This is a genomic window from Rhodococcus sp. BUPNP1, assembly GCF_002215235.1.
GTDB lineage: Bacteria > Actinomycetota > Actinomycetes > Mycobacteriales > Mycobacteriaceae > Rhodococcus.
Genome location: NZ_NERM01000029.1, coordinates 1 through 56,161 on the forward strand (window position 1 = coordinate 1; position 56,161 = coordinate 56,161).

Annotated in this window: 55 protein-coding genes and 1 tRNA gene; 16 read left to right on the forward strand and 40 right to left on the reverse strand. The window is 68.5% G+C overall.

The genetic code is table 11. The annotated features are described in order from the left end of the window. Positions 1-418 precede the first annotated feature (418 nt). A complete protein-coding gene (murA, locus tag B9C99_RS21670) occupies positions 419-1,699 on the reverse strand; it encodes a UDP-N-acetylglucosamine 1-carboxyvinyltransferase (RefSeq protein ID WP_088899309.1) in 1,281 nt (426 codons plus the stop codon). Between the two features lie 58 nt (positions 1,700-1,757). On the opposite strand from murA, the gene B9C99_RS21675 reads away from it, so the two are divergent. After that, entirely contained in the window at positions 1,758-2,330 is a 573-nt protein-coding gene (locus B9C99_RS21675; protein WP_026061187.1) for a cob(I)yrinic acid a,c-diamide adenosyltransferase, read from the forward strand. A gap of 10 nt (positions 2,331-2,340) precedes the next feature. Here the strand turns inward: B9C99_RS21675 and B9C99_RS21680 are convergent, their stop codons facing one another. The 13 genes from B9C99_RS21680 to prmC form a co-directional block, all read right to left on the reverse strand. Further along, positions 2,341-2,775: a DUF2550 domain-containing protein gene (locus B9C99_RS21680; protein ID WP_216359318.1), complete on the reverse strand. Its 435-nt coding sequence runs from the start codon at positions 2,773-2,775 to the stop codon at positions 2,341-2,343. A gap of 39 nt (positions 2,776-2,814) precedes the next feature. Continuing rightward, complete coding sequence (locus B9C99_RS21685; RefSeq protein WP_006552597.1) at positions 2,815-3,183, reverse strand: F0F1 ATP synthase subunit epsilon; 369 nt, start codon at positions 3,181-3,183, stop codon at positions 2,815-2,817. Between the two features lie 6 nt (positions 3,184-3,189). Beyond that, positions 3,190-4,638: a F0F1 ATP synthase subunit beta gene (atpD, locus tag B9C99_RS21690; RefSeq protein ID WP_016692470.1), complete on the reverse strand. Its 1,449-nt coding sequence runs from the start codon at positions 4,636-4,638 to the stop codon at positions 3,190-3,192. 6 nt (positions 4,639-4,644) lie between these two features. Further along, positions 4,645-5,628, reverse strand: a complete 984-nt coding sequence (locus B9C99_RS21695; RefSeq protein WP_006552595.1) for a F0F1 ATP synthase subunit gamma — start codon at positions 5,626-5,628, stop codon at positions 4,645-4,647. A 48-nt stretch (positions 5,629-5,676) separates the two neighbouring features. Next, positions 5,677-7,320, reverse strand: a complete 1,644-nt coding sequence (gene atpA / locus B9C99_RS21700; protein ID WP_016692469.1) for a F0F1 ATP synthase subunit alpha — start codon at positions 7,318-7,320, stop codon at positions 5,677-5,679. Positions 7,321-7,380: 60 nt separating this feature from the next. Continuing rightward, positions 7,381-8,196 (reverse strand): F0F1 ATP synthase subunit delta, encoded by an 816-nt coding sequence (locus B9C99_RS21705; RefSeq protein ID WP_088899335.1) that lies wholly within the window; start codon positions 8,194-8,196, stop codon positions 7,381-7,383. A 5-nt stretch (positions 8,197-8,201) separates the two neighbouring features. Further along, positions 8,202-8,762: a F0F1 ATP synthase subunit B gene (locus B9C99_RS21710; protein ID WP_016693805.1), complete on the reverse strand. Its 561-nt coding sequence runs from the start codon at positions 8,760-8,762 to the stop codon at positions 8,202-8,204. A gap of 13 nt (positions 8,763-8,775) precedes the next feature. Further along, positions 8,776-9,024 carry an ATP synthase F0 subunit C gene (locus B9C99_RS21715; protein ID WP_006552591.1) on the reverse strand — a complete coding sequence of 83 codons (249 nt, stop codon included), beginning with the start codon at positions 9,022-9,024 and terminating at the stop codon, positions 8,776-8,778. A 90-nt stretch (positions 9,025-9,114) separates the two neighbouring features. Further along, positions 9,115-9,813, reverse strand: a complete 699-nt coding sequence (atpB, locus tag B9C99_RS21720; protein WP_006552590.1) for a F0F1 ATP synthase subunit A — start codon at positions 9,811-9,813, stop codon at positions 9,115-9,117. Between the two features lie 408 nt (positions 9,814-10,221). After that, positions 10,222-10,701 (reverse strand): hypothetical protein, encoded by a 480-nt coding sequence (locus tag B9C99_RS21725; RefSeq protein ID WP_020371189.1) that lies wholly within the window; start codon positions 10,699-10,701, stop codon positions 10,222-10,224. 11 nt (positions 10,702-10,712) lie between these two features. Continuing rightward, positions 10,713-11,918: an MraY family glycosyltransferase gene (locus tag B9C99_RS21730; RefSeq protein WP_016693802.1), complete on the reverse strand. Its 1,206-nt coding sequence runs from the start codon at positions 11,916-11,918 to the stop codon at positions 10,713-10,715. A 19-nt stretch (positions 11,919-11,937) separates the two neighbouring features. Beyond that, positions 11,938-12,600: an L-threonylcarbamoyladenylate synthase gene (locus B9C99_RS21735; RefSeq protein ID WP_016693801.1), complete on the reverse strand. Its 663-nt coding sequence runs from the start codon at positions 12,598-12,600 to the stop codon at positions 11,938-11,940. 51 nt (positions 12,601-12,651) lie between these two features. After that, on the reverse strand, positions 12,652-13,575 hold the full coding sequence (gene prmC / locus B9C99_RS21740; RefSeq protein WP_016693800.1) for a peptide chain release factor N(5)-glutamine methyltransferase: 924 nt from the start codon (positions 13,573-13,575) through the stop codon (positions 12,652-12,654). A gap of 184 nt (positions 13,576-13,759) precedes the next feature. Here prmC and B9C99_RS21745 point away from each other — a divergent pair, with 184 nt between their 5' ends. Beyond that, on the forward strand, positions 13,760-14,230 hold the full coding sequence (locus tag B9C99_RS21745) for a hypothetical protein (protein ID WP_088899310.1): 471 nt from the start codon (positions 13,760-13,762) through the stop codon (positions 14,228-14,230). Positions 14,231-14,263: 33 nt separating this feature from the next. Here B9C99_RS21745 and prfA read toward each other — a convergent pair whose 3' ends face one another. The 8 genes from prfA to argS all read right to left on the reverse strand — a co-directional run bounded on the left by prfA (position 14,264) and on the right by argS (position 24,694). Next, positions 14,264-15,343: a peptide chain release factor 1 gene (gene prfA, locus B9C99_RS21750; RefSeq protein WP_016693798.1), complete on the reverse strand. Its 1,080-nt coding sequence runs from the start codon at positions 15,341-15,343 to the stop codon at positions 14,264-14,266. 88 nt (positions 15,344-15,431) lie between these two features. Continuing rightward, positions 15,432-15,665 (reverse strand): 50S ribosomal protein L31, encoded by a 234-nt coding sequence (gene rpmE, locus B9C99_RS21755; protein WP_006552583.1) that lies wholly within the window; start codon positions 15,663-15,665, stop codon positions 15,432-15,434. A 122-nt stretch (positions 15,666-15,787) separates the two neighbouring features. Beyond that, positions 15,788-17,728 (reverse strand): transcription termination factor Rho, encoded by a 1,941-nt coding sequence (gene rho, locus B9C99_RS21760; protein WP_216359319.1) that lies wholly within the window; start codon positions 17,726-17,728, stop codon positions 15,788-15,790. 515 nt (positions 17,729-18,243) lie between these two features. Next, positions 18,244-19,173, reverse strand: coding sequence for a homoserine kinase (gene thrB, locus B9C99_RS21765; protein WP_016693796.1), 930 nt, complete (start codon positions 19,171-19,173; stop codon positions 18,244-18,246). A 37-nt stretch (positions 19,174-19,210) separates the two neighbouring features. Next, complete coding sequence (thrC, locus tag B9C99_RS21770) at positions 19,211-20,302, reverse strand: threonine synthase (protein WP_088899312.1); 1,092 nt, start codon at positions 20,300-20,302, stop codon at positions 19,211-19,213. Continuing rightward, a complete protein-coding gene (locus tag B9C99_RS21775) occupies positions 20,299-21,585 on the reverse strand; it encodes a homoserine dehydrogenase (protein ID WP_016693794.1) in 1,287 nt (428 codons plus the stop codon). Before B9C99_RS21775 ends, thrC begins: the two co-directional genes overlap by 4 nt. Before the next feature lie 38 nt (positions 21,586-21,623). Then, positions 21,624-23,045, reverse strand: a complete 1,422-nt coding sequence (gene lysA / locus B9C99_RS21780) for a diaminopimelate decarboxylase (RefSeq protein ID WP_088899313.1) — start codon at positions 23,043-23,045, stop codon at positions 21,624-21,626. Beyond that, a complete protein-coding gene (gene argS, locus B9C99_RS21785) occupies positions 23,042-24,694 on the reverse strand; it encodes an arginine--tRNA ligase (protein ID WP_016693792.1) in 1,653 nt (550 codons plus the stop codon). The genes lysA and argS overlap by 4 nt, the downstream gene beginning before the upstream one ends. A gap of 155 nt (positions 24,695-24,849) precedes the next feature. Between argS and B9C99_RS21790 the strand changes: the two genes are divergently transcribed. The 3 genes from B9C99_RS21790 to B9C99_RS21800 all read left to right on the forward strand — a co-directional run bounded on the left by B9C99_RS21790 (position 24,850) and on the right by B9C99_RS21800 (position 26,584). Next, positions 24,850-25,671 (forward strand): DUF3105 domain-containing protein, encoded by an 822-nt coding sequence (locus tag B9C99_RS21790; protein WP_088899314.1) that lies wholly within the window; start codon positions 24,850-24,852, stop codon positions 25,669-25,671. Positions 25,672-25,673: 2 nt separating this feature from the next. Continuing rightward, on the forward strand, positions 25,674-26,387 hold the full coding sequence (locus B9C99_RS21795; protein ID WP_088899315.1) for a DUF305 domain-containing protein: 714 nt from the start codon (positions 25,674-25,676) through the stop codon (positions 26,385-26,387). A 121-nt stretch (positions 26,388-26,508) separates the two neighbouring features. Next, positions 26,509-26,584 (forward strand) — tRNA-Arg (locus B9C99_RS21800). A gap of 122 nt (positions 26,585-26,706) precedes the next feature. Here the strand turns inward: B9C99_RS21800 and B9C99_RS21805 are convergent. From B9C99_RS21805 to B9C99_RS21830, 6 genes are all read right to left on the reverse strand, one after another. Next, entirely contained in the window at positions 26,707-27,066 is a 360-nt protein-coding gene (locus B9C99_RS21805; RefSeq protein WP_088899316.1) for a limonene-1,2-epoxide hydrolase family protein, read from the reverse strand. Further along, on the reverse strand, positions 27,063-28,061 hold the full coding sequence (locus tag B9C99_RS21810) for an MBL fold metallo-hydrolase (RefSeq protein ID WP_088899317.1): 999 nt from the start codon (positions 28,059-28,061) through the stop codon (positions 27,063-27,065). Before B9C99_RS21810 ends, B9C99_RS21805 begins: the two co-directional genes overlap by 4 nt. A gap of 52 nt (positions 28,062-28,113) precedes the next feature. Next, positions 28,114-29,295: a 3'(2'),5'-bisphosphate nucleotidase CysQ gene (locus B9C99_RS21815; RefSeq protein ID WP_088899318.1), complete on the reverse strand. Its 1,182-nt coding sequence runs from the start codon at positions 29,293-29,295 to the stop codon at positions 28,114-28,116. After that, a complete protein-coding gene (gene cysC, locus B9C99_RS21820; protein WP_088899319.1) occupies positions 29,292-31,127 on the reverse strand; it encodes an adenylyl-sulfate kinase in 1,836 nt (611 codons plus the stop codon). Before cysC ends, B9C99_RS21815 begins: the two co-directional genes overlap by 4 nt. Continuing rightward, positions 31,127-32,059: a sulfate adenylyltransferase subunit CysD gene (gene cysD / locus B9C99_RS21825; RefSeq protein ID WP_088899320.1), complete on the reverse strand. Its 933-nt coding sequence runs from the start codon at positions 32,057-32,059 to the stop codon at positions 31,127-31,129. The genes cysC and cysD overlap by 1 nt, the downstream gene beginning before the upstream one ends. A gap of 115 nt (positions 32,060-32,174) precedes the next feature. Further along, positions 32,175-33,116 (reverse strand): IclR family transcriptional regulator, encoded by a 942-nt coding sequence (locus tag B9C99_RS21830; RefSeq protein WP_088899321.1) that lies wholly within the window; start codon positions 33,114-33,116, stop codon positions 32,175-32,177. A gap of 82 nt (positions 33,117-33,198) precedes the next feature. Here B9C99_RS21830 and B9C99_RS21835 point away from each other — a divergent pair, with 82 nt between their 5' ends. The 4 genes from B9C99_RS21835 to B9C99_RS21850 all read left to right on the forward strand — a co-directional run bounded on the left by B9C99_RS21835 (position 33,199) and on the right by B9C99_RS21850 (position 36,914). Then, positions 33,199-34,365 (forward strand): hypothetical protein, encoded by a 1,167-nt coding sequence (locus tag B9C99_RS21835; RefSeq protein ID WP_088899322.1) that lies wholly within the window; start codon positions 33,199-33,201, stop codon positions 34,363-34,365. Next, positions 34,362-35,153, forward strand: a complete 792-nt coding sequence (locus B9C99_RS21840; protein ID WP_088899323.1) for an SDR family oxidoreductase — start codon at positions 34,362-34,364, stop codon at positions 35,151-35,153. Before B9C99_RS21835 ends, B9C99_RS21840 begins: the two co-directional genes overlap by 4 nt. A 12-nt stretch (positions 35,154-35,165) precedes the next feature. Next, positions 35,166-36,314, forward strand: a complete 1,149-nt coding sequence (locus tag B9C99_RS21845) for a sulfotransferase (RefSeq protein WP_088899324.1) — start codon at positions 35,166-35,168, stop codon at positions 36,312-36,314. Positions 36,315-36,386: 72 nt separating this feature from the next. Next, the gene (locus tag B9C99_RS21850; RefSeq protein WP_006552564.1) at positions 36,387-36,914 is read left to right on the forward strand and encodes a MarR family winged helix-turn-helix transcriptional regulator; all 528 of its coding nucleotides are present in this window, start codon (positions 36,387-36,389) and stop codon (positions 36,912-36,914) included. Positions 36,915-36,988: 74 nt separating this feature from the next. Here B9C99_RS21850 and B9C99_RS21855 read toward each other — a convergent pair whose 3' ends face one another. The 8 genes from B9C99_RS21855 to B9C99_RS21890 all read right to left on the reverse strand — a co-directional run bounded on the left by B9C99_RS21855 (position 36,989) and on the right by B9C99_RS21890 (position 46,829). Next, a complete protein-coding gene (locus B9C99_RS21855) occupies positions 36,989-37,765 on the reverse strand; it encodes an enoyl-CoA hydratase (RefSeq protein ID WP_006552563.1) in 777 nt (258 codons plus the stop codon). Further along, positions 37,762-38,670, reverse strand: a complete 909-nt coding sequence (gene mmsB, locus B9C99_RS21860; RefSeq protein WP_088899325.1) for a 3-hydroxyisobutyrate dehydrogenase — start codon at positions 38,668-38,670, stop codon at positions 37,762-37,764. Before mmsB ends, B9C99_RS21855 begins: the two co-directional genes overlap by 4 nt. Then, positions 38,667-39,731, reverse strand: a complete 1,065-nt coding sequence (locus B9C99_RS21865; protein WP_088899326.1) for an enoyl-CoA hydratase/isomerase family protein — start codon at positions 39,729-39,731, stop codon at positions 38,667-38,669. The genes mmsB and B9C99_RS21865 overlap by 4 nt, the downstream gene beginning before the upstream one ends. Further along, a complete protein-coding gene (locus B9C99_RS21870; RefSeq protein ID WP_088899327.1) occupies positions 39,728-40,882 on the reverse strand; it encodes an isobutyryl-CoA dehydrogenase in 1,155 nt (384 codons plus the stop codon). Before B9C99_RS21870 ends, B9C99_RS21865 begins: the two co-directional genes overlap by 4 nt. An 11-nt stretch (positions 40,883-40,893) precedes the next feature. Next, complete coding sequence (locus B9C99_RS21875) at positions 40,894-42,426, reverse strand: CoA-acylating methylmalonate-semialdehyde dehydrogenase (RefSeq protein WP_088899328.1); 1,533 nt, start codon at positions 42,424-42,426, stop codon at positions 40,894-40,896. Between the two features lie 163 nt (positions 42,427-42,589). Then, positions 42,590-43,141: a DUF1360 domain-containing protein gene (locus B9C99_RS21880; protein ID WP_016693776.1), complete on the reverse strand. Its 552-nt coding sequence runs from the start codon at positions 43,139-43,141 to the stop codon at positions 42,590-42,592. Between the two features lie 109 nt (positions 43,142-43,250). Continuing rightward, the gene (locus B9C99_RS21885; RefSeq protein WP_088899329.1) at positions 43,251-44,021 is read right to left on the reverse strand and encodes an SWIM zinc finger family protein; all 771 of its coding nucleotides are present in this window, start codon (positions 44,019-44,021) and stop codon (positions 43,251-43,253) included. Further along, positions 44,022-46,829 carry a DEAD/DEAH box helicase gene (locus B9C99_RS21890; protein ID WP_172415049.1) on the reverse strand — a complete coding sequence of 936 codons (2,808 nt, stop codon included), beginning with the start codon at positions 46,827-46,829 and terminating at the stop codon, positions 44,022-44,024. It lies immediately after the preceding gene. Positions 46,830-46,878: 49 nt separating this feature from the next. Between B9C99_RS21890 and B9C99_RS21895 the strand changes: the two genes are divergently transcribed. Further along, positions 46,879-47,802, forward strand: coding sequence for an NADP-dependent oxidoreductase (locus B9C99_RS21895; protein ID WP_088899330.1), 924 nt, complete (start codon positions 46,879-46,881; stop codon positions 47,800-47,802). Positions 47,803-47,872: 70 nt separating this feature from the next. After that, a complete protein-coding gene (locus tag B9C99_RS21900; RefSeq protein ID WP_088899331.1) occupies positions 47,873-48,544 on the forward strand; it encodes an HNH endonuclease family protein in 672 nt (223 codons plus the stop codon). Positions 48,545-48,606: 62 nt separating this feature from the next. Here the strand turns inward: B9C99_RS21900 and B9C99_RS21905 are convergent, their stop codons facing one another. Then, complete coding sequence (locus B9C99_RS21905) at positions 48,607-49,389, reverse strand: enoyl-CoA hydratase/isomerase family protein (RefSeq protein ID WP_088899332.1); 783 nt, start codon at positions 49,387-49,389, stop codon at positions 48,607-48,609. Between the two features lie 92 nt (positions 49,390-49,481). Here B9C99_RS21905 and B9C99_RS21910 point away from each other — a divergent pair, with 92 nt between their 5' ends. Beyond that, positions 49,482-50,300 carry a shikimate 5-dehydrogenase gene (locus B9C99_RS21910; RefSeq protein WP_026061490.1) on the forward strand — a complete coding sequence of 273 codons (819 nt, stop codon included), beginning with the start codon at positions 49,482-49,484 and terminating at the stop codon, positions 50,298-50,300. Between the two features lie 28 nt (positions 50,301-50,328). Here B9C99_RS21910 and B9C99_RS21915 read toward each other — a convergent pair whose 3' ends face one another. Both B9C99_RS21915 and B9C99_RS21920 read right to left on the reverse strand, forming a co-directional pair. Beyond that, positions 50,329-51,180 carry a DUF5995 family protein gene (locus tag B9C99_RS21915; protein WP_088899333.1) on the reverse strand — a complete coding sequence of 284 codons (852 nt, stop codon included), beginning with the start codon at positions 51,178-51,180 and terminating at the stop codon, positions 50,329-50,331. A 130-nt stretch (positions 51,181-51,310) separates the two neighbouring features. Next, a complete protein-coding gene (locus tag B9C99_RS21920) occupies positions 51,311-52,150 on the reverse strand; it encodes a sulfurtransferase (RefSeq protein WP_088899334.1) in 840 nt (279 codons plus the stop codon). Between the two features lie 184 nt (positions 52,151-52,334). On the opposite strand from B9C99_RS21920, the gene B9C99_RS21925 reads away from it, so the two are divergent. After that, positions 52,335-52,808, forward strand: a complete 474-nt coding sequence (locus tag B9C99_RS21925; RefSeq protein WP_024103679.1) for a thioesterase family protein — start codon at positions 52,335-52,337, stop codon at positions 52,806-52,808. Positions 52,809-52,812: 4 nt separating this feature from the next. Here the strand turns inward: B9C99_RS21925 and B9C99_RS21930 are convergent, their stop codons facing one another. Further along, on the reverse strand, positions 52,813-53,301 hold the full coding sequence (locus B9C99_RS21930) for an Lrp/AsnC family transcriptional regulator (protein ID WP_016693767.1): 489 nt from the start codon (positions 53,299-53,301) through the stop codon (positions 52,813-52,815). Positions 53,302-53,467: 166 nt separating this feature from the next. Between B9C99_RS21930 and pdhA the strand changes: the two genes are divergently transcribed. The 3 genes from pdhA to B9C99_RS21945 all read left to right on the forward strand — a co-directional run. After that, the gene (pdhA, locus tag B9C99_RS21935; RefSeq protein WP_088899337.1) at positions 53,468-54,565 is read left to right on the forward strand and encodes a pyruvate dehydrogenase (acetyl-transferring) E1 component subunit alpha; all 1,098 of its coding nucleotides are present in this window, start codon (positions 53,468-53,470) and stop codon (positions 54,563-54,565) included. Next, entirely contained in the window at positions 54,562-55,545 is a 984-nt protein-coding gene (locus B9C99_RS21940; protein WP_016693765.1) for an alpha-ketoacid dehydrogenase subunit beta, read from the forward strand. The genes pdhA and B9C99_RS21940 overlap by 4 nt, the downstream gene beginning before the upstream one ends. A gap of 9 nt (positions 55,546-55,554) precedes the next feature. Continuing rightward, a partial coding sequence (locus tag B9C99_RS21945) for a biotin/lipoyl-containing protein (protein ID WP_172415050.1) occupies positions 55,555-56,161 on the forward strand: 607 nt, incomplete at its 3' end.

Below are 56,161 nucleotides of genomic sequence, written 5' to 3' on the forward strand. Positions count from 1 at the left end.
TGAAGTGGTCGCACCAAATATTATTTGGCACTGACATTCATCGGCACACTGTTGAGTTCTCAAAGAACACGCACACACCATCGATCCCGAACCTTCCGGTTCGTTCACTCCGGGGTGACTGTTCATCAGGAGGTCTCTTCGACCTCCGGGGCCACCGACCTTACCAGAAGAATCGGGGGCTCGTAACCAAGTTCAGGCGCCTTCGTCCAACCTCGTTGTCCCGTTCCTCTCGGCCCGGGTCGGTGTCCGTGTCGCTCTGACCTGGAATAAGTTACGCGAGGATCAACTGCCTGCCAAATCGCCTGGTCAGAGGGGGTAAGCCTCGAGGAAAGCCCAGGTGGATGTCCGTGAAAGGCGCCGACCGCACCGAAATCGCTTCCGGTGACGCCGGACACAGGCCACGATCAAGGGTTTCTCCCTAGTGCGACAGGAGCCGGCCTTCTTCGACACCCACCCGCTCGATGGTTCCGCCGAGCTCCTGGAGGATCTCGACGAACCGCGGATAACCACGATCGATGTGGTAGACGTCGTGCACTTCCGTGACCCCGTCCGCACACAGGCCGGCGAGCACCAGACCTGCGCCCGCACGGATGTCCGATGCCCACACGGGAGCACTCGACAACTGCTCCACTCCCCGCACGACCGCGTGATGACCGTCGGTGCGGGCGTCCGCTCCGAGACGCACCATCTCCTCGACGAACCGGAACCGCGCTTCGAAGACGTTCTCGGTGATCATCGACGTCCCGTCGGCGATCGCCGCGAGACCGATGGCCATGGGCTGCAGGTCGGTCGGGAATCCCGGATACGGCAGCGTCGCGAAGTTGACGGCACGGGGCCGCTCCTTCTGCACGACATGGAATCCGTCGGCCAACGGCGTGACTTCGGCGCCGGCACTTCGCAATTTGTCCAGCACCAACGCGAGGTGCTTCGGATTGACGCCACGGACGGTGAGGTCGCCCCGCGTCATCGCTGCTGCGATCCCCCATGTGGCCGCGACGATCCGGTCGCCGATGCACCGGTGTTCGGTGGGACGGAGGGACGAGACTCCCGAGACCCGCAGCGTCGTACTGCCCGCTCCGGTGATCCGCGCCCCCATGCGGACGAGCATGTTGCACAGGTCGACGATCTCGGGTTCGCGGGCCGCGTTGTCGATGGTCGTGTCCCCCTTGGCGAGGACCGCGGCCATGAGGATGTTCTCCGTCGCTCCCACCGAGGGGAACGCCAGGCGGATGGTCGCGCCGTGCAGGTCGTCCGCTTCCGCCACGACGCACCCGTGCTCGATCGACGAATGGGCGCCGAGCAGGCGCAGACCCGCCTGGTGCATGTCGAGCGGACGGGAGCCGATGGCGTCGCCGCCGGGCAGCGCCACGATCGCCTTGCGGCAGCGTGCGACCAGCGGGCCGAGTACACAGACGGACGCCCGGAACTGCCGGACGGCCGCGAAGTCGGCGCGGTACTCGGGTTCGGCAGGCGTGGTGATGCGCACGGCGTCGCCTTCGAGTACGACCTCACATCCGAGTCCGCGCAGGACATCGGCCATCAGGGGCACGTCGAGGATGTCGGGGCAGTTGGTGATCGTGGTGGTGCCCTCGGCGAGCAGCGCCGCAGCCATCAACTTGAGGACGCTGTTCTTGGCGCCCCCGACGACGACGTCGCCGGAAAGGCGGTTCCCACCTGTGACAAGAAAGCGTTCACTCACAACGACACAGCGTAACGGGCGTGTCCGTGGGGAGAGCAGAGCCGGTACCGTGACGCTCATGGCAGTCCACTTGACACGGATCTATACCCGCACCGGAGACGACGGAACGACGGGGCTCAGCGACTTCTCGCGCGTCTCGAAGAACGACCCTCGTCTGGTCGCCTACGCCGATTGCGACGAGACCAACGCGGCGATCGGTGTGGCGCTCGCACTGGGAGCGCTCCCGGAACGGCTCGTCCCGGTACTCCGGCAGATCCAGAACGATCTCTTCGATGCCGGCGCGGATCTGTCGACGCCCGTGGTCGAGAACCCGAAGTACCCGCCGCTGCGGATCACCCAGCAGTACATCGACCGGCTCGAGGGCTGGTGCGACGAGTTCAACGAGGAGCTGGAACCGCTCAACTCGTTCATTCTTCCGGGCGGCACGCCGGGGGCTGCTCTGTTGCACACCGCCAGGACGGTGGCACGACGTGCGGAACGGTCGGCGTGGGCGGCGGTGGACGCGGCTCCGGACGACACGAACGTCCTGCCGGCGAAGTACCTGAACCGGCTCTCGGATCTGCTGTTCATCCTGTGCCGGATCGCGAACCCGGACGGCGACGTGCTGTGGAAGCCGGGAGCGGGCGCGTGAGGAAGTCCCTCTAGAGGGGGCGGCGGCGCTGCGACCGGCCGTCGGGCCTGGATTCGACCCAGGACATGAAGGCCATCAAAGCGCCGCTGTCGAGCGCGATCTCGTAGGAGTCGTCGCGGTCGATCACATCGAGGATCACGATGTCCTCGGTCATGATGTCGAATTCACTGCCTTCCGGCTTGCGTCGCGAACGCACATCGATGCCCTGACGGGTCAGTCGTACGTCGGGTCCGGGCCGAAGGCTCGAAAGCTTGTAGAACGCGAGTGTCTCGTCGCCGTACCGAACGATTCCATGCCTCCAGCCGGAACCCTCGTTCTGAGGCATCACTCGCAGAATGGCGGCGGTACCCCCGCCGCGCAGGGCGAAGAGGCGGTACAACAAAGCCGCGACGGAGACCGCGAGCAGCACCACAAGGATATTGAGAATCAGAAATCCAGGTGACACTGCTCGTCGGCTCCGTCGCGGCTTCTCGTTGTTCGACGATCAGGCTCGTTCGACAGCCCGCAGGCGGCCGCGGGCCGCTGCGATCTCCGACTCGTCACGATCTGCATCGTTCAGAGTCGACTTGGCTGCCTCGACGTCGATGTCCTCCACGCGGTCGGCGGCTTCGGCGAGCACCGTCACCGTCGTCGCGGTCACCGAGAGGAATCCGCCATGGACGGCCATGACGATCCGCTCACCGTCCGCCGTCCTGACGGACACGACGCCACCCTCGACGAGCTGGCCGAGCACGGGCTCGTGACCGGGCATGATGCCGATCTCGCCCTCGGTGGTCTGGGCGGTGACGAGAGTCGCCGATCCGGACCACACACGCTCCTCGACGGCAACGATGTCCACGCTCATCTCAGCCACGGTGGCCTACTTTCCGGCGATCTTCTTGGCTGCAGCCTCGACGTCGTCGAGTCCACCGCAGCTGTTGAACGCCTGCTCGGGCAGGTGGTCGAACTCGCCCTTGCACACGCGGTCGAAGGCCTCGATGGTGTCGGCGAGCGGCACGACCGAACCCGGCTGACCCGTGAACTTCTCGGCGACGATGAAGTTCTGGCCGAGGAACTTCTGGAGACGACGGGCACGGGCGACCGTGACCTTGTCCTCTTCGGAGAGCTCGTCCATACCGAGGATGGCGATGATGTCCTGCAGTTCCTTGTACTTCTGCAGGATGCGCTTGACCTCGTTGGCCACCCGGAAGTGATCGGCACCGACGATGCCCGGCTCGAGGATTCGCGAGGTCGACGTCAGCGGGTCCACAGCGGGGTAGATACCCATCTGCGAGATGGGACGCGAGAGCTCGGTGGTCGCATCGAGGTGAGCGAACGTCGTGGCCGGCGCGGGGTCGGTGTAGTCGTCGGCGGGCACGTAGATCGCCTGCAGCGAGGTGATCGAACGGCCACGCGTCGAGGTGATGCGCTCCTGGAGCTCACCCATCTCGTCCGCGAGCGTGGGCTGGTAACCCACGGCCGACGGCATACGACCGAGGAGGGTCGAAACCTCCGAGCCGGCCTGCGTGAAGCGGAAGATGTTGTCGATGAACAGGAGCACGTCCTGTCCCTGGACGTCGCGGAAGTACTCCGCCATCGTCAGGGCCGACAGGGCGACGCGCATACGCGTTCCCGGCGGCTCGTCCATCTGACCGAAGACAAGGGCGGTGTCCTGGAGGACGCCCATCTCTTCCATCTCGAGGTGGAGGTCGGTGCCCTCACGGGTGCGCTCACCGACGCCGGCGAACACCGACGTACCGGAGAACTCACGCGCGATACGGGTGATCATCTCCTGGATCAGAACGGTCTTGCCGACACCGGCACCACCGAACAGACCGATCTTGCCGCCCTTCACGTACGGGGTCAGCAGGTCGATGACCTTGATGCCGGTCTCGAGGATCTCGGTCTTGCCCTCGAGCTGGTCGAAGGCCGGGGGCTTGCGGTGGATGCCCCACTGCTCGCCGTCGCGGCCGGTGCCCGGCGCGTCGAGGCAGTCGCCCAGCGCGTTGAACACGTGGCCCTTGACGACGTCGCCGACGGGAACCGAGATCGGCTTGCCGGTGTCGCTGACGGGGGCGCCACGCACCAGGCCGTCGGTGGGCTGCATCGAGATCGTGCGGACCAGGTTGTCACCCAGGTGCTGCGCGACCTCGAGGGTCAGGGTCTTCGCCACGGACGGCAGAGTGACCTCTGCGTGCAGGGCGTTGAACAGCTCGGGCACGGCGCCACGCGGGAATTCCACGTCGACGACGGCGCCGATGACGCGGACGACGCGCCCGGCAAGGGCCGACGCCGCACCGGCGTTGTTGTCGGTTACTGCTGCGGTCATTGTGGTTCAGTCACTTCCTGCACTCGAGGCGAGCGCACCGGCACCGCCGACGATCTCGCTGATTTCCTGGGTGATCTGGGCCTGGCGGGCCTGGTTCGCCTGACGGCTGAGGGTGTTCACCAGTTCCGTGGCGTTGTCCGTCGCGGCCTTCATGGCGGTACGACGGGCTGCCGACTCGGAGGCCGCCGCGTCCAGCAGCGACGCGTAGATGCGCGTGCTGATGTACTTCGGCAGGAGAGCCTCGAGCAGAACTCCGGCCTCCGGCTCGAAGTTGTACACGGCCTGCGGTCCCTCGTTGTCCGTGGCGCGGCGTCCGTCGGTGAGCATGTCCTCGCCGAGGTCGATCTCGTCCTCGGTGATGCTCACCTCGAGCGGAGCCATCCTGCGAACCTGGGGGGTCTGGGTCAGCATCGACACGAAGCGGGTGTAGACGATGTGCAGTTCGTCGACGCCCTCGATGGTGCCCTCGCCGTTCGGGGCGGGCACCTCGGTGCCCGAACCCGCCATGAACAGTTCGACCAGGTGACGGCTCGCCTTCGCGGCGTCCGTGTAACGGGGGTCCTGCGAGAAGCCCGTCCAGGCAGCGGCCACTTCACGCTCACGGAACGTGTAGTAGCCGAGGCCCTTGCCGCCCATCACGTACAGCACAGGCTCCTTGCCCTCGCTGAGGAGCAGCTGACGCAGCTCCTCGGCTTCCTTGAGGACGTTGGAGTTGTAACCGCCGGCCATACCGCGGTCGCTGGTCACGACCAGCACTGCGGCACGCTTGGGGTTCTCGCGCTCGTTGAGCAGGGGGTGATCCAACGAGGCCGACGCACTCGCCAGCTCGGAGAGCACCTTGGTGATCTCCTCGGCGTACGGCTTGGACGCTGCCACTCGGGCCTGGGCCTTCGTGATACGCGACGTCGCGATCAGTTCCTGCGCCTTGGTGATCTTCTTGGTCGAGTTGACCGACTTGATCCGCGAGCGCAGTTCGCGCAAGTTCGCCATTCGTCGATCACACTCCCTTCACTGGACGCTGGGTCATGGACTCCCCGCTCACTTGCGAACGGTGGTGCGCTTGACGGAGACCTGCTCCTGCTGGACCTCGTCGGCACCGAGGGCCTCGGCCTCTGCCTCGTTCACGACACGGCTGCCGTCGGAGGCGATGAAGCCCTCCTTGAACTTGGCGGTCGCGGCGGTGAGAGCCTCGATCGACTCGTCGGACAGGGCCTTGCCACCGGCGATCTGCTCGTAGACGCCTGCGGCGTTGCGGTGCAGATCCTCGAGGAGCTCGGTCTCGAAGCGACGCACGTCCTCGACCGGAACCGAGTCGAAGACACCTTCGCCGGCGAGGTAGATCGACACGATCTGGTCCTCGACCGCGATGGGCGCGTACTGGTCCTGCTTGAGGAGCTCGACGAGACGCTGACCGCGCTCGAGCTGAGCCTTCGAAGCGGCGTCGAGGTCGGAGGCGAAGGCGGCGAAGCCTTCGAGCTCACGGAACTGCGCGAGCTCGAGGCGCAGCGAACCGGAGACCTTCTTCATGCCCTTGGTCTGGGCGGCGCCACCGACTCGGGAAACCGAGATACCGACGTTGATGGCGGGGCGGACACCCTTGTTGAACAGGTCGGACTCGAGGAAGACCTGGCCGTCGGTGATGGAGATGACATTGGTCGGGATGTAGGCCGACACGTCGTTCGCCTTGGTCTCGATGATCGGCAGGGCCGTCAGCGAGCCGCCACCGAGCTCGTCGGAGAGCTTGGCGGAGCGCTCCAGCAGACGCGAGTGCAGGTAGAACACGTCGCCGGGGTATGCCTCGCGGCCCGGCGGACGACGCAGCAGCAGCGAGATGGCGCGGTAGGCCTCGGCCTGCTTGGTCAGGTCGTCGAACACGATGAGGACGTGCTTGCCCTGGTACATCCAGTGCTGGCCGAGGGCCGAACCGGTGTAGGGGGCGAGCCACTTGAAACCGGCGGAGTCGGAGGCCGGAGCCGCGACGATGGTGGTGTACTCCATCGCGCCGTTCTCCTCGAGTGCCTGCTTGACACCCGCGATGGTCGAGCCCTTCTGGCCGATCGCGACGTAGATGCAGCGGACCTGCTGCTTCGGGTCGCCGGTCTCCCAGTTCGCCTTCTGGTTCAGGATCGCGTCGATGCAGACCGCGGTCTTGCCCGTCTTGCGGTCGCCGATCACGAGCTGACGCTGGCCGCGGCCGATCGGGGTCATCGCGTCGATGGCCTTGATGCCGGTCTGCAGCGGTTCCTCGACCGGCTGGCGCTCCAGCACGGTCGCGGCCTGCAGCTCGAGGGCGCGGGTCTCATCGGCTTCGATGTCGCCGAGACCGTCGATCGGCTGACCGAGCGGGTTCACGACGCGACCGAGGAAGTTGTCGCTCACCGGCACCGACAGGACGTCGCCGGTCCGCTTGACTTCCTGGCCTTCTTCGATGGTCTGGAAGTCGCCCAGGATAACGGCACCGATCTCGGTGGCCTCGAGGTTGAGGGCCACGCCGAGGACGCCACCGGGGAACTCCAGCAGCTCGTTCGCCATCGCCGACGGCAGACCGCTGATGTGCGCGATGCCGTCACTGGTGTCGACGACCACGCCGACCTCCTCGCGGGAGGCCTCCGGGGAGTAGCTCGCGGTGTAATTGTCAATCGCGCTACGGATCTCGTCGGAGGAGATCGTCAGCTCCGCCATGTTCTTCCTGCTCTCGGTATCTGGTCTTCGAAAAGATCTATGTGTGTGTTCGGTAGTGGACTACGTGAGGCTCTTGCGCACTGCAGCGAGTCGACCCGCGGCACTACCGTCGATGACCTCGTCGCCCACCCGGACGACCAATCCACTGAGAAGCTCGGGATCGACCTCGACGTGCACCGTCACAGGCTTCCCGTAGATGCGGGTCAGGGTCGCGGTGAGCCGCTCCTCCTGCTTCGCATCGAGCGGTGCCGCACTGCGGACGTGCGCGACGGCACGGTCCCGCTGGGCCGCGGCGAGCGCCGACAACTCGTCGAACGTCTCGGCCGGCGACTTGCTCAGCCGACCGACCGCGTGGACCGCCAGCGCCTCGGTGACCGCGGTCACCTTGCCGTAGAGCAGGCGCGTCAGCAGATCGCGCTTGGCCGAAGCCGGGGTGCTGCGATCCGAGAGCGTCTGCTCGAGCTCGGGGTCGCCGGCCACGATGCGACCGAGGCGGAACAGTTCGTCCTCGACGGTGTCGAGCTGGTCCTGGTCCGCTGCGGCCTTCAGCAGTGCCTCACGGCCGAGCTGGACGAGCGAGCCGGTCAGGTCGGACTGTGCCGACCAGTCCTGCCCCGCTGCGGCCTTGACGGTCGCGAGGGTCTGGGCCGAAACCTTGCCGCCGAAGACCTGCTCGGCCAGCCGCTCGCGAACGGCAGCCGGGGCCGAGGCGTCGGCCAGCGCGGTCCGGAGAGCCCGCTGGCTGTCGAGCGCCTCGACCACCGAGAAGAGTTCGGAACCGGCCTGAGCCGCAGCGGCAGTCGCGGCACCCGAGCCCAGGGCGGACTGCAACGCGGAACGCGTATGAGCGAGTGCCTCACGGCTTGCTGCGTACATGGTGCTCACTTTCCGGATGCAGAGTCAGCGCTGAGGGAGTCGAGTTCGTCGAGGAACCGATCGATCGAGCCGGCACGCTTCACGTCGTCCGCGAGCGCTTCGCCGAGGATCTTCTCGGCGAGATCCACGGAGCTGCGTCCGAGATCGCTACGCAGCTCGGCCACGATCTGCTGGCGCTGGGCCTGCAGCTGGTTGTGACCGGCGGCGACGATACGGTCGCTCTCCTCCTGGGCCTGCGCCTTCATGTCGGCGATGATCTGCTGGCCCTGTGCACGGGCCTCTTCACGGATCTGCGCCGCCTCGGTGCGGGCCTCGGCGAGCTGGCTACGGTACTGCTCGAGCGCGGCCGCAGCCTCCGCCTGAGCTTCCTCTGCCTTCTTGATGCCGCCTTCGATCAGCTCCGAACGCTCGTCGAGCACCTTCTGGAACATCGGAAGCACGAACTTCCAGAAGACGAATCCGACGAGGATCAGGGCGACCAGCGACCAGACGATGTCGTACGTCGCGGGGAGGAGAGGATTCTGGTCCTCCGCCTCTGCCGCGAGAATCAGGATGCTGTCAGCCATTGTGATCGTCGGATCAGAAGATGAAGCCGGCGACGATGCCGATCAGCGCGAGGGCCTCGGTGAATGCGATACCGAGGAACATCGTGGTGCGCAGCTGGCCGGCCATCTCGGGCTGACGAGCCATGCCCTCGATCGCCTTGCCGACGACGATGCCGATGCCGATGCCGGGGCCGATGGCGGCGAGGCCGTAGCCGATGGCGCCTGCACCCGAGATCGTGGTCTCCTGGGCGAGGACGTCTGCTGCCTGAAGCGCAACGCTCATTGGTGTTCCATTCCCTTTCTTGTGGCTCGGCCCCGGGAGTCGGCAACCGAGTCAGTCTGTGTGTAGATGTAGGTCGTGCCGTCCGTCGAGCTAGTGCTCTTCGGCGTGCAGGGCCAGATCGATGTACACCGCGGTGAGCAGCGCGAAGATGTAGGCCTGCAGGACGATCACCAGGAGCTCGAAGAAGGTGAACGCGATTCCGCCGATGAGAGAACCGATACCGAACACCTTCATGAAGCCGTCGGAATCGAAGAAGAAGAACTGGGTGGCGCTGAAGAACAGCACGAGCATGATGTGACCGGCCAGCATGTTGGCCATGAGACGAATGGTCAGCGTGAACGGCCGCAGAATGAAGGTCGAGACGAACTCGATCGGGATCACCAGGACGTGGAGAGCCGGCGGCAGGTTCGGGATGACGATGCTGCTCTTGACGTAACGGAAGAATCCGTACTTCTTGATGCCCACGTAGTTGAAGACGATGTAGGCCAGTGCCGCGAGCACGATCGGCATACCGATTCGTGCGTTGGACGAGATGTTGAGGAACGGGATGACCGAGGTCAGGTTCAGACCGACCACCAGGAAGAAGATAGTGACGATCACCGGGAGGAACCGGCGTCCCTGTTCCTTACCGAGGATGTCCTCGGCGATGTGGATCCGGACGAAGTCGAGCATGATCTCGGCGACGTTCTGCACGCCCCGCGGCACGATCTTCGGACTCCGCAGTGCGAAGAAGAAGAACAGCGCAACGATCAGGGCGACGGCGACGCGGATGAGCATCAGCCGGTCCATCTCGAAGGGGGTGCCTTCGAACAGGACTGCCGGTGGGAAAAAATCAGCTAGTGACGGCGCGTGGAATTCTCCGGCTGCCAAGGTGGTGACGCTCAGCGCTCTCTCCCGTAGTCGGCCGCAGGCATGCCGTCTGCGGTTCGATCGGACATTGACGATCCTGAAGTCGACCAGGTCGGCTCGCGTATTCGCCAGTGGTCCGAACCGAGTGAACGGTCCCGCTTCCTGCCGGTGTCGGCGACTCTCGTCGACTCGGCGGCCATTTGAACACGACCGCCTACGAAGTCACAACTGCGCACCCTCTTCAAACCCGATGCGTGCAGCGTCACTCTCGTAGAACTCACCCTACCAACTGCTCTACGACAGTGCGTAGGTGGGTTCCTACGTGGGGGTTATGGACAAGCGGCACTACTACCGATCGTCGTTGTCGGATCCGGACGACGCCTGGGGATCCACGTACAGCGCGCGCTGCGAGAGCACGCCGTAGGTCTCGGCCCCCAGAACGATGACCAGGGCGAACACGATCGTGAGGACGAGTGCGTTGCGGTTGTAGAAGTCGAGCGAGTCGAGCGAACCCATCACGACGATGGCGAGGATCAGTTTCAGCAGCCACGTGCCGAGAAGTACTGCTCCGGCGGTCATCGCCGGCAACTTCGACGTCAGGAGAACGCCGAGTGCGGTGAAGAGGATGAAACCTCCGCCGACGGCCGCTCCGATGAGCGCACCCCACAGGCCGGGCATCCCGGCGACGAGCACCGAGACCACCGACGCCACGACGGCGAGCGCGAGAAGACCGAGGGCGCCGTACCGCACGGCCGCGCGCATCGGTGCGATCGGGTCGGGCAGCGAGGGCAGACCGTGGTCGGGTTCGGGATGATCCGGGTTCGTCACGATATCCGAGCCTAACCGACCTCTCGGGAGTGCTCCGGTGGCGTCTCCCCCGACTCGTCGTGCCGCCGTAGCGACGGCACGGCGGTCACGACGAGGGCGAACACGAGACCGCCCGCGAGGATCAACACCACCGCCCGCCGATCGAGCAGCGAGGAACCGACGGCTCCGAAGGCCAGGATGCCGACCCACAGGTAGAGCAGCAGCACCACGCGACGGTGCGAGTGCCCGATCTGCAGCAGGCGGTGGTGGAGGTGCATCTTGTCGGGGCTGAACGGGCTGACGCCGGCCCGGGTGCGCCGCACGATCGCGAGGAGCAGGTCGAGGATCGGGATGAACATCACGGCACCGACCAGGATCAGCGGCGAGAGCAGACCGAGCAGGTCGCGCGAACCGTAGGCGCTGAGCGGGATGAGGCCCGAGGCGCTCGTGGAGATCGCGGCGAGCATGAGACCGATGAGCATGGACCCGGAGTCGCCCATGAAGATCCTGGCGGGCTGGAAGTTGTGCGGCAGGAAGCCGAGGCAGGCGCCGGCGAGGGCCGCGGCCATGAGGGCCGGCGGGTAGGCGGAGACGTCGCCGCCCTGATCGAGCAGCAGACCCACGGAGAACGCGCAGATCGCGAGTGCGGCGATGAGACCCAGTCCGGCCGCGAGACCGTCGAGCCCGTCGACGAAGTTCATCGCGTTGATCGTCACCGCGGCGACGGCGACGGTGATGAGACCGCCCTGGAGCTGGTCGAGCACGAGTGTCGAGGCACTGAACGGGTCGTAGATGACGATCCAGCTCACGCCCATGATCACGAGCACGCCGGCCGCGGTGACCTGGCCGACGAACTTGGTGAGTGCGTCGAGTCCCCACCGGTCGTCGACGATGCCGACGACGACGATGATCGAGGCCGCGACGAGCGCCGCCCCCATATCCGGGGTGAATTCGAAACCCCTTGTCAGAGCAGGTAATTGCTGAGCGAACACGATTCCCGCGACGAGGCCGATGTACATGCCGACCCCACCCATCCGCGGAGTCGGGGTCACGTGCACGTCGCGGTCGCGGGGCACGGCGACCGCTCCGAACTTCAGCGCGAGGATCCGCACCACACCGGTCGCGAGGAAGGTCACCACCGCGGCGGTGAGCAGGACGAGGAGAAGCTCCCGGATGGGAACGCCGGCGCCGCGCCCGGCCTGGGCGAGCAGTACGGCGGTGGTGTCGGCTGCAGTCACGTGCTCCGTTCCTCCGCCGCTACTCCCCGCCGGACCGAAGGCGCTCGGGATCGTCGCCGAGCACCTCCGCGAGTGCTTCGGCCGTCACCGCACCTTCGCGCAGGATGCGCGGGCGGTCGCCGGTGAGGTCGACGATCGTCGATGCCACCCCGTGCTCGGCGGGGCCACCGTCGAGATAGACACTCGCCGACGCTCCGAGTTGCTCACGCGCCTCGGTGACGTCGGTGGCAGGAGGCCGGCCGGAGACGTTGGCGCTGGAGACCGCGAGCGGACCGACCTCGCGCAGCAGCTCCAGGATGACGGGGTGCAGCGGCATGCGGAGCATGACAGTGCCGCGGGTGTCGCCGAGATCCCAGGCCAGCGACGGCGCCTGGTGCACCACGAGGCTGAGCCCGCCCGGCCAGAACGCGCGGATCAACTCCCGCGCCTCGGGACGCACCGAGGCGACGAGGCCGTCGATGGTCGTCCAGGAGCCGACGAGGACCGGAACCGGCATGTCGCGGCCGCGTCCCTTCGCGCGTAGCAGCGCGGTCACGGCGTCGGAGTCGAACGCATCGGCAGCGATGCCGTACACCGTGTCGGTGGGTACGACGACGAGTCGTCCGGCCTTGAGTGCGCCGCGCGCCGCGTTGAGTCCGGCGGCGCGCGAAGCTTCGTTGTTGCAGTCGTACACGGTGCTCACGCGCTCATCCTTCCACTTCGGCCGCAATCGGCACCGGACGGGTCCTGCCCGTCAGCCGTCCGCCGCAGACCGTACCGACTTCATGCGGTCGGCCTCCACCGCGGTGGGCACACGATGTGCGGTCACGAATCGGGCCTTCCCGGCGAGGTCGGGGTGCCGTACGACGTCGCCGAACACCCGACGCTGCTCGAACAGTTCGGCGACCAGCAGGCTGTGCGTGTCGTCGTGCTCGACCGCTGCCGCTCCCCCGATCCGCAGCCAGCGCGCGATGTTGGAGACCATCGGCCGGATGACGGACAGTCCGTCCGCTCCCCCGAAGAGCGCCGAATGCGGATCGTGTTCGATGACCTCGGGTTCGAGGTCCGCCCCCTCCGGGATGTAGGGCGGGTTGGCGACCACCAGGTCGACACTGCCCTCGAGGTTGGTGAGCAGGGTGCGGTCGGTGACGTCGCCCTGGTACAGCCGGATCGGGGTGTCCCCCTCGTCCGCGCGGGTCTCGGCATTGCGTCGTGCCCACGCAAGGGCCTTCGCCTCGAGCTCGACGGCGTGGACCTCGGCGTCGGGACGCGCATGAGCGATCGCCAGGGCCAGCGCGCCGGATCCGGTGCACAGGTCGAGGACGACCGGGTTGCGGCTGCCGTGGCGTTCGAGGAAGGCCAGCGCCCATCCGAGCAGCAGTTCCGTCTCGGGCCGCGGGACGAACACCCCCGGCCCCACCGCGAGGTCGATCTCCCCCATCGGCGAGGTACCGATGATGTACTGCAGAGGAATTCGCTTCGCCCGCTGTTCGACCATCGACCGGTAGGCGTCGATGGTCGTCGCGTCGACGAGCGGGACCAGACCGAGTCGCCCCCGCTCGATGCCGAGCAGGTGCGCTGCGAGAAGTTCGGCGTCGACCCGGGGACTCGGGACTCCTGCTTCCTCGAGGACCGATGCCGCTTCGATGATGGCCAGGCGCAGAGGTTGACGGCTCACGCCTTACAGCGTGCCACGACCTCGGACCAGCACTACGCCGAGGTAGCCCTCGCATTGCACGCAGAAGTCACGGACCGGACATCGGGGGTGTTTCCGGCAACGTGATTGACAGCACGCCGGTAGGGGCACCCGAACGAGGACCGATACCTTCCGGTCGGTTTCATCGACAGAAAGGGATTGCTTCATGAAGACGCGGACTGTGCGTGGAATCACCGTTCTTGCCGCTGCGGGCGCGACCGCCTTCGCGGCCCCTGCTCTCGCGAGTGCCGAGCCCATCGACTTCCAGCCGATCCCCATCGGATGCCCGGCGGGCATCGGCTCGGTCGACGCGGAGACCGTTCTCGCCGAGGAGGACGCGGAGCCCGGCCAGATCGAGTACGAGATCGAGCAGGAGGGCAGCGGAGGAGGCCAGATCAACTGGCTGAACCTGAGGACGCTGCAGCTGGGCGACGGTGTCCTTCCGGAAGCAATCGACGAGGAGGAGCCTGCGGTCGCCCTCCAGACCGGGGACGGACTCGTCGTCAGCGCAGTCTGGGGCGCCCATCAGAACGCCGACGGTCAGGGTTGCTTCCTGCTGCCGGGCGTCGATCTCACGAATGTTCCGCCGGCAGCGGCACCCGAGGAGAACGAAGACACCGACCCGACGGTGGAGTAGAGCCCCACTCCCCCGCCAGAGCCCGGTTCGCGGTTACTCCGCCGCGAGCCGGGCTTCTCTGTCCGCAGCGCCCAGGGCGTCGAGCAGCGCGTCGAGTTCGCCGTCGAGCACCGCGTCGAGGTTGTGGGACTTGAAGCCGATGCGGTGATCGGTGATCCGGTTCTCCGGGAAGTTGTAGGTGCGGATGCGTTCCGACCGGTCGACGGTCCGGACCTGGCTGGCGCGACCCGCCGATGCCTCGGCCTCGGCCGCCTCTTCCGCCGCCGCCTGCAGGCGCGCCGCGAGGACCTGCATCGCGCGGGCCTTGTTCTGCAGCTGCGAGCGTTCGTTCTGGCAGGTCACCACGATTCCGGTGGGAAGGTGCGTGATGCGCACGGCCGAGTCGGTGGTGTTGACGCCCTGACCACCCTTGCCGGACGACCGGTAGACGTCGATGCGCAGGTCGCCCTCGTCGATCTGCACTTGCTCGACCTCGTCGGGCTCGGGATAGACGAACACCCCGGCCGCGGAGGTGTGCACGCGTCCCTGCGACTCGGTGACGGGCACACGCTGGACACGGTGCACGCCGCCTTCGAACTTCAGACGGGACCACACGCCGTCGCGCACGTCGGTCCGCGACTTGATCGACAGCGTGACGTCCTTGTAGCCGCCGAGATCGGAGTAGGTGGCACCGAGAACCTCGACGCGCCAACCGGCACGTTCGGCGTAGCGCGTGTACATCCGGGCGAGATCACCGGCGAACAGAGCGGACTCCTCGCCGCCCTCACCGGACTTGACCTCGAGGACCACGTCGTCGCTGTCGTGCGGGTCGCGGGGCGCGAGCAGGTCGGTCAGCGAACGGTCGAGCTCGGCGACCTGCGCCTCGAGGTCGTCGACCTCGGACGCGAACGACGAGTCGTCGGCGGCGAGTTCGCGCGCCGCCTCGAGATCCTCGCGGGCCTGCTTCAGAGCGTTGTAGGTCGACATCACGGGGGCGAGCTCCGCGAACCGCTTACCCACCCGACGCGCTGCCGCAGGATCGTCGTGCAGCGACGGGTCGGACAGCTGCTGCTCCAGACCCGCGTGTTCGGCCAGGATGTCGTCGATGGCCGACGGCTTGGTCTGCCCCGCCATGAGTGTGCTCCGCTCTGATTTCGATCCTTGCAATGAAAAAGCCGACGCCCGGCCTGCACGAGGGCAGTACCGGGCGTCGGCGTGACAGCTAGCTGTCGGAAGCGGCCTTCTTCGGCGCACGCTTGCCGTAGCGAGCCTCGAAGCGCGCGACGCGTCCACCGGTGTCGAGGATCTTCTGCTTGCCGGTGTAGAACGGGTGGCAGTTGGAGCAGACTTCGACGTTGATACGTCCCGACTCCTTGGTGCTGCGCGTCTCGAACGTGTTACCGCAACCGCAGACGACGGTCGTCGTCACGTAGTTGGGGTGGATTCCTGCCTTCATGGTGTCCCTTTCGTGGCCGCCGGGTCGCCTTCGCGGGTCGAAGACGTGAACCGGAGCCGGACTGAGCCTGTCGATTATGCCAAACGTAGGGCCCCGGGAAGAAATTCCCCGGGGCGCCGACGTCAGTCGTCGAGTGCCCCCGGTGCGGTCTTCGCCACATTCATGAGGAACTCGATGTTCGTCTTGGACTTCTTGAGCCGATCGATGAGCAGATCGATCGCCTGGTGCGAATCGAGGCCCGAGAGCACGCGGCGCAGCTTGTGCACCACGGCGAACTCGTCGGGGCTCATGAGCAGCTCGTCCTTGCGGGTACCGGACGGGTTGACGTCGACCGCCGGGAACACGCGTCGCTCGGCGATCTTCCGGTCGAGCTTGAGCTCGGCGTTACCCGTGCCCTTGAACTCCTCGAAGATCACAGTGTCGCCGGTGGAACCGGTCTCGACCATCGCGGTGGCGATGATCGTGAGCGATCCGCCGTTCTCGATGTTGCGGGCAGCACCGAGGAAACGCTTCGGCGGGTACAGCGCGGTCGAGTCGACACCACCGGAGAGGATGCGTCCGGATGCCGGCGACGAGTTGTTGTACGCGCGGCCGAGACGGGTGATGGAGTCGAGAAGCACCACGACGTCCTGGCCCATCTCCACGAGGCGCTTCGCACGCTCGATGGCGAGCTCGGCGACCGAGGTGTGATCCGACGGCGGCCGGTCGAAGGTCGAGGCGATGACCTCGCCCTTCACCGAACGCTGCATGTCGGTGACCTCTTCGGGACGCTCGTCGACGAGCACGACCATCAGGTAGCACTCGGGGTTGTTGACGGCGATCGCGTTCGCGATGTCCTGGAGGACCGTGGTCTTACCGGCCTTCGGCGGCGACACGATCAGCGCGCGCTGACCCTTACCGATCGGCATGACCAGGTCGATCACGCGCGTGGTGAGGATGTTCGGCTGGGTCTCGAGCCGCAGACGCTGGTTGGGGTACAGCGGCGTGAGCTTGTTGAACTCGGGGCGGCGCTTGGCCGAATCCACATCGCGGCCGTTGACCGTGTCGAGGCGGACCAGCGGGTTGAACTTCTGACGCTGGTTGCTCTGCTCGCCCTCGCGGGGAACACGCACGGCGCCGGTGATGGCGTCGCCGCGACGCAGGCCGTTCTTGCGCACCATGTTCATCGAGACGTACACGTCGTTCGGGCCGGCGAGGTATCCGGACGTGCGGACGAACGCGTAGTTGTCGAGGACGTCGAGGATTCCGGCGACCGGCTGCAGGACGTCGTCCTCGCGGATCTCGGGCTCGCGCGAGTCCGAACCGCTCTCGCCGCGGTCGCGTCCACGACGACGCTCACGGAAGCGACGACCCCGGCGTCCGCGGCCGCCTTCCTCGTCGTCTCCCCCACGGTTGTCCTGGCCCTGGCGCGGACCCTGGTTACCGCCGTCGCGATCGCCACCGTCCTGGTTGCGGTCGCTCTGGTTGCGGTCGCGGCGCGAGGAGCCGTCGCCGGAGTTGCGGTCCTGGCCACGCTCGCGCTGCAAGTCGCGATCCTGGCCCTTGTCGCGCTGCGAGTCGCGATCCTGGCGACCGTCCTCGGACGCGTCGGCGCCCTCGGTCTGCTGGTTCTGGTCGGCGTTGTCGCCACCGCGGCGTCCGCGACGGCCACGGCCGCGACGGTTCCCGTCGGATTCGTTGTCGCCGCTGGAGGTCTGGCCGCCCTGCGGCTTCTCCTGCGAGCCCTCGTCGCCGGACTTCACGTCGGCCTTCTGCTCGGCCGGCGCGGCGTCGGCCTTCTGCTCGGGCGCGGCGGTCTCGTCGGCGGCGGCCCGGCCACGGCGACCGCGGGTGCCACGCGAGGGCGCTCCCTCGGGCTTGTCGGCCGTCTCGGTCTTCGCTGCTGCTTCGGCCTTCTCGGGGGCAGCCGTCTTCTCGGCGCCGGAGGCAGGCTGCTCGGCAGGTGCGGCGGCGCCGCCTCCCTGCTTCTCCTTGATCGCAGCGATGAGATCACCCTTGCGCATCCCGGAGGTGCCCTTGATTCCGAGCTCGGCGGCAAGAGTCCGCAACTCGGCGAGCACCATGCCCGAAAGGCCTGCTCCGCGGCGACCGCGCGTGGTCGTCCGGCTACCGGCCTCGGGAATGTCGAGTGCAGGTGTAGTGATCAGGTCCGTATCTGTCACGGAGATCCTTCCTTCCCTCGCTCGCTCATGCGCAGCAGAGGGTTCGTCCCGCAGATCAGTTCGTCCACTGAGCTGGGATTTGCCGTACGAGTTCAGGGAAAACGAACGGTCGGCACGTCCGCCACCACACCGAAATCCGGTAGGTGCGGTCTGTCCCCCTCCCGGATCCGGGAGCAGGTGAGGATCGATCCAGGCTCGACGCCCCGATGGAGCTGGAGTGATTGCCCTGGAGAATCCGGCGACTGATACGCACGACGTGCGGACACCCCACAGAATAGCGACGATCTGTACGTAGAGCAAGAATCGCCGTGCCGGATGGGACGTGTGTGTTGCACCACCCGTCGACCCCCATCCGGCCCCGCCCCTCGGGCCCGTCCAGCACCGCCCCTCGGGCCGTCCAGCACCGCGTGTCGGTCTCAGTCGACCTGGACGCCCTCGGCGATCTCGAGGTCGAGCACCGTCAGTTCGTCGGCCTCGGCGGCGGCCCGCAGCTCGTCGGGCAGCGCGGAGGTCGTGAGCGCGAGGACCGTCGGCCCGGCGCCCGAGACGACGGCGGGGATGCCCGCCTCGCGCAGTGCTGCCACCCATTTGGTGGTGAGCGGCAGTGCGGGCGCCCGCTGGGCCTGGTGGAGCAGATCCTGCGTCGCCGGCATCAGCAGTTCGGGGCGCTCGGTGAGCGCGACGACCGCCAGAGCCGCCCGGCTGACGTTGAACGCCGCGTCCCGGTGCGGGACGAGTTCGGGCAGCAGGCCCCGGGTGTGGGCCGTCGACGAACGGACCGACGGGACGAAGGCGTACGCCTTGATGTCCGGGTGCACGCGCAGGTTCACCGCGCGGTAGGTCCGCTGCTCGGAGTCGACCTCGGCCTCGGTCCACGACACCACTGCCCCACCGAGGACGCTCGCGGAGGCGTTGTCGGGATGGCCCTCGAACTCGGAGGCGAGTTGCACGAGCTGCTCGTCGTCGAGGACGCGCTCGGGAGCGATCTTGCGGACGAGCCCGTTGGCCGCCGCCAGTCCTCCCACCGCCGCCGAGGCGGAGGACCCCAGGCCACGCGAGTGCGGGATGACGTTGTGGCACACGACGTCCAGTCCGTCCGCCCACACACCGGCGGCCTCGAGTCCTCGCTCGACGGCACGGACCACGAGGTGCGAGGGTCCCCACGGAACTTCCTGGGCGCCTTCCCCCTCCACCTTCACGTCGAGCCCGGAAGCCGTTGTGGTGACGGTGATCTCGTCGTACAGACCGAGGGCGAGACCCAGGCAGTCGAAGCCGGGGCCCAGATTCGCGCTCGAGGCGGGAACCCGTGCCGTCACCGAAAGCCCCACGGGCAACGTCTGCGTCATGTCCTGATTCCCAACGGAGGAAGGCGTGGCGGTCAACTCAGGCCAACTCGAGCGCGGAGGCGACCGCGACCGGGTCGACCGGGATGGGCTCGACCACGGGCACGTCGCGCAGGGCCGTATCGGGATCCTTGAGACCGTTGCCGGTCACGGTGCACACGACCTTGAGGCCGCGCTCGAGCCAGCCTTCCTTGCTCGCGGCGAGCAGGCCGGCGATGGACGCGGCCGAGGCCGGCTCGATGAAGATCGACTCGGACTTCGCGAGCAGCCGGTACGCCTCGAGGATCTCCTCGTCGGTCGCCGCGCGGAACGCGCCGTTCGACTCCTCCTTGGCGGCCACCGCGCCGTTCCACGATGCGGGGGCACCGATGCGGATGGCGGTCGCGATGGTCTCGGGATCCTTCACGGGATGGCCGAGGACGAGCGGTGCGGCACCGGCCGCCTGGACACCGAGCATGCGCGGGCGGCGCGTGCTGAGGCCGTCGGCCGCGTACTCGCTGTAGCCCTTCCAGTAGGCCGTGATGTTGCCGGCGTTGCCGACGGGCAGGATGTGCACGTCGGGAGCATCGCCGAGCGCGTCGACGATCTCGAAGGCCGCGGTCTTCTGGCCCTCGATGCGCACCGGGTTCACCGAGTTGACCAGACCGATGGTGGAGAACTCGGCGGTGGTCTTACGGGCGAGTTCGAGGCAGTCGTCGAAGTTGCCCTCGACCTGGACGATCTTCGCGCCGTGCATGACGGCCTGGGCGAGCTTGCCCATCGCGATCTTGCCCTGCGGCACGAGCACCGCGCAGCCGATACCGGCGCGGGCGGCGTAGGCGGCAGCCGACGCGGAGGTGTTGCCGGTGGAGGCGCACAGCACGGCCTGCTTGCCGGTCGCGAGGGCCTCGGTGACCGCCATGGTCATACCGCGGTCCTTGAAGGAGCCGGTGGGATTGAGCCCCTCGACCTTCACGTGGACCTCGCAGCCGGTGATCTCCGACAGACGCGGAGCCGGGAGCAGCGGCGTGCCACCCTCGCGCAGCGTGACCGTCTTCCAGTCGTCACCGATCGGCAGGCGCGAACGGTACGCCTCGATCAGGCCCGGCCACGGCGTGTGCACGGGGGTGGTGTTCTTCTCGGCCGCGCTCATTCGGCGGATCCCTCCAGTCTCAGGACGCTGGTCACAGCGATCACGGATTCGAGTTTGTCGAGCGCTGCGACGGTATCCGCCAGCGCACGGTCGGTGGCCTGATGGGTGAGTACCACCAGACGGGCAGCGTCGCCGGCGCCTTCCTGGCGGACCGCTGCGATGCTCACGCCCCGCGTGGCGAACTCGGCGGCGACCGCGGAGAGCACGCCGGCGCGGTCGGCGACCTTCAGATTGACGTAGTAGCGGGTGAGGATGTCGCTCATGGGCGCGATCTCCAGCTGCGCGTACTTCGACTCACGCGGACCACGACCACCCTGCACCCGGTTGCGGGCGGCCATCACCAGGTCGCCCATCACGGCGGAGGCGGTGGGGGCGCCACCGGCACCCTGGCCGTAGAACATGAGCCGGCCCGAGGACTCCGCTTCGACGACGACGGCGTTGAACGCGCCGTTGACCGAGGCCAGCGGATGCTCGCGGGGCACGAGCGCCGGGTAGACCCGGGCGGACACGCGGTCCTTGCCGTCGGCGGACGGGACGCGCTCGCACAGCGCGAGCAGCTTGATCGTGCAGTTGAGCGCGCGCGCCGAGGTGAGGTCGGCGGCGGTGATCGAGGAGATGCCCTCGCGGTAGACGTCGGCGGCCGTCACGCGGGTGTGGAAGGCGATCGACGCGAGGATCGCCGCCTTCGAGGCCGCGTCGAAACCCTCGACGTCGGCGGTGGGATCGGCCTCGGCGTATCCGAGGCGGCCGGCCTCGGCGAGCGTCTCGCCGTAGTCGGCGCCCGTCTCGTCCATGGCCGAGAGGATGTAGTTCGTGGTGCCGTTGACGATGCCGACGACCCGGTTGACCTTGTCACCCGCGAGCGACTGGGTCAACGGACGGATCACCGGGATCGCGCCGGCCACGGACGCCTCGAAGTACAGGTCGACGTTGCGGGCCTCGGCCACCTCGGCCAGTTCGCCGGTGTAGGCGGCGAGCAACGCCTTGTTGGCGGTGACGACGGACTTGCCGGCGTCGAGCGCCGTGCGCACGAGCTTGCGGGGCAGTTCGATGCCGCCGATGAGTTCGACGACGATGTCGACGTCGTCGCGGCGGATCAGCGCCTCGGCGTTCGTCGTGACCAGTTCCGCGGGAAGACCCCGGTCGCGGGCGGCGTCGCGCACGGCGACGCCCCTCAGCTCGAGGGGTGCACCGATGCGCGCCTCGAGATCCGCGGCGTCCTCGCGGATGATCCGCGCGACCTCGGCACCGACGGTGCCGTGCCCGAGAACCGCCACACCCACCGGACGCCGGCCCGAAGCATCGGTCGCCGTTGCACTGGTCACTCCGAAACCTCCAAGTTGAGCAGATCTTCGACGGTCTCGCGGCGCAGCAGAACGCGCGAGACACCGTCCTTGACCGCCACGACGGCGGGGCGAGGCAGCAGGTTGTACCTGCTCGACATCGAGTAGCAGTATGCACCCGTCGCCGCGACCGCCAGTAAATCACCGGCTGCGACGTCGGCGGGCATCCAGGCGTCGCGGATGACGATGTCGCCGCTCTCGCAGTGCTTGCCGACGACGCGCGAGACCACCGGCTCGGCGTCGCTCACGCGGGAGACGAGACGCGAGTCGTACTCCGCCTGGTACAGCGACGTGCGGATGTTGTCGCTCATGCCGCCGTCGACGCTGATGTAGCGGCGGACGTGCCCGGAACCGACCTCGACGTCCTTGAGGGTTCCCACCTCGTAGAGCGTCACCGTGCCCGGCCCGGCGATGGCGCGGCCGGGTTCGACCGCGAGGGTCGGGGCCGGCAGCCCGACGAGCGCGGACTCGGTGCGGACGATGTCGTTGAGCTTCGCGGCGAGATCGGCGACCGGCGGCGGGTCGTCGCTCGGCACGTACGAGATGCCGAGGCCACCACCGAGGTCGACGATGTTCATCTGCGAGGTCTTGTCGACACCGAACTCGGCGACGATGTCGCGCAGCAGGCCGATGACACGGTGGGCGGCCAGTTCGAAGCCGTCGACGTCGAAGATCTGCGAGCCGATGTGGCTGTGCAGACCCACGAGGCGGAGATTGTCGGCGGCGAAGACGCGGCGCACGGCCTGCATCGCGTTGCCGCCGGCGAGCGAGAGCCCGAACTTCTGGTCCTCGTGCGCGGTGGAGATGAACTCGTGGGTGTGGGCCTCGACGCCCACGGTCACGCGGATGAGCACGTCCTGGACGACACCGGCCTCACCGGCGACCGCGTCGAGCCGGTCGATCTCGGCGAGCGAGTCGAGCACGATGTGCCCGACCCCGGCGGTCACGGCGGCCTGCAGTTCGCGGACGGACTTGTTGTTGCCGTGCATCGCGATCTTCCCGGCGGGGAAGCCGGCGTGCAGGGCCACGGCGAGCTCACCACCGGACGCGACGTCGAGCGAGAGCCCTTCCTGGTGGACCCACCGTGCGATCTCGCTGCACAGGAACGCCTTCGACGCGTAGTGCACCTTCGCCGACGGGCCGAAGGCCTCCGCGATCTCCCGGCAGCGGGAACGGAAGTCGTCCTCGTCGACGACGAACAGCGGGGTGCCGTACTTCTCGGCGAGCTCGGTCACCGGGATGCCGGCGATGCGCATGACGCCGTCCTCACCGCGCGACGCGTTGCGCGGCCACACGTGCGGGGCGAGCCCATTGAGCGCCGCGGCGTCGGCGGGGCGTTCGGGCAGGTTCGGGGCGTGCGGGATCTGGGCGTGGCGCGGTCCCGCCGGATGCGCGTTCACATCCGCTCCGGGGCGCTGACGCCGAGCAGGCCGAGGCCGTTGGCGAGGACCTGACGTGCGGCCGCGCACAACGCGAGTCGCGCGGTGTGCAGCGGGCCGGCCTCCTCGTCGCCCTGCGGCAGGATCCGGCAGGCGTCGTAGAAGCGGTGGTAGGTGCCCGCGAGTTCCTCGAGATACCGGGCGACGCGGTGCGGTTCACGCAGTTCGGCCGCCTTCGCGAGCACTCGGGGGTACTCGCCGAGGGTGCGGATGAGGTCGCCCTCGCGCTCGTGGGTGAGCAGTGCGAAGTCGGCGCCCTCGGTGGTCAGGCCGAGATCGGCGGCGTTGCGCGCGATCGACGACAGTCGCGCGTGGGCGTACTGCACGTAGTAGACCGGGTTCTCGTTCGTGGTGCTGGCCCACAGTTCGAGGTCGATGTCGATGCTCTGGTCGACCGACGACCGCACGAGCGAGTAGCGCGCGGCGTCGACGCCGATCGCTTCGACGAGGTCGTCGAGGGTGATGACGGTGCCGGCCCGCTTGCTCATCTTCACGGCCTCGCCACCGCGGACAAGATTGACCATCTGGCCGATCATCACCTCGACGGTGTCGGGGTCGTCACCGAAGGCCGCCGCGGCGGCCTTGAGGCGCGCGATGTAGCCGTGGTGGTCGGCCCCGAGCATGTAGATGCACAGGTCGAAGCCGCGCGAGCGCTTGTCCTGGAAGTAGGCGATGTCGCCGGCGATGTAGGCGGCGTTGCCGTCGGACTTGATGACGACGCGGTCCTTGTCGTCGCCGTAGTCGGTGCTCTTGAGCCACCAGGCGCCGTCTTCGAAGTACAGGTTGCCCGACGCCTTGAGCGTCTCGACGGCCTTGTCGACCGCTCCGCTCTCGAAGAGGGAGTTCTCGTGGAAGTACACGTCGAAGTCGACACCGAACTCGTGGAGGGTGCGCTTGATGTGCGCGAACATCAGGTCCACGCCGATCGAGCGGAACGTCTCGTGCCGCTCGGCCTCGGGGAGTTCGAGGGCGTCGGGGCGCTGCTCGAGCACGGAGGAGGCGATGTCGACGATGTACGCGCCGGCGTAGCCGTCCTCGGGGGCGGGCTGTCCGAGCGCGGAGGCGATGAGCGACCGGGTGAAGCGGTCGATCTGCGCGCCGTGGTCGTTGAAGTAGTACTCGCGGGTGACCTCGCCGCCCTGGGCGCTGAGGATGCGTCCGAGCGCGTCGCCGACCGCGGCCCAGCGGGTGCCACCGAGGTGGATCGGGCCGGTGGGGTTGGCGGAGACGAACTCGAGATTGATCTTCGTGTTCGCGAGGTCGCTGCCGTTGCCGTAGGCGGCGCCCTCGGCGAGCACCTTCGCCACGATCGCTCCCTGGGCGTCGGCGGCGAGCCGGATGTTGAGGAATCCGGGGCCCGCGACCTCGGCGGAATCGATGCCGTCGGCCGCGGTCAGGGCCTCGGCGAGCCAGGTGGCGAGTTCGCGGGGATTGACGCCGACCTTCTTCGCGACCTGCATCGCGACGTTGGTCGCGTAGTCGCCGTGCTCCGGATTGCGCGGGCGCTCGACGGTGAGGGTCTCGGGAAGAACGGACGCGTCGAGACCACGGTCGGTGAGGACACCGGCGGCGGTTCCGCGGAGCAGCTGAGCAAGGTCGGAGGGAGTCACAGGTGTCCATCCTATTGGCTGGTCGATCGCGGCGCCGACGCTCCCCCTACCGGCAGCTCCGGGCACCGCGCGAGAGCACGCCCGTAGAGTTGTGGGTGTTTGTGCGCCCGATGGGCGCGCGTCCGCCTGTCCACCCGTCGAAAGAGCACACAGCGATGCCCAGCGGTTCGGTTAGTGGCGGCTCCGGTAACAAGAAGACCGGAGCCAAGTCGTCGAAGGCCATTCAGGCCGCCAAGAAGAAGAGCGGCGGCGCTCGCGGGGTCCCCGCGCAGCGTCAGATCCCGTGGTTGACGATCGGCGGCGTGGCCCTGGTCGTCGTGCTGGTCGCCGTGATCGCTGTGAGCCTGATCCCGAAGTACCAGAACCAGCAGGAGATGTCGGCGTGGACGCCGTCGGAGTCCAACCAGGACCCGTCGGACGACATCGAGGGCGTGCTGAAGATCGAGTATCCGGCCGGTGTGCACGTCGCGCCGGGCCAGCGCGTCGCCTACGACCAGTCGCCGCCCTTCGGTGGCCCCCACGACTCCGTCTGGGCGACCTGCACCGGAACGGTCTACGAGCAGCCGGTCCGGACCGAGAACATGGTCCACTCCCTCGAGCACGGCGCCGTGTGGGTGGCCTACAACCCCGATCTGCTCGACGACGCCGCGGTCGACACGCTGCGGCAGAAGGTCGACGGCCGCACCTACACGCTGATGTCGCCCTACCCGGGCCTCGACACCCCGATCGCGCTGCAGTCGTGGGGTCACCAGCTCAAGGTCGACAGCGTCGACGACGAGCGCATCGACCAGTTCATCAGCGCGCTGCGCCTGAACCAGTACACCTATCCCGAGGTGGGTGCGAGCTGCTCGACGATCCCCGGCTCGTTCGATCCGGCGAACCCGCCGCCCTTCGACGCCTCCGAGCCCGGCCCCGACGCGGTGCCGATGAACGGGGAATCCATCGGCGACATGCAGCAGGCACCGGCCGGGAGCTGACGATGAGCGAAACCTCCTCGGACATCTCCACCACCGAGCGCGGTGGGCACAACCGGCTGCTGCTGGTGCTGCTCACCGTCGCCGCGGTCGCCGTCGGCTTCCTCGCGGGGTTCCTGTCCCGGATCCCCTTCGAGGACTCCGCGCAGGCGGCGCCGGAGGCCGGTTCGGTGGACGTCGGATTCGCGCAGGACATGATCGTGCACCACGACCAGGGCGTCGAGATGGCCGCCGTGGTGGTCTCCAATTCGGAGGACGATCGGATCCGCAACATCGCGTACGACATCCTCACCACCCAGCAGAACCAGATCGGTCAGATGCAGGGCTGGTTGTCGCTGTGGGGACAGCCGGCGCTGCCGACGGGCGAATACATGGAGTGGATGACCGAGACGGAGACGGGTCACGGCCACGGCGGTCACGGCGCGACGACAGAGTCCGAGGATTCGGACGGCTCGCACCTGATGCCGGGCATGGCGACCTCCGAGGATCTCGCGAATCTCCGGGCCGCTCGCGGTCCCGAACTGGACGTGCTCTTCCTCCAGCTGATGCTGCGCCACCACGAGGGTGGTCTGCCGATGATGGAGTACGGCGAGCAGTACGCGAGCACCTCGGCGGTGCGCAATCTGGCGGGCACGATGGTCGCCACACAGCAGGGCGAGTCGGATCTGATGAGGTCGCTGCTCGCCGAGCGCGGCGCCGAACCCCTGCCCCTCAACTGAGCCACCGATCGGGTGAAATCGCGACTTCGGACCGAAAACCGGCTCTGACCTGGCGATGTGGAGTTGAGCGCTCGATGCGCTAGGCTAACTCCCGCACCTCCGGTCATCCGGTGGTCCGGATGCCCTCGTAGCTCAGGGGATAGAGCGCTTGCCTCCGGAGCAAGAAGTCGCAGGTTCGAATCCTGCCGAGGGCACCACGAAGGCCCCGCTTCTCACGAAGCGGGGCCTTCGGCGTTCCGGTGACTCTGCGGAAGCCTTCGGCATTCCCGGTGACTCCGCGGAAGCCTTCGGCGTTCCCGGGCTCGGTGGCGGGTGCCCGTCAGTTGCCGGTGAAGGGTGTGGGATCGAAGTAGTCGCGGCAGGCCGCGATCTTCCCGTCCACGATCTCGAAGACGCCCGTGACGGGCAGTTCGATCGTCCGGCCGTTCATCGTGAACACATCGGTGCGTTCGTTGAGCACGACGTTGCCGGAGACCGCCTGATGGTGGATGCGGTAGTCGATCGCCCCGAAGGACGTCACGAAGCCCGCGATGTACTCCTCGATGGCCGCGCGGCCGCGGATCGGTTCCATCGGGATGTTGTGGAAGACGGCGTCGTCGGCGAAGAAGGCCGCGAGTTCGGCAGGATCGGGATCGGCCCAGCGCCGGCAGAACTCGGTGACCAGCTCCTCGGGGCTCATCGGGTTTGCACGCGCGCGAAGCGGGCGGGTTCCGTACCGGGCACGCGACGGACCCGTCCCCGCTCGATGAGCTGCCGGACGTGCGCCGATCCCTCCGCGAGCGCCATCCGCTTGCCGTGCAGGGGGGTCTCGTCCCACGGCCGGTACCAGCGCATCCGGGCGGTGGCCTCCCACAGCGTGAGCTCCTCGTCGCCGAAGGCGTCGTAGAGATCGTCGAGGCGCTGGTCGTGGTGGGCGATCAGTTCGCCGACGCGGTGCGGCAGGTCGTCGATCTGCTGCCGGTGCGCGGGCAGTGCGCGTCGCACGGGCAGGTCGGCGACCGCACGCAGCGAGTCGAGGTACTCCCCCAGCGCGTCGCGTTGCGGCAGAGGGAAATCGAACTCGCCGACGTGCGGGGTCGTGGTCGCTAGGACGTGGTCGCCGCTGAACAGCACACCGTGTTCCTCGAGCAGGAAACACGCGTGGCCGGCCGTGTGACCGGGGGTCAGCACGGTGCGCAGTGACCGCCCCGTCAGCGGGATCGCCTCGTCGGCACCGAGTTTGCGGTCGGGCAGCGCGTCGGGACGGCCGACCGCCGGTACGAGGGTGGCGAGCGATTCCTCGATCGTGTCCTCGGGTGCCCCGGCGCGGCGCAGCAGATCGGCTTCCTGAGGACGGCGGTCGTCGTCGGAGAGCATGACCTCGAGGTGGGCGAAGTCGGCCTCGTTCATCGCGACCCAGCAGCCGGAGGCCTCCCGGATGCGCCCGGTGAGCCCGACGTGGTCGGGGTGGAAATGGGTGACCACCACGCCCTCGACGTCGGTGACCGACAGGCCGGCGGTGGCCAGGCCGTCCTGCAACGCTGCCCACGACCGGTCGTCGTTCCAGCCGACGTCGACGAGGACGACGCCGCGCGGGGATTCCATCACGTAGACCTGGGTGTCGCCGACGGGTAGGTCCGCCACCGGGACGGGAACGACGTGGATGCCGTCCCCGATGTCACGCGCTTCGGCCATGGTGATGCCTCTCGGTCATGGTGACTTTCTTTCGAAAGCTACAACAATGAATTCAACTATTACCCTGCGCGGGCTCGATGATCGCGACGATCGACCTGATCTCCCCCGCCGGGATGTCGAAGTGCTCCGTCACCGCGACCGACATCTCCGCGCTCGGGCCCGCCGCGATGTCCAGGACGAACCGCGCGACGACACTGTGGTGCCATTCGCGGAACTGCAGGTCGCGGACACGGCGGATGGGCCGGTATTCCGGGCCGTTCTCGAGGCGGTCGCGGATCTCGATGCCGCTGTCGCCGGTGCGCTCCCCGTTCTCGACCCGCCAGGCGTCCTCGGCGAGCCGGACGTGGGACGCGTCGTGACTGACCAGGGATCGGATGTAGGCGCGTGCCATCGCGACCCGAGGGCTGTCGGTCGGCCCGGTGGCGTGCACGGCCAGCGCGGACATCACCTCCGGCGCCCAGTGGGCGCGGCAGATCACCAGGTCGGGCAGATACGGATGCGGCCGGTTGTATTCGAGTTCGCTGCCGTCGATGCGGGCGCAGTGCAGACCCGCGGCACGCGCGACCGCGACCGGTGCCGCCGAATCCCACTCCCACTGACCGCCCGCGTGGATGTAGGCGTCGGCCTCCCCGCGCACCACCGCCATCGCCTTGGCACCGGCCGAGCCCATCCGGATCAGGTCGGCACCGAGATCGCGGGCCAGATCGAACACGAAGGCGGGCGGCCTGCTCCCGCTGATGACGATGCGGGGGCGGCGACGGGCCGGCCGCGGCGGCGGCACCGGATCGGCGGTGCTGTGGACGAGGCCGATCGCCGGTTGCGCGACCGCGGCGGCGGTGAGCCCTCGTCCTGCCTCCCAGAGCGCGATGTGGACCGCCCAGTCGACATGGTCGGGCATCCCGTACTCCTTCGACCCGTCGAGGGGGTCGATGATCCAGACGCGGTCTGCGCCGACCCGCGCCGGATCGTCCGCGGATTCCTCCGAGAGCACCGCGTCGCCGGGTCGCGCGGACGCCAGCCGTTCGAGGATGTACGTGTTGGCGGCGTGATCGCCGCGCCGGCCCAGCTCGCGCCCGGTGAGGGCATCCGATTCGATGGCGCGGACCGTGAGCAGCAGTTCACCTGCGCCGGAAGCCGTCTCGGCTGCGAGTCGGGCGTCGTCGCCCCCGGCCGCGGGTCGAGCGTCGTCGCCCCCGGCCGCGAGGCGGGCATCGTCGCTGTAGTCGTGCGTCATGTCCTCAACAATTCCACGACGAGGCCCGCCTGCACGGCAGGCGTGCCGTCGTGGGGGCGCACGACCAGTTCGGGATCCGACGGTGGTTCGTAGGGATCGTCGACGCCGGTGAAGCCGGTGATCTCGCCGGCGCGTGCCCGCGCGTACATGCCTTTCGGATCGCGGGCCTCGCAGTCGGCGAGCGGGGTGTCGACGAAGACCTCGACGAAACGGATCCCGGCCTCCTCGTGCTGGCGGCGGATGCGGCCGCGGTCCTGTCGGTAGGGGCTGATGAGCGCACAGATCGCGACGAGTCCGGCGTCGGCCATCAGTTGTGCGACCGCGCCGACGCGGCGGACGTTCTCCGCGCGGTCCTCGGGGCCGAAGCCGAGGTCGGCGTTGAGGCCGTGCCTGAGGTTGTCGCCGTCGAGGCGGTAGGCGGGGATGCCTTCGGCGAGCAGTCGTCGTTCGAGTTCGACGGCGAGGGTGGACTTGCCGGAGGCGGACAGCCCGGTGAGCCACACCGTCGCCCCGGCTCTCCCCCGTTCGGTCCGCGAGACCGCCGCCGAGTGCCAGACCACCCGGCTGTCCGCCAGCGTCGGCCCGGTGATCATCCCGGCCGCGACGGTGTTGCCGGTGCGTTCGTCGACGAGCACGAAGCTTCCGGTGGTGCGGTTGCGCCGGTAGGGGTCGAACAGCAGCGGTTGTTGCGTACTCAGTTGCACGCGGCCGATCTCGTTGAGGCCGAGCGTCGTCGCGGCCTCGTCGCGGTGCAGGCTGTTGACGTCGAGCCGGTAGTCCAGCCGCGCGACCCGCGCGGTGGTCGAGCGGGTGGTGTGCAACAGAGCGTAGCGGGCGTCCGGGTCGAGTGCGGAGCGTTCGTCGAACCAGCACACCATGGCGTCGATCTCGTGCCCGACGAGTGGACGGTTGTTGGGGCGGCACAGCATGTCACCGCGTCCGACGTCGAGGTCGTCCTCGAGTTCGACGCACACCGCCGCACCGGCGAAGGCGTGCTCGAGTTCCGTTCCGCCCGGCCCCCACAACGTCCGTACCCGTGTTCCGAAACCGGAAGGGAGAACGACCACGTCGTCGCCGGGTGCGAATCCGCCGGCGGCGACCGTTCCGGCGTAGCCGCGGAAGTCGCGGTGCTCGCTCTCGCCCGGGCGGATCACGTACTGCACGGGCAGTCGCGCGTCGATGAGGTTGGTGTCCGACGCGATGTGGACCTGTTCGAGGTGATGCAGCAGCGAAGTCCCCTCGTACCACGGCATGTTCGCGGTGCGGGAGACGACGTTGTCGCCGTGCAGCGCGGAGACGGGAACGAACGCGAGGTCGGGCATGTCGAGCTTCGCCGCGAAATTCCGGAATTCGTCGCAGATCTCGTCGAACCGGCTCTGCGACCAGTCCACCAGGTCCATCTTGTTGATGCACAGCACCACGTGCCGCACCCCGAGCAGCGACGCGAGGAAGGCGTGCCGGCGGGTCTGCTCGACGATGCCGTGGCGGGCGTCGACGAGGACGAGTGCCAGGTCGGCGGTGGACGCCCCGGTGACCATGTTGCGCGTGTACTGCTCGTGACCGGGAGTGTCGGCGATGACGAATGTTCTGTGCGCCGTGGCGAAATAGCGATAGGCGACGTCGATCGTGATGCCCTGTTCGCGTTCGGCGCGCAGGCCGTCGGTGAGCAGCGCGAGATCGGCGCGGTCGGCGCCGCGGTCGAGGCTCGTGCGGGTCACCGCCTCGAGTTGGTCCTCGAAGACGGCCTTCGAGTCGAACAGCAATCGGCCGATCAGCGTGGACTTGCCGTCGTCGACGCTGCCGGCGGTGGCGATGCGCAGCAGGCGGGACATCAGAAATAGCCTTCCCTCTTGCGGTCTTCCATCCCGGCGTCGGAGATCCGGTCGTCCGCCCGCGTCGCGCCGCGTTCGGTGACCCGGCTGGCGGAGACCTCGGTGACTACCTCGTCCGCGGTGGTGGCGGCGGATTCGACGCAGCCGGTGCACGTCGCGTCACCGACGGTGCGGAACCGGACGAGGCTCTCGCGCGGGGTCTCCCCGGGGAGGAGGGTGAGAAAGCGGGAGTGTGCGAGCAGCATTCCGTCGCGCTCGATCACCGGACGCCGGTGGGCGTAGTACAGGGACGGCAGGTCGACACCCTCGTCGCGGATGTACCGCCAGATGTCGAGTTCGGTCCAGTTGGACAGCGGGAAGACCCGCATGTGTTCGCCGCGGCGGTGCCGGCCGTTGTACAGCTGCCACAGTTCGGGTCGCTGCGCCTTCGGGTCCCACTGCCCGAACTCGTCGCGCAGGCTGAAGACGCGTTCCTTCGCGCGGGCCTTCTCCTCGTCGCGACGAGCACCCCCGAAGACGGCGTCGAATCCCCCTTCCTGCAATGCGCGCAGGAGGGTTCCGGTCTGCAGCCGGTTGCGGGTCGCGTGCGGTCCGTCGTCCTCGACGGCACGCCCGGCATCGATGTCGTCCTGCACCGAGGCGACGATCGACCGGAGTCCCAGGCGCTCGACGGTGCGGTCGCGGAAGTCGATCACCTCGTCGAAGTTGTGCCCGGTGTCGATGTGCAGCACGGGGAACGGCAGCGCCGCGGGCCAGAACGCCTTGGCCGCGAGGTGGAGCATGACCGCGGAGTCCTTGCCACCCGAGAACAGCAGGACGGGACGGGAGAAGGTCGCGGCGACCTCGCGGAAGATATGCACGGACTCGGCTTCGAGCGCACCGAGCAGCGAAAGTTCGTAGATCGGTGGTCGTTGCGGTGGCACCGTGGTCACTCGTGCCCCTCTCACCCGGCTCGGTACACATGTGTACCGATGCGGTCGAAGATTACTCCGTAACAGTAGAACGAGTTTCAATTCCAGGTCAACGGGTAGTCTCCGCAGCGCTCCGTCAGCGCGCCGGCCGGCGTCCGCCGAGATCCGCGGTGATCGCATCCGCGACCGCCACGAGCGCCGCACCGCACCGCTCGATCCCGGCCGCGTCCACCTCCCGCTCGAGGTGCAGCGTGAGCACGAGCGACTGGTGGCCGTCGGGATCGTAGGCCGGGGCGGCCATGAGGTTGACCGCCCGCTCTTCCCCCGCGGCGAAGGCGTCGGGCAGCAGCACGCGCTCACCGGGGCTCGCCACGAGTTCCGCCAGCATCTCCCGCATCTCGGGCGCGAGATCGTGCGAGACCACCCCGGCCATGAGCGCGTAGAGGCGGCGGCCGCCGGGCGTGAGGGACTCGGCCAGATAACCCGTCCGGCGACATTCGGTGACGATCCGCCACAGGTCGTCGCGGTCCACGGTGACCGGCAGGGTCGGCTCTCGCCGCAGCCACTGTTCGATGCGCTCGTCGGTGTCCCACAGCACGTACATCAGCCCCACCGGGGGTGCGAAGGGATAGACCTCCCCCACACGCGCCGCCGCGGCCGTGCCGTGGCCACCGACGACGTCGAGCACCGCGATCCGGTCGCCGACGACCGCCGACGCGGAGCACATCACGCCGAACTCCTCGGCGAGTGCGGCGAGATGACGGTGCGCGACCGGCCCGGACGCGAAGCCGCGCTGGGCGGCGCGTCCCGCGACGATCAGCGCCGGACCGAGCCCGTAGGTCTTGTCGACGGGGTCGCGGATCAGATAGCCGGCGTCGGCGAGGACGGTGAGGATGCCCAGACAGGTGGGCTTGCTCAGGTCGAGTTCGCGTGCCAGTTCCGACAGTCCGAACCGGACGCCGGGTCGCGCGACGAGGTGGTCGAGGACCTGCACGACGCGTTCCGTGGGTGGCGACCGGCGGGCTGCTCCCGCCCCGGCGGTGGACTCTCCGAGCGTTCCGGTCTCGCGACGAGCCATTGACCCTCCCTGGAACACGTTCTACTCTCAGCGCAACGGAAGACTACCGCAGCGGTACATATTTGGACCACAGGAGATCGCAGTGCTCACCGATCCGCTCACCGCGGCGATAGCCGAGGCCGAGAAACTCGTCGCCACCGCCCCGCACATCCGCACCGAACAGGACCTCGTCGAGGGATACGGATATCTGGCCGGTGGGATCTCGGCGTGCGTGCACGCCACCTTCGCGTACAGCCGCTCCCATCCGGTCTTCGTCACCGGCACCGGTCCCTACGCGAAGATGGGCCTCGACAATCCCGACACCCTCTACTGGGGCGCGTCGATCCGCGACGACGCCGAGTACGTCGTCACCGGGCGCCGCGGCACGACCTGCGATCTCAGCTTCCAGGTGCTGGCCGGCAACTACACCGATGCGGAAGTGCCCGGCAACGTCACGGCCTTCGACGACCGCGCACTGAACATCGCCGACGACGGCACCTTCGAGGTGCGATTCGGACCCGGCCCGCGCGATCCGGAACGGAACTACTTCCCGCTCGCGCCCGGCTCGTCGCAGCTCGTGGTCCGCGAGGTCTACAGCGACTGGACGCAACGCCGCGGCACACTGAGCATCCACCGGCTCGACAGCCTCGGCACCCCGGCTCCCGAACCCACCCACCAGGACGTGGTCACCCGTTACGAACGTGCCGGTCGCGCGCTGGTCTCGCGGGTGAAGACCTGGCTGCAGTTCCCCGAGTGGTTCTACCTGAAGCTGCCGGTGAACACGGTGACCGAGCCGCGCCGCACCCCCGGCGGCCTGGACACGCAGTACTCGTCCGTCGGGCACTACGAACTCGCCGACGACGAGGCGATGGTCCTGACCCTCCCGGCGAGCGACGCGCCCTATCTGGGCTTCCAGATCGGCAGTCTCTGGTACATCTCCCTGGACTACATCCACCACCAGACCTCCCTGAACAACAGTCAGGCGCAGGTCGATCCCGACGGCATGGTCCGGATCGTGGTCTCGGCTCGCGATCCGGGGCTGACGAACTGGGTCGAGACCCTCGGCCGCAGCCGCGGGATCCTGCAGTTCCGCTGGCAGCGCCTCGATCGCGAACTGACCGCGGCCGACGGCCCGACCGCCGAGGTGGTGCCGTTCGATCGGCTCCCCGAGGTCCTGCCCTTCCACGATTCGAATCGCATCACACCCGAGGCGTGGGCGCAGCGCATCGCGGAGCGCCAGCGGGGCGTCGCCGATCGGATGCTCGCATGAGCGCGGCAGCGGGACTGCTCCGCGACCGCGTCGTCGTGGTCTCCGGTGTCGGTCCGGGACTGGGGCGCACGCTCGCGCTGCGGTGCGCCGAACACGGCGCCGACGTGGTGCTTGCCGCCCGGACCCGGGAGCGGCTCGAGAAGGTTGCAGCGGAAGTCGAGAGCACGGGCCGCCGGGCACTGGTCGTGCCCACCGACATCACCGACGACGAGTCCGCCGCCGCACTCGTCGAGGCGGCGGTCTCGGAGTTCGGGCGTGTCGACGTGCTCGTCAACAACGCCTTCTCCGTTCCGTCGATGAAGCCGTTGGCGCGCACCGACTTCCAGCAGATTCGCGACAGCGTGGAACTCACCGTCCTCGGCGCGCTGCGGCTCACACAGTTGTTCACCCCCGCCCTCGCCGAGTCGGCCGGCGCGGTGGTCAACATCAATTCGATGGTGCTGCGTCACTCCCAGGAACGTTACGGCAGTTACAAACTCGCGAAGTCGGCGTTGCTGGCGATGTCGCAGTCCCTGGCGACCGAGCTCGGACCGCAGGGAGTTCGAGTGAACTCAGTTGCACCGGGGTACATCTGGGGTCCGATTCTGCAGGGGTACTTCGAACACCAGGCGGAAAAGTACGGCACCACCGTCGAACAGATCTACGAGCACACCGCCGCCGCTTCCGATCTGAAGCGTCTCCCGACCACCGAGGAGATCGCGGATGCGGTGATCTTCCTGGCCTCGCCGATGGCGTCGGCGATCACCGGCCAGTGCCTCGACGTCAACTGCGGCGAATACCACCACTGAACGGGACAGCACATGAGCGAACGCACCACCGTCGGCACCGTCGAGGATCTGCACGCCTCCGCGACCCGTTTGACGGGCCTGACCGGTTTCGGCGACGACGACTACCGTGACGGGCTCGGGATCCTGCTCGAATCGTATGCGCGGGACGAGAAGCTCACCCCGCTCGGCAGCAAGATGTCGCGGGTCTTCCTGCGCGGCGCCCTCGTGGCGCGGTTGCTGTCGGAATCGGCCTGGGCCGCCCATCCCGAGCACGCCGACGTCCCGATCACCCGGCCGATCTTCGTCACCGGCCTGCCCCGCACCGGCACGACGGCACTGCACCGTCTGCTCGCTGCGGATCCCGCCCATCAGGGACTCGAGATGTGGCTGACCGAGATGCCGCAGCCCCGGCCGCCCCGCGAGACCTGGGCGGAGAACCCGGTCTTCGCCGGTATCGAGGCCGGGTTCGCGCAGCACCACATCGAGCATCCCGAATTCATGGGTGTGCACTACATGTCGGCCGCCGAGGTCGAGGAATGCTGGCAGCTTCTGCGCCAGTCGTTCCGCTCGATCTCCTACGAGTGCCTGGCCCACCTGCCCACCTACTCGCAGTGGCTCGCGGAGCAGGACTGGACGGCGGCCTACGCCCGGCACCGGAGGAACCTGCAGCTCATCGGGCTGCCGGACGCCGACAAGCGGTGGGTGCTCAAGAATCCCAGCCACCTGTTCGCACTGGACGAACTGCTCACGGTGTATCCGGACGCGCTCGTCGTCGTCACCCACCGCGATCCGCGCACCGTGATCCCGTCGGTGTGCAGCCTCGCAGCGCAGGCCACGGAAGGATGGTCCGAAGCGTTCGTCGGCGAGACGATCGGGCGCAGCCAGCTCGACCTCTGGGCACGGGGTTTCGATCATTTCACCGAGGTGCGCCGCCGGCACGATCCCGCCCGTTTCGTCGACGTGGACTACCGGGATTTCGTCGCCGATCCGCTCGGCACCGTCGGCGGCCTGTACGACCGGTTCGGTCTGCCGTTCACCGCGGAAGCCGAACGCGCGATGGCCGACCTGCACGAAGAAAGCCGCAGCGGGGCAAGGAAACCCGCGCACCGGTACACGCTCGAGGAGTTCGGGCTGAGTGTGGGCGAGGTCGACGAGCGTTTCCGCGACTACGCGTACCGCTGAACCCGGCACGAAAGGCACCGGAAACCGGTGTGCCCTGGCTACCTGGGCGTTCGTCCGTGGGATGATGGAGGCATGCCCGCACCACTCCCCCTCGACCCCATCGCCGAAGCCCACCGCCAGTGGACCGCCCACGGCTGGGGCGAAGTCGCCGACGGCATGGCCGCGGTCACCTCGGTGATGCGGGCGCAGCAGATCATGATGGCGCGGGTCGAGGAGGTACTCAAGCCCTTCGGCCTGACCTTCGCCCGCTACGAACTGCTCACGCTGCTGCATTTCACCAGGTCGGGGGCGTTGCCGATGGCGAAGGCCAGTGCGCGCCTGCAGGTGCACCCCACCAGCGTCACCAACGCCGTCGACCGCCTCGAGAAGGCCGGACTGGTCCGGCGTACCCCGCATCCGAGCGATCGACGGGCCACGCTCATCGAACTCACCGACGAGGGACGGGCATTGGCGATCCAGGCAACCGAGAAGCTCAACACGGAGGTCTTCGCCCGGCCGGGTATCCCCGAGGAGCACATCGACACACTGTTGCGCATCATCGCGACGATGCGGCACGACGCCGGCGACTTCGACACCGGCGGTGCGCCTTCCAAGTGGTGAGGCGCGAGAGACGGCCGAGAAACGAGGAGGGCCGCCCCGTTCGGGGCGGCCCTCCGTCGTACAGATGGTGCGGATCAGGCGTGCTTGAACTCCGGCGCGCGCTTCTCGACGAAGGCCGCCATGCCTTCCTTCTGGTCGGCGGTGGCGAACGTCGAATGGAACACGCGGCGCTCGAACTTCACGCCCTCGGCCAGCGTCGTCTCGAAGGAGCGGTTGACGGCCTCCTTCGCCATGATCGCGACGGGCAGCGACATCGACGCGATGGTCGTCGCCGTCTCGAGTGCCACGTCGAACAGTTCGGCGGCAGGAACGATGCGCGAGACGAGTCCGGCGCGCTCGGCCTCCTCGGCGTCCATGTTGCGGCCGGTCAGGCACATGTCCATGGCCTTGGCCTTGCCCACGGCGCGGGTCAGGCGCTGCGATCCACCGATGCCGGGGATGACGCCGAGCTTGATCTCGGGCTGACCGAACTTGGCGGTGTCGGACGCGATGATGAAGTCGCACAGCATCGCCAGCTCGCAACCGCCACCGAGCGCGTAGCCCGACACCGCGGCGACGATCGGCTTGCGGACGGACGAGAGCCGATCCCACTGCGAGAACAGGTCTTCCGCGTAGACCTCGGCGAAGGTCTTCGGAGCCATCTCCTTGATGTCGGCGCCGGCGGCGAACGCCTTCTCCGAGCCGGTGAGCAGGATCGCACCGATCTCGTCGTCCGCGTCGAGTTCCTCGACGGCGGCGACGACCTCACGCATCAACTGGCTGTTGAGGGCGTTGAGCGCCTTCGGCCGGTTGAGGGTGACGATGCCGACGCGGCCCTTGCGGTCGAGCAGGATGGTCTCGAAATCGGTCACTGGCTGTCCTTCGCGGTCGAGCGGTCTCGGATGTCGGTGATGATGGCGGAGAAGTCGAGTCCTCCACCACCCTCGGTGTTGAAACGATGGTAGAGCTCGGCTGCACGCAGTCCGAGTTCGGCCTCGACACCGTTGGCCCGCACCGCGTTCGCGGCCAGTCCGAGATCCTTGTCCATGAGCGCGGCCGCGAAGCCCGGCTGGTAGTCGTTGTTCGCGGGGGTGGTCGGGACGGGGCCCGGCACCGGGCAGTTGCTCGTCAGCGCCCAGCACTGACCGGACGCGTTGGACGCGACGTCGAACAGTGCCTGGTTGTCGAGGCCCAGCTTCTCGCCGAGGACGAACGCCTCGCTGATGGCGATCATCGAGATGCCCAGGATCATGTTGTTGCAGATCTTCGCGGCCTGGCCGTTGCCCGACCCGCCGCAGTGGACGATCTTGCGTCCCATGGCCTCGAGCAGCGGCTTCGCGGTGGCGAAATCGTCCTCGCTGCCACCGACCATGAACGCGAGGGTGCCTGCGGCGGCACCGGCGACACCGCCGGACACCGGGGCGTCGACAGCACGGTGACCGGCCTTCTGAGCCTTCTCCGCCGCCGCGCGGGCGTCGGCGACGTCGATCGTCGAGCTGTCGACGAACAGCGTGTTCGCCCCGGCCGCGGGCAGGATCTCGTCGTACAGGTCGAGGACGAGCTTGCCGTTGGGCAGCATGGTGATCACGACCTGGGCGCCGCGCACCGCGTCGGTCGCGGCCTCGGCGACGGTGATGCCGTTCTTCGTGGCCTCTTCCTGCGCAGTGGGGACCGGGTCGTAACCCGTGACGGTGTAGCCGGCGCGGACGAGGTTCGCGGCCATCGGCCCGCCCATGTGTCCGAGGCCGAGGAAGGCGACGGTGGGAAGTTCACTCATCGGTCGTTCTCCTTGGGAGCGGCGAGCCCGAGTTCGAGATCGCCGAGCGGCTGGAAGTAGGCGTCGACGTCGGCCTCGGTGACATCGGCGAGGGTCGCCGGCGACCACTGCGGGTTGCGGTCCTTGTCGACGACCTGTGCGCGGATGCCCTCGACGAGGTCGTGCGACTTCAGCGAGGCGGTCGAGACCCGGAACTCCTCGTTCAGCACCTCTTCGAGGCTGCCGAGCTGCCGGGCGTGACGCAGCGACCGCAGGGTCACCTTCAGTGCGACAGGCGATTTCGCGAGCACCTGGTCGGCCGTCTCGCGTGCCTCCGGAACATCGGAGGCCTGGAGGCGTTCGACGATCTCCTCGACGGTGTCGGCGGAGTACGCCGCGTCGATCCACTCGCGCTGTGCGAGCAGCGCCGATTCCGGTGCGGGCTGAGAGTATTCGGCGAGCGCGTCCTCGAGCGAGCCGGATTCGAGTGCGGCGACGAACTTGTCGAGCGACTCGGACGGCAGGTAGTGGTCGGCGAAGCCCAGAGCGACAGCGTCGCCGGCCTTCATCCGTCCGGTGGTCAGCGCGATGTGCGTGCCGATCTCGCCGGGCGTGCGCGAGAGCAGATAGGTGCCGCCGACGTCGGGAACGAATCCGATTCCGGTCTCGGGCATCGCGATGCTCGAGCGTTCGGTGACGATCCGGACGTTGCCGTGCGCCGAGATCCCGACGCCGCCGCCCATGACGATGCCGTCCATGATCGCGATGTACGGCTTCGGGTAGCGACCGATGGCAGCGTTGAGGATGTACTCGTCGCGCCAGAAGTCCTGCGATCCCGTGCCGCCGTCCTTGGCGTCGTGGTAGATCGAGACGATGTCGCCACCGGCGCACAGACCGCGCTCACCGGCACCGCGCACCAGCACGGCACGCACCGAATCGTCGTTCTCCCACGCGCTCAGGGCCTTCGACATCTCGAGGACCATGGCGTGGTTGAGGGCGTTGATGGCCTTGGGCCGGTTGAGCGTGATACGGCCGATGCCGTCCTTCACGTCGATGATGATCTCGGGTTCCTGCCCGGTCATGCCGCTCCGTTCTGCGCTGCGGCCACCACGCTCCGCGCGACGACCACCCGCATGATCTCGTTGGTTCCTTCCAGGATCTGATGCACGCGCAGGTCGCGCACGATCTTCTCGATCCCGTACTCGGCAAGGTAACCGTATCCGCCGTGCAACTGCAGCGCCTCGTTCGCGACCTCGAAACCGGTGTCGGTGGCGAAGCGCTTGGCCATCGCGCACAGCTCCACGACGTCGTCGGCGCCGCGGTCGAGCGCGTCGGCGGCACGCCACAGCATCGTGCGTGCGGCCTCGAGTTCGATCCGCATGTCGGCGAGGCGGAACTGCAGCGCCTGCGAGTCGAGCAGCCGCTCGCCGAAGGCCTTGCGCTCGGCGAGGTAGGCGACCGCCCGGTCGAGGGCGGTCTGGCCGCCACCCACCGAGCACGCGGCGATGTTGATGCGGCCGCCGTTGAGACCGTGCATGGCGATTCGGAAGCCGCCGCCCTCGGTGCCGAGGAGGTTCTCGGCGGGCACGCGGGCGCCGTCGAGGATGACCTGGCGGGTGGGCTGCGCGTTCCAGCCCATCTTCTTCTCGTTGGCACCGAAGGACAGCCCGGGGGTGTCCTTCGGGACGATGAACGCCGAGATACCGCGGGCGCCGGTGTCGCCGGTGCGGGCCATGACCACGTAGACGTCGGACGTGCCGGCTCCGGAGATGAACTGCTTGACCCCGGTGAGCACGTACTCGTCGCCGTCACGAACGGCCTTGGTACTCAGGGCCGCTGCGTCGGATCCGGCGCCCGGCTCGGTGAGGCAGTAGCTCGCGAGGTGCTCCATCGTGCAGAGCTTCGGGATCCACTGCTTGCGCTGATCGTCGTTGCCGAACTTGTCGATCATCCACGTGACCATGTTGTGGATGGAGATGTATGCGGCGATGGACGGGCAGCCCTTCGCGAGTTCCTCGAAGATGCGGACGGAGTCGAGGCGTCGCAGCCCCGATCCGCCCACGTCCTCGCGGACGTAGATCCCGCCCATGCCCAGTTCGGCGGCCTTGCGCAGCACGTCCACGGGGAAGTGCTTGCTCTGGTCCCATTCGACCGCGTTCGGGGCCAGATATTCGGTGGCGAAGTCGCGGGCGGTGTCGCGGATCGCCCGGTCGTCGTCGGTGAGAACGAACATCGATGGACCGCCTAGTTCATCGTCGGGATGACGAAGTGGTCGGTGTCGGCCACGTGCGCACCCTCGATGTCGCCCTCCTTGACACCGGACGGCCAGCGCTGCGTGACCGTCTTGGTCTTGGTGTAGAAGCGGAAGGCGTCGGGGCCGTGCTGGTTGAGGTCGCCGAAGCCGGAGGCCTTCCAGCCGCCGAAGGTGTAGTACGCGATCGGGACGGGGATCGGGACGTTGATGCCGACCATGCCGACCTCGACGCGGGCCGCGAAGTCGCGGGCGGTGTCGCCGTCGCGGGTGAAGATCGCGACGCCGTTGCCGTACTCGTGCTCGGTGGGCAGGCGCAGGGCGTCCTCGTAGTCGTGCGCACGCACCACGGTGAGCACGGGGCCGAAGATCTCCTCCTTGTAGATGGACATCTCGGGGGTGACCTTGTCGAACAGGGTGGCGCCGGAGAAGAAGCCGTTCTCGTGTCCTTCGAGGACGAAGTCGCGGCCGTCGACGACCAGTTCCGCGCCTTCCTCGACGCCCTGGGCGATGTAACCGTGCACGCGATCGCGGGCGGCGGCGGTCACGAGCGGACCGAAGTCGGCCTTCTCGTCGAAGCTGGTGCCGATACGCAGTTCGGCGATGCGTTCGGTGAGCTTGGCGACGAGCCGGTCCGCGGTCTCCTCACCGACGGGGACGGCGACGGACAGCGCCATGCAGCGCTCACCGGCCGAGCCGTAGGCGGCGCCGACGAGTGCGTCCGCGACCTGGTCGAGGTCGGCGTCGGGCATGATGATCGCGTGGTTCTTCGCACCACCGAAGCACTGTGCGCGCTTGCCGTTCTTCGCGGCCGTCTCGTAGATGTACTGCGCGATGGGGGTCGAGCCGACGAAGCCGACGGCCTTGATGCGCGGGTCGTTGAGCAGGTAGTCGACGGCGCTCTTGTCGCCGTTGACGACGTTGAACACACCGGCGGGCAGACCGGCCTCGAGGAAGAGCTCGGCCAGGCGGAGCGGCACGGAGGGATCGCGCTCGGAAGGCTTGAGCACGAACGCGTTTCCGGCGGCGAGAGCCGGGCCGGCCTTCCACAGCGGGATCATGGCCGGGAAGTTGAACGGGGTGATGCCGGCGACGACGCCGAGGGGCTGACGCATCGAGTAGACGTCGATTCCGCCGCCCGCGGACTCGGTGTACTCACCCTTGAGCAGGTGCGGGGCTCCGATGGCGACCTCGATCACCTCGAGGCCACGCTGGATGTCGCCCTTCGCGTCGGGGACGGTCTTGCCGTGCTCGCTCGACAGCAGGTGGGCGAGCTCGTCCATGTTCTCCTGCACGAGGTACACGAACTTCATGAGGACGCGCACGCGCTTCTGAGGATTCCAGGACGCCCACACCTTCTGCGCCTCGGCGGCGTTGGCGATGACGGCGTCGACCTCGGAGTCGGCCGCGAGCGGCACGCGCGCCTGGACCTCTCCGGTATTGGGGGCGAAGACGTCGGCGAAGCGGCCGGAGGTGCCGGCGACGTGCTGTCCGCCGACGAAGTGGGTCAATTCTCGAACGCTCATGTCCGATCCCGTCCTTTACTGGTGTGCGATGACGTGGGATGTGCGATTTTCGGCGCGAACGGGCGAAGGCCCGAAGTCTTCGCTCATCCTATAGTTGGAAGTCCACGTATGTCTACCGTCACACCGGACCGGATCGGCCGGCACCCCTCACGAAGGGTCGATATCAGCCCTCGGCGATCTGCTGTGCCTTCGCGTACGCCAGGTGCAGGAAGTCCGCTCCGGTCAACGCCGCGAACGACCCCGCCACCAGACGCGTGAGATTCGGAGCGTAGACGCGGCCGAAGACCAGCGCCGTCACCGTCCACAGGTCGAGGCAGAAGGGGCACGCCAGCAGTTCCCCGACGGCGTGACGGACCCGCGACGACTTGCGGGGCTGCTCCATCACCTCGGCCGGACCACCGGGGCCGTCGAACTTGGTGAACGGTGCCCGGACCGGGCTGGTCACCGCCGCCTTGCTCACGATGCGGGAGATCTTGTGGCTCGCGAGCGCGGTGACGACGAGATCGCCGGCATCGGGCCTCGGCATCGGCCGCCCTCGCTTGGCCGCGACGGCGCCGAGCGTGCCGACGATGGTGGCGTACACGGACATGAGCACCGCATATCCGCCGAGGGGTCGATCCTCTCCGTTCCGATAGGTGTCGACCTCGTCCTGGACCGCATGGACCGCACGTTCTGCGTTCTCTCGCGCTGTCGACGGTGCTTCCGGTGTCCGCATGAATCCTCCACTCGTGGCATGTGCTGTCGGTGGCGCGACCGGAGCCGTCACCTTCATCGGGCGGCATACCCCGGGGGCGGACAGCACAACCACCGGCGCCCGATCGCGGTCAGCGCATGCGGCGGTAGAGATCCTCGAGATCGGCGATGCCGCGGATCACCACGGCTTCGTCGGTTCCACCGGCCCGCAACGCGCGGCGCAGCAGCATCGGGTCGAGGTCCTCGGGTGCGGGGCGGAACCGTTCCGTGGGCAGCTCGGGCAACTCGGTGTCGTCGCCGTAGAAGTCCTGCGCTGCGGCCGGGTCGTCGTCGGCGTCCGCATCGTCGACGCCGCCGATCAGCGTCGCGAGGTCCACCCCGCGCAGGGTCAGGACCGCGAGCGGCTGGTCGTCGACGTGTTCTGCAAGTAGGTAGGCGACGGCCGCGGCGTGCTTGCAGGGCCACCCGTCGTCGGGGCACGTGCAGTCGAAGTCGAGCTCGCCCGCGCGTCGCGGCAGCAGGGAGGATCCCAGCTCCTCGGGAAGGATGCCCGCGGCGAGCCGCGCCAGCATGCCCGGCGACGAGCGGACGAGCGAGACGAGTTCGCCCACCGCCTCCTCGTCGAGCGTGCGCACCCGCACCGCCGAGGTGAACGGGGTGAGCTGACTGCCTTGCACATCTCCCACCGCCACTCCGGGTTCGAGTCGCATGGAGATCACCTGCCCGGCGCGCGCGTAGGCACGGCCCCGCGTCAGTCTCCCCTTCTCGGCGACCTCCTCCATCGCAGAGATCAGTTCCTTCGACCACCAGCTGCGGCCGATCGCGCCCCGCTTGGTGCGCGCCTCGATGCCGCCGTCGATCCGGCGGGCCGTGCCGTAGCGGCGTACGTTGCCCCGTGCCATCTAGTCCCCCACCGCGTCGTCGCCGAGGGTGAGCAGGGAGTGCAGCTGGTCGGTGGACAACTCGGTGATCCAGTTCTCCCCCGCCCCGACCACGATCTCGGCCAGTTCCTGTTTGCCGGTGAGCATCTCGTCGATACGCTCCTCCACCGTCCCCACACAGACGAGCTTGCGGACCTGGACGTCGCGGCGCTGCCCGATCCGGAACGCGCGGTCGGTGGCCTGGTTCTCCACCGCCGGATTCCACCACCGGTCGAGATGCACGACGTGGTTCGCAGCGGTGAGGTTCAGTCCGGTACCGCCCGCCTTGAGCGAGAGCACCATGATCGGAGGACCGCCCTCTCCCTGGAAGCCGTCGACCATCGCGTCGCGCCGCCCCTTGGACACTCCCCCGTGCAGGAAGGGCACCGTCGTCGCGAACCGCTCCTCGAGATAGGGGACGACGAGCTCACCGAACTCGCGGAACTGCGTGAACAGCAACACCTTCTCGCCGTCGGCCAGCACCGACTCGACGATGTCCTCGACCAGACCGAGCTTGCCCGAGCGGTGCCGTCCGCGACGCAGGACGGGCGAGCCGTCGCCCAGATAGTGCGCCGGATGATTGCACACCTGCTTGAGCCGGGTCAGCGCCGCGAGCACCGCACCCTTGCGAGCCATGCCCTCCTTGTCGCGGATCCGGCGCATCATGTCGTCCACGACGGCCCGGTACAGGGCGGCCTGCTCGGCCGTGAGGTTGGCGCGCACGGTCTGCTCGAACTTCTCGGGCAGATCGGAGATCACGTCGGGATCGGTCTTGACGCGGCGCATCACGAACGGTGCGGACAGCGCCCGCAACCGCGCCGCGGCGACGGCGTCGTGATCGCGCTCGATCGGCACCGCGAACCGGGCACGGAAGGACGCCGCGCTGCCGAGCAGGGACGGATTCGCGAAGTCCAGGATCGCGCGCAGCTCCTCGAGCCGGTTCTCCACCGGGGTGCCGGTGAGCGCGATCCGGTGCGCCGCGGGCACGGCGCGCGTGGCGCGGGACTGCGCCGTCGCGGTGTTCTTCACGTGCTGGGCCTCGTCGAGGACCACGCGTTGCCAGGTCAGCGTCGCGAGCTGCGCGACGTCGCGGGCGGCGATGGCGTAGGTCGTCACCACGAGATCATGATCGGCGGCAGCGGCGGCGAGTGCCGGTCCGCTCAGCCGCTGGGCGCCGTGGTGGACGTGCACCCGCAGGTCGGGCACGAACCGTTCGGCCTCGCGCTGCCAGTTGCCCACCACCGACATCGGGCAGACGAGCAGTGTCGGTGCCTTCCGCAGGTTCGACTCGCGTTCGTGGGCGAGCAACGCGAGAACCTGGATGGTCTTGCCCAGGCCCATGTCGTCGGCGAGCACGGCACCGAGACCGAGCCGGCTCATGAACGCGAGCCAGTCGAGGCCGCGCTGCTGGTACGGACGCAGTTCGGCGTTCAGTCCCGCCGGCACGGGGACCGACTCGGGGTGCGCCTGCCCGTCGAGCAGCATCTCGACCCAGCCGGAAGCGGAGATCTCGGTGACCTCCGCGGGCGGAGCATCGTCGCCGGTGAACTGGGCGAACAACGACCCGAGGGTCGCATCCTCGGCGGAATGCGCCGTGACGTACCGGGCCGCGCGGGCCAGTGCCTCGGCATCGGCCCGCACCCACTTGCCGCGCAGCTTGACCAGGTCACTGTTGGCCGCGACGAGCTCTTCCATCTCCGAGGGTGTGAGCAGCATGTCGCCGACGGCGAGCTGCCATTCGTACGAGACGATCGCGCTCATCCCGACCACGCTGTCGTCGGCGCTCACAGGGGCGACGGGCGACTCGACCTGCAGACGCAGCGACGGATCGACCCGGGTCCAGGCGCGCGGCTGCAGCACCGCGATGCCTGCGGCGTCGAGCTCCCGGGCGCCGTGTTCGACGAGGTCGACGACGACCGGGGTGGGCAGCAGCAGGTCGAGACTGTCGGGATCGCGGGGCACGTCCTGCAGGCGGGGATAGGCCTGGAGTGCGATCCCGAGCTTGCGCACGCCGATCTGGAGCAGGTGCGGGTCGGTGTCCTCGACGGGCAGCGGCGTCGGGGACTGGCCCTCCGGTCGCAGGCACACCTCGAGCCGCCAGATGGAGTCGGCTCCGACCCCGTCGTCGGCATCGTCCGGCTCGACGAGGCGCAGCACGAGGTCGGGTTCGTATCCGGCGAGGCTGGCACGCCATTCCTCGAGCGCATCGGCCATGCGCTGGGTGCCGCGGGGATGGGGACTCCCCTCGGCCAGTGCGGCGACGAGCGGGTGCAGCGAGGTCGACGAGCCGTGGAGGGTGCGCACGATCGGGTCGGTCAGTTCGCGGCACAGATCGTCGAGGAGATCGACCGGTCGACCGAGCTGTCGCTGCGCCGGAGACATCGCGGCCGCCAGTTCGGCGGACCAGGCCCGCGTCTTCTCGCCACCGAGCAGACGCCACCGCGCCCACCACTGCTTCTCGACACGCACGAGCTCCGGTGCGACCCGACCGGCCTGCGCCCACCTCTCGATGCCGCGGGCGACGTGCGCGAGATACCGCAGGTCGCCGCCGACGCCCCCGGGACGGCGCGGCATGTCGAGCAGGAGCTCGGCTGCATCCGACGGCGCGACCGCGACGGCGGGCAGCGTGCTCGGCTCGGTCTCCGTGGGGAGAGTGAGGGTGACGCGATGGCGGAACGGGCGGTCGATCCACCGGCGCAGCGCAGACGGCAGCGCGTCGGGATCGGGCTCTGCGGCGGGGTCCCACCACAGCATCAGGCCGGATCCCGGTGACCACAGCCCGTGCAACATGCCCACTATCGTGCCAGCCGCACCCGACCCCGATGGCAGGCTGGGTCCCATGGCACGCGCATACGGCTTCGCGGAGTACGGCGGTCCGGAGACACAGCAGCTGTTCGACACCCCCGTCCCCTCGCCCGGTCCGGGGCAGCTCCTCGTGGCGGTCCGGGCCGCGGGCGTGAATCCCGCCGACTGGAAGGTGCGGTCCGGACGGCGCACAGGCAGCGTCACGGTGCACTTCCCGGCGGTGCTCGGACGGGAGGTCGCGGGTGTGGTGGAGGCCGCCGGTCCGGACACCGGCTTCCGGCCGGGCGATGCCGTCTTCGGGGCCACCGCGGAGGGCTACGGCGGCTACGCCGAGTACACCCTCGTCGACGCGCGGGCTGCCGCGCTCGTGCCCGAGTCGGTGCCGTTCGAGGTGACGGCGACCCTCCCGGTCGCGGCCGGAACGGCCTTCGACATCGTCGAGCACCTCGAGATCGTCGATGCGGACACCGTCCTCGTCCTGGGTGCCGGTGGGGGCGTCGGGTCGGCGGCGACGCAGCTCGCGCACAACGCCGGTGCCGCCGTGCTCGGCGTGGCGAGTGCGGGGAAACGGGATCTCGTCGAGTCGTGCGGCGGTCTGTGGATCGAGTCCGGCGACGGGTTCGACGCGCGGGTCGCGGCCACCGCGGAGCGGTGCGGGGCGGTGACCGCGGTCGTCGACCTCGTCGGCGGCGACGTACTCGAGCGGGCGGTCGCGCTGACGCGGGCGCCGGAACGGGTCGTGAGTGTCGCCGATCCGGCCCGCGCGGAGACGCTGGGCGGTTCGGGAATCACGCGGCGACGGACCCGGGAGGTGTTCGAGCGGGTCGCGGCGTTCGTCGAGCATGGTGCCCTCACCCCGCGCATCGAGCGGACCTTTCCGCTCGCCGAGGCCGGGGCCGCGCTGGAACTCGTCGAGTCCGGGCACGCCGGCGGGAAGATCGTCGTCACCGTGCCCTGAAGATCCTGTCGGCAGGGCATGCCAGGATCGCCGCGTGCGTGGGGGGAACGCGACGTGGTGGGTGGCGGCAGTGGTGGTCGCGGTGGCGGTGTCCTGGCTGTGGGACCGCACCGCGCCGGAGTCCGGGACGGTGCCGGGCAGCCCCACCCGAGCCGAGGTGCATGCTCTGCTCGAGCAGGTGACGGTGGTCGAGCAGCGCCGACGGGTGCCCGGCTATCAGCGGGGCTGCGGCCCGGGCGAGCGATGCGTGTTCGGCCCGGCCTGGTCCGACGATCACCCCGGTGCCGGTGGGCACGACGGCTGCGACACCCGCAACAACGTCCTCGCGCGCGACCTCACCTCCCCCACCTTCCGGGCCGGTAGCGACGACTGTGTCGTGACGAGTGGGGTCCTGAACGATCCGTACACCGGGGCGCGCGTGGAGTTCCGGCGTGCCGAGGCGATCGCCGTGCACATCGATCACATCTATCCGCTCGCTGCGGCCTGGGATCTCGGTGCCGCAGCATGGCCCGCCGAACGTCGACTCCGGTTCGCGAACGACATCACCTACAACCTCGTCGCTGTCGACGGGCAGGCCAACCTCGACAAGCGCGACGGCACGCCGGCCCAGTGGCTGCCACCGGCCGCCGGTTACCGCTGCTGGTTCGCCGGCCGGTACCTGACCGTCGCGGTGCGTTACGCGTTGCCGATCACGGTCGACGACCACCGCGCCCTGGTGAGCGCGGCGGAGTCGTGCCCGTGACACCGTCGCGGCGGAGCCGTGCCCGTGACACCTGCGCGGCGGAGCCGTGCCCGTGCCACCGCTCAGGCGGGAAGGTTGCGCGGGATCCAGTCGGGTTCGCGTTTCTCCATGAACGCCCGCATCCCTTCGCGGGGTTCGGGTGAGGTCTCGAGGGCACCGAACATCGTCTGGTAGTCGAACTGTCCGTAGCGCTCGTTGAGCATGCGCTTGACCTGGGCGCGCGCGATGGGTGCGGTGCGCAGGACCTGCCGCGCGGCCTCGAGTGCGGCCTCGCGCAGTTGCTCGTGCGGGACGACGCGGGAGATGACACCCAGACGCTGCGCCTCGTGGGCGTCGAAGACCCGCGCCGACAACAGCAGGTCGCGGGCGACGGCGAGACCGACGTGCGCGGGCAGCGCGGCGGCGAAGGTCGCGTCGGGGATGCCCCGGAGGAGTTCGGGGACACGGAAGGTCGCGCGCTCGCTGGCGACGGCGATGTCGGACATCATCGCGACCAGCAGTCCCCCCGCCTGGCAGATGCCGTTGACGGCGGAGATGACGGGGGCGCGACTGTCGCGGATGGTCAGGAACGGGACGACGTCCACTCCCGAGAGGCCCTCGGGCAGATCGTCGCCGGGTTCGGCGCGACCGCCGAGGTCACCGCCGGGCGCGAAGACGTCGTCGACACCGGTGATGACGAGGGCGGCGAGGTCGGGATCGGAATTGACCAGTCGCACCGCACGTTTGAGCCCGTAGTACATCGCCGGGGTGAACGCGTTGCGTGCTGCGGGCCGGTCGATGATGCACCAGCCGATCGCGCCTTCCCGTTCGAATCTCAGTCCACCTGCACCCAGATCGTCTCCCATGCATCGGACAGTATATCATTCTTTCCAGTGAGAACAGCATGCTCGTCCGAGAACATCGATGTTTCCGCATGCGTCGGGTCTACGGTGAGGAAATGCTCGAGCGCATCTCCAAGGACACCCGGCTGTGCATCTCGATGTCCGGCCGTCCCAGCAACATCGGCACCCGGTTCCACAACTATCTCTACGAGGAACTCGGCCTCGACTTCGTCTACAAGGCGTTCGCGCCCGCGAACATCGAGGACGCCGTGGCGGGGATACGCGGCCTGGGCATCCGCGGCGCCGGGGTGTCGATGCCGTTCAAGGAAGCCGTACTGCCCCTCGTCGACGTACTGCACGATTCGGCGCGGGCCATCGAGTCCGTGAACACGATCGTCAACGACGACGGCGTCCTGCACGCCTACAACACCGACTACCAGGCGGTGAGCGATCTGCTCGTCGAGCACGGCGTCGACTCCACCCTGCCCGTCACGGTGGTGGGCAGCGGCGGCATGGCGAAGGCAGTGACAGCGGCGCTGCGCCACAACGGATTCACCGACGGAACGATCGTCGCGCGCAACGAGGACACCGGACGGCCGCTCGCGCGCAAGTACGGCTACGAATGGCGCGCCGACACGAGCGACGTCGCGCCCGGGCTGATCGTCAACGCCACTCCGATCGGGATGGCGGGCGGCGCCGAATCGGGCGACCTGCCGCTCCCCCACGACTTCGTCGCCGCAGCGTCGACCGTCTTCGACGTCGTGGCCGTCCCGCCGGACACCCCGCTCGTCCGCTTCGCCCGCGAGCACGACATCCCGGTGATCACGGGCGACGAGGTCATCGCGCTGCAGGCGGCCCTGCAGTTCGAGCTCTACACGGGGGTGACCCCGACGCGCGAGCAGGTGCGCCGCGCGTCGGAGTACTCCCGTTCCTGAACGGCAGGAACCGAGGACGACTCCGCCGTCAGACGATTCCGCCCTGCTCGAGACCGTCGAGCACCACGGTGGCGGCGTCGACCGCGACGTTCATCTCGAGGCGGGTGATGTCGTGCGTGGCGGGGTTCTGCAGACCGAAGTTGTTGACCCACGCGGCCGTTCGTGCCGACTGGAACATGAACGTGGTGGTCTCGGTGTCTCCCACCAGGTCGCCGACGAACCAGCCGGTGAAGAACGGTCCGAGGTCGACGCTGTAGACCGCCTCGAACTCCTCGGCGATCACGGGCGCAGCATCGACGAGCGCCTCACCGAAGGTGTAGAAGTCGCGGGTGTGCTCGGGCGTCGATCCGATGGTCACGAGCGCTTCCGGGAAGTCGACCACCAGGTGGGCGACGATCGCGCCGAGCAACACGCGACCGGGGCTGCGGTCGCACTGTTCGGTGAGCGCGAGCGCTTCCGCCCAGTGCGGCGCCGGCGACCCGCCGGCCACGTACTCGTGCAGATTCGCCAGGTAGAGACGCACCACTTCGACGGCGAGCGCGGACGCCCATTCCGGATCGTCGTAGATCCCGGAGTCGAGGGTCGGGCCGGTGAGTTCGAGGATCTCGTCGAAGGCGAGGACGAACGTGCCACGGTAGTCGTCGCTGCGGGTGAGGAGGTCGCGCAGCTCGGCGATCCGGGTGCGGGCGTCGTCGAAGGTGTCGATTCCCGCGGGATCGGTCAGTGCGGCGATCTCGGCCTGGGGAGTGGCGGATACGCAGTGGGACGGTGCCGTATCGGCCGGCACCGGCGCGACCGATACGGTCGGTGCGGCGAGCAGCGTCGCCAGGACTGCAGCACCTACCGTGAGCGTCGTACGGCCTCGGGCGAAATGCTTCATTTGCGTTAATTTACCGGGCGTTTCTCCGGGATACTCCGGGGTGTCCCATTCGCGGCCGGCTCCGGCGTGCAGTTCTCGTCGGCGATCTCGCGAATCGTCGACGAGAACTACGCATCGGCCGGCGGATCGCTCAACTGCCGGTGGCGACCTCCCGCTTCGGATCCGCCGACCATTGCGACCACGAGCCCGGATACAGGGCGGCGTCGATGCCCGCGATCTCCAGCGCGGCGATCTCGTGTGCGGCGTTGATTCCCGATCCGCAGTACACGGCGACGTCGGTGCGCTTCACACCCAGCTTCGAGAAGCGGTGCGCGATCTGATCCGCGGGCAGGAACGACCCGTCCTGGCGGAGGTTCTCGGTGGTCGGCGCGCTGACCGCCCCGGGAATGTGCCCCGCCCGGCGGTCCACCGGCTCCTCGTCGCCGCAGTACCGCGCGTGGGCCCGCGCATCGAGCAGGACTCCGTGGGTCGCGAAGGCCGCGGCCTCGTCGGGACCGATCGTGGGCATGTGGCCGGGACTCAACGTCACGTTGCCCGGTTTCTTCTCGCCGCCCGGACCTGCGGCGAGAGGGTGCCCGCCGGCGATCCACGCCTGCAGTCCGCCGTCGAGCAGCCGCACCTCGGAGTGCCCGGCCCAGCGCAACAGCCACCAGGCGCGGGCCGCGGCGAGATCACCACTGTCGTCGTATGCGACGACCAGAGCACCGTCGTCGATCCCCCACCGGCGTGCGGTGGCCTGGAATCGGTCGATGTCGGGCAGCGGATGACGGCCGAGCCCCGGGGCGGGCGGATCGGCGAGATCCTCGTCCAGGTCGACGTAGACCGCGCCGCTGATGTGTCCTTCGAGGAATCGGTCCCGCCCGTGTCTGTCACCGAGCGCCCAGCGGACGTCGAGTATCACCGGCGACCGGCCCTGCTCGATCATCTCGGCGAGTTCGACGGTGGAGAGGAGAACGGGAGTATCGGACATGATCCGATCCTGACACGAACGGCACACGCCGTTCCGGCTTTGGGGCGACACGCCGTGCGTGCCGGGACGACCCCGGCAGGCGGACACGCCCTGTGCACGTCCGATTCGAGGGTTTTGCGTCTCGGTTCGGGATTGGCGTGGGGGTTGGTCTGATTTGACGTGCGGAGAGCACTATCGTCGAGACGTGAGCAACCGCCAACCGACGAGCCCAGCCGCCCCGCCTGAGCCGGAGCAGTTCCCGGTGTTGTGGCCCATGCAGACGCGTTGGGCCGACAACGACCATTACGGCCACGTCAACAACGTCACGTACTACTCGTACTTCGACTCGGCGGTCAACGGGTGGCTCATCTCCACCACCGGTGTCGATATCCGCGAACTCGACGCGATCGGGGTCGTGGCCGAGACCTCCTGCCGCTATCTCGCCGAATTGTCCTTCCCCGACCGCCTGCAGGTCGGACTGGCGGTCGAACGTCTGGGCACACAGTCGATCACCTATTCGCTCGCAATCTTCCGGGAGGCCGACGACACCCTGATCCCGGCGGCGACCGGCCGGTTCGTCCACGTCTACGTCGATCCGCAGACGCGCCGCCCCGTCCCGATCCCCGATCAGATCCGCAAGGCCGCCGCCCAGCTGGCCACCCCGAACGCGGGCCGCTGACGCCCTACGTCGCGTCGTCTCCGCTGCGCCCGGCCGCCCGGGCCAGCAGCGGAGCCGTCCGCTGCGGGACGAGGTCCTGCATGACCAGCGACATGTCCGTGCGCTCGACGCCGCGAATCTTCAGGATCCGGCCCGCGAGCCGATAGAGGTCGTCGGCGTCACGGGCGACCACCTTCACCGACAGGTCGATCTGCCCGGTCAGCCCGTAGACCTCGGTGACCTCGGGGATCTGTGCGAGTTCGTCGACGACCTCGTCGAGACGGTGCTGATCGACCCGGGTGGCCACGTAGGCGGCGAGCGGATAACCCAGGCTGACGGGATCCACCCGCCGGTCGAACGAGGCGAGCACGCCCTCGGCCTCCCATCGGGCGAGACGCGCCTGGACGGTGTTGCGGGACAACCCGAGACGCTGCGCGAGTTCCACTCCCGTGGCCCGTGGTGTGCGCGTGAGTTCGAGCAGCAGACGCGCATCGGTGGCATCCAGACTGGTCATTCTTCGCAGTCTGCCAGCTGAACGCACCCTGAAACCGTGCTTTCTGCACGGTCGGGGGCGGATCGATTGCGCACGCGCGATTTGCCCGGATGATGTGATGTACGGCACACATCATCCGGTCGGGCCTCACGAGGGCACGCCGGATCCGCACCGACGAGGTGATCAGATGGTTGTACCGACCGCCTATCCGGTCCAGTTGATCCAGCCCGACGGGCGACGCGTCCTCGACACCGAGTACGGCCCACTCGTCGCCGACGTCGGCCCCGACGAACTGCGCGGGCTCTACCGCGACATGGTCGTCGCGCGACGCGTCGACGCGGAGGCCACGGCCCTTCAACGGCAGGGCGAGCTCGGCCTCTGGGCGCCGCTCCAGGGCCAGGAGGCCGCGCAGGTCGGCTCCGCCCGGGCACTCGCGCCCGACGACTACGTCTTCACCAGCTACCGCGAGCACGCCGTCGCATTGTGCCGCGGCGTCGACCCCGCCGACATGACCCGCCTGTGGCGTGGGTGCGGCCTGTCCGGATGGGATCCGCAGACGGTCGCCACCACCAACCCGGCGATCGTCGTCGGCGCCCAGGGCCTGCACGCCACCGGTTACGCGATGGGCGCGAAGCTCGACGGTGCCGAGATCGCCACCGTCGTGTACTTCGGCGACGGCGCCACGAGCCAGGGCGACCTCTCGGAGGCCATGGTCTTCTCCGTCAGCTGGGGTGTCGGCGTGGTGTTCATCTGCCAGAACAACCACTGGGCGATCAGCGTGCCCACCCATGTGCAGAGCCCGGTCCCTCTGGCCCGGCGCGCCGCCGGATTCGGGATGCCGGCCGTGCAGGTCGACGGCAACGACGTCCTCGCAGTCCTGGCGGTGACCCGGCGCGCCGTCCGGCATGCCCGCGAGGGTGCCGGACCGTTCTTCATCGAGGCACTCACCTACCGCATGGGCCCGCACACGACCTCCGACGACCCCACCCGCTACCGCACACCCGCCGATATCGAGGAGTGGAAGGCACGCGACCCCATCGATCGGCTGCGACGACTGCTCGAACGCGAGGGGCACGCGGACGAGGACTTCTTCGACGAGGTCCGGTCGGCCGCCGACGATGCCGCGATGCGGCTACGACGCGGCACGCTCGGGATGCCCGACCCCGAACCCGACGCCCTGTTCGACCACGTCTACGCCACCGAGCATCCGCTCGTCGAACAGGAACGTGCTGACTACGCCGAGTATCTGGCGAGTTTCGGACCCACGGAGGAGGCGCGACGATGACCACCACGACGATGACCCTCGGCGGCGCCCTCAACGCCGGACTCCGCCGTGCACTCGAACACGACCCCAAGGTCGTCATCATGGGCGAGGACGTCGGCACCCTCGGTGGTGTCTTCCGCATCACCGACACCTTGCAGAAGGATTTCGGTGAGGGTCGCGTGATCGACACTCCGCTCGCCGAATCCGGGATCGTGGGAACGGCCTTCGGGATGGCGCTGCGCGGCTATCGGCCCGTGTGCGAGATCCAGTTCGACGGTTTCGTCTATCCGGCCTTCGACCAGATCGTCTCGCAGGTCGCGAAGATCCACTACCGCACCGCCGGTGCCGTGGTGGCCCCGTTGACCGTCCGGATCCCCTACGGTGGCGGCATCGGTGCGGTCGAACACCATTCGGAATCACCGGAGGTGTACTTCACCCACACCGCGGGTCTGCGGGTCGTGAGCCCGAGCACTCCATCCGATGCGTACTGGATGATCCAGCAGGCCGTCGCGCTCGACGACCCGGTGATCTTCCTCGAGCCGAAGCACCGCTACTGGGAACGCGGTGAGGTCGACACGGACACCGCACCCGACCTCCCGCTCACGTCCGCGCGGGTCGTCCGCTCCGGTTCCGACGCGACGGTCGTGACCTTCGGTGCGCTGGTCGGCACCGCGCTGCGCGCAGCCGAGATCGCCGAGGCGGAAGGACATTCGCTCGAGGTCGTCGATCTGAGGTCGCTGTCGCCCATCGACTTCGACACGATCGAGGCGTCGGTGCGACGGACCGGCCGGCTCGTCGTCGTGCAGGAGGCGCCGGTCTTCTGCGGCATCGGCGCGGAGATCGCCGCCCGCACGACCGAGCGGTGCTTCTATCAGCTCGAGGCACCGGTCCTGCGGGTCGGCGGATTCGACATCCCCTATCCCCCGGCCAAACTCGAATCCCACCACCGCCCCGACCCGGATCGCATCCTCGACGCGGTCGACCGCGCACTCGCAGCGTGAGGCGGACCGATGACGAATCCCACACGCGCAGTACAGGAATTCCGTCTTCCCGATCTCGGTGAGGGACTCACCGAAGCAGACTGGGTGCACTGGGTCGTCGCGGTCGGCGATCGTGTCGAACTCAACCAGGTCATCGGTGAGGTCGAAACCGCCAAGGCCACGGTGGAACTGCCGTCGCCCTATGCCGGCACGGTCGAGGAACTGCTGGTCGAACCGGGGCAGACGGTGCCGGTCGGGGCACCCCTGCTGCGGATTGCCACCGAGGACGGACCCGCCGAACCGGCCGGTGACAGCGGCGGCCCGTCCCGACCGTCGGTGCTTGTCGGCTACGGTCCCGGCGACGCCCCTCAGAGCAGGCGCGCGACCCGCCGCGCCTCATCGGACGCCGGGCGGGACCGCGACGGCGACACCCCACCCGCGCGACCCGACGCGAAGCCCGGCGCACGCAAACTCGCGGCCCTCCTCGAGGTCGATCTGGACACGGTGACGGGCACCGGACGCGGCGGTGTGATCACGCGCGACGACGTGCGGCGGACCGCCGGGCACAGCGAAGAACCCACCGCCGGGCACGGCGAAGAACCCACCGCCGGACGACCACACCCGCCCTCCCCTGAGC

What these genes read in the sequence shown, in the direction of transcription:
- prfA (WP_016693798.1), bottom strand. Translation starts at nt 15,343, where the DNA reads ATGGCGGGGCAGACCAAGCCGTCGGCCATCGACGACATCCTGGCCGAA.
- atpB (WP_006552590.1), bottom strand. Translation starts at nt 9,813, where the DNA reads ATGGACCGGCTGATGCTCATCCGCGTCGCCGTCGCCCTGATCGTTGCG.
- B9C99_RS21790 (WP_088899314.1), top strand. Translation starts at nt 24,850, where the DNA reads ATGCCCAGCGGTTCGGTTAGTGGCGGCTCCGGTAACAAGAAGACCGGA.
- B9C99_RS21830 (WP_088899321.1), bottom strand. Translation starts at nt 33,116, where the DNA reads ATGGCTCGTCGCGAGACCGGAACGCTCGGAGAGTCCACCGCCGGGGCG.
- B9C99_RS21715 (WP_006552591.1), bottom strand. Translation starts at nt 9,024, where the DNA reads ATGAGCGTTGCGCTTCAGGCAGCAGACGTCCTCGCCCAGGAGACCACG.
- B9C99_RS21865 (WP_088899326.1), bottom strand. Translation starts at nt 39,731, where the DNA reads ATGACCGGGCAGGAACCCGAGATCATCATCGACGTGAAGGACGGCATC.
- rho (WP_216359319.1), bottom strand. Translation starts at nt 17,728, where the DNA reads ATGGTGCTCGCCGAGTTGCGGACTCTTGCCGCCGAGCTCGGAATCAAG.
- B9C99_RS21870 (WP_088899327.1), bottom strand. Translation starts at nt 40,882, where the DNA reads ATGTTCGTTCTCACCGACGACGACCGGGCGATCCGCGACACCGCCCGC.
- B9C99_RS21815 (WP_088899318.1), bottom strand. Translation starts at nt 29,295, where the DNA reads ATGACGCACGACTACAGCGACGATGCCCGCCTCGCGGCCGGGGGCGAC.
- thrB (WP_016693796.1), bottom strand. Translation starts at nt 19,173, where the DNA reads ATGACGCAGACGTTGCCCGTGGGGCTTTCGGTGACGGCACGGGTTCCC.
- atpA (WP_016692469.1), bottom strand. Translation starts at nt 7,320, where the DNA reads ATGGCGGAGCTGACGATCTCCTCCGACGAGATCCGTAGCGCGATTGAC.
- B9C99_RS21695 (WP_006552595.1), bottom strand. Translation starts at nt 5,628, where the DNA reads ATGGCGAACTTGCGCGAACTGCGCTCGCGGATCAAGTCGGTCAACTCG.
- B9C99_RS21810 (WP_088899317.1), bottom strand. Translation starts at nt 28,061, where the DNA reads ATGGCCGAAGCGCGTGACATCGGGGACGGCATCCACGTCGTTCCCGTC.
- B9C99_RS21805 (WP_088899316.1), bottom strand. Translation starts at nt 27,066, where the DNA reads ATGAGCCCCGAGGAGCTGGTCACCGAGTTCTGCCGGCGCTGGGCCGAT.
- B9C99_RS21845 (WP_088899324.1), top strand. Translation starts at nt 35,166, where the DNA reads ATGAGCGAACGCACCACCGTCGGCACCGTCGAGGATCTGCACGCCTCC.
- B9C99_RS21910 (WP_026061490.1), top strand. Translation starts at nt 49,482, where the DNA reads ATGCTCGAGCGCATCTCCAAGGACACCCGGCTGTGCATCTCGATGTCC.
- B9C99_RS21930 (WP_016693767.1), bottom strand. Translation starts at nt 53,301, where the DNA reads ATGACCAGTCTGGATGCCACCGATGCGCGTCTGCTGCTCGAACTCACG.
- B9C99_RS21850 (WP_006552564.1), top strand. Translation starts at nt 36,387, where the DNA reads ATGCCCGCACCACTCCCCCTCGACCCCATCGCCGAAGCCCACCGCCAG.
- B9C99_RS21705 (WP_088899335.1), bottom strand. Translation starts at nt 8,196, where the DNA reads ATGTACGCAGCAAGCCGTGAGGCACTCGCTCATACGCGTTCCGCGTTG.
- B9C99_RS21710 (WP_016693805.1), bottom strand. Translation starts at nt 8,762, where the DNA reads ATGGCTGACAGCATCCTGATTCTCGCGGCAGAGGCGGAGGACCAGAAT.
- B9C99_RS21675 (WP_026061187.1), top strand. Translation starts at nt 1,758, where the DNA reads ATGGCAGTCCACTTGACACGGATCTATACCCGCACCGGAGACGACGGA.
- cysC (WP_088899319.1), bottom strand. Translation starts at nt 31,127, where the DNA reads ATGTCCCGCCTGCTGCGCATCGCCACCGCCGGCAGCGTCGACGACGGC.
- B9C99_RS21895 (WP_088899330.1), top strand. Translation starts at nt 46,879, where the DNA reads ATGGCACGCGCATACGGCTTCGCGGAGTACGGCGGTCCGGAGACACAG.
- B9C99_RS21890 (WP_172415049.1), bottom strand. Translation starts at nt 46,829, where the DNA reads ATGTTGCACGGGCTGTGGTCACCGGGATCCGGCCTGATGCTGTGGTGG.
- B9C99_RS21840 (WP_088899323.1), top strand. Translation starts at nt 34,362, where the DNA reads ATGAGCGCGGCAGCGGGACTGCTCCGCGACCGCGTCGTCGTGGTCTCC.
- B9C99_RS21915 (WP_088899333.1), bottom strand. Translation starts at nt 51,180, where the DNA reads ATGAAGCATTTCGCCCGAGGCCGTACGACGCTCACGGTAGGTGCTGCA.
- B9C99_RS21940 (WP_016693765.1), top strand. Translation starts at nt 54,562, where the DNA reads ATGACCACCACGACGATGACCCTCGGCGGCGCCCTCAACGCCGGACTC.
- pdhA (WP_088899337.1), top strand. Translation starts at nt 53,468, where the DNA reads ATGGTTGTACCGACCGCCTATCCGGTCCAGTTGATCCAGCCCGACGGG.
- B9C99_RS21795 (WP_088899315.1), top strand. Translation starts at nt 25,674, where the DNA reads ATGAGCGAAACCTCCTCGGACATCTCCACCACCGAGCGCGGTGGGCAC.
- rpmE (WP_006552583.1), bottom strand. Translation starts at nt 15,665, where the DNA reads ATGAAGGCAGGAATCCACCCCAACTACGTGACGACGACCGTCGTCTGC.
- mmsB (WP_088899325.1), bottom strand. Translation starts at nt 38,670, where the DNA reads ATGAGTGAACTTCCCACCGTCGCCTTCCTCGGCCTCGGACACATGGGC.
- B9C99_RS21875 (WP_088899328.1), bottom strand. Translation starts at nt 42,426, where the DNA reads ATGAGCGTTCGAGAATTGACCCACTTCGTCGGCGGACAGCACGTCGCC.
- atpD (WP_016692470.1), bottom strand. Translation starts at nt 4,638, where the DNA reads ATGACCGCAGCAGTAACCGACAACAACGCCGGTGCGGCGTCGGCCCTT.
- B9C99_RS21905 (WP_088899332.1), bottom strand. Translation starts at nt 49,389, where the DNA reads ATGGGAGACGATCTGGGTGCAGGTGGACTGAGATTCGAACGGGAAGGC.
- B9C99_RS21745 (WP_088899310.1), top strand. Translation starts at nt 13,760, where the DNA reads ATGAAGACGCGGACTGTGCGTGGAATCACCGTTCTTGCCGCTGCGGGC.
- thrC (WP_088899312.1), bottom strand. Translation starts at nt 20,302, where the DNA reads ATGAGCGCGGCCGAGAAGAACACCACCCCCGTGCACACGCCGTGGCCG.
- B9C99_RS21880 (WP_016693776.1), bottom strand. Translation starts at nt 43,141, where the DNA reads ATGCGGACACCGGAAGCACCGTCGACAGCGCGAGAGAACGCAGAACGT.
- B9C99_RS21920 (WP_088899334.1), bottom strand. Translation starts at nt 52,150, where the DNA reads ATGTCCGATACTCCCGTTCTCCTCTCCACCGTCGAACTCGCCGAGATG.
- B9C99_RS21885 (WP_088899329.1), bottom strand. Translation starts at nt 44,021, where the DNA reads ATGGCACGGGGCAACGTACGCCGCTACGGCACGGCCCGCCGGATCGAC.